This is a genomic window from Lactococcus sp. FSL K6-0773, assembly GCF_038006485.1.
GTDB classification, from domain to species: Bacteria; Bacillota; Bacilli; order Lactobacillales; family Streptococcaceae; genus Lactococcus; species Lactococcus lactis.
Genome location: NZ_JBBOVF010000001.1, coordinates 2,358,920 through 2,416,590, shown reverse-complemented (window position 1 = coordinate 2,416,590; position 57,671 = coordinate 2,358,920). Strand labels below are relative to the sequence as shown.

Here is a 57,671-nt window from a genome sequence, read left to right as displayed (position 1 = left end):
TGATTGCTCGAAGTTCCTTTTCAACAAGGTCCGCATAACCATCTGGATTGTGTCTTACTACTGCTGCTTTCATAAGAAAGTCTCCTCTATATATAAAATTTTGTAAACGCATTCTTTTGTTTTATTATATCACTTTTCACTTCATTTTGTATCATTTAAAGTAACAAAAACATCTTAGTTCTTTTAATGTAATCTTTGAACCATTCGTTATCAATTTTTATGAGTCATTTGTGATTTTTTTTCTTCTTTTACGTATAATATAGTAAGAATGAATTTAGAAGCTAAATTAAAAGAAATTTTTGGTTATGACAATTTCCGAAATGGTCAGAAACAAATTATTGAACAAGTCCTAGATGGACAAGCCACTCTTGGTATTTTACCCACAGGAGCTGGAAAATCAATCTGCTATCAGTTACCAGCTCTTATTCAACCAGGGCTTACTCTCGTAATCTCCCCACTTATTAGCTTGATGAAAGATCAAGTCGACCAGCTGAATATTGCCGGAATTCCAGCAACATTTATTAACTCTACCTTAGAGGATTCCGAATCTTATCAAAGAATGCGACAGGTTGAAAATGGCGAAATCAAGCTTCTTTTTGTAGCACCAGAGCGTTTTTCATTAGACTATTTCAATGCCTTTTTACAAAAACTTCCAATTGATTTAGTTGCCATAGACGAAGCACACTGCATTTCACAATGGGGGCACGATTTCAGACCCAGTTATGTCGATTTTGCCTCTCATCTCCAATATTTACCAACAAATCCTACCGTCTTAGCCCTTACGGCTACTGCGACACCAAAAGTTGCAGATGATATTCAAAAACTTCTTTCAATTTCCCCCAGTCATACTATTAAAACCGGTTTTCTTAGAGAAAACTTACGTTTTGAAGTAGTCAAAGGGATGGATAAGAGAACTTTTCTTAAAAATTATCTTAAAAATCAAGAAAGTGAGGCTGCTGGAATTATCTATGCCAGCACTCGTAAAGAAGTTGAAGAAATTTGTGAATGGCTCAACCATAATCATTTCAAATCCGTTCGTTACCATGCTGGACTGAGCGAACAGGAACGTCAAATAAATCAAGAACTTTTTCTCTTTGACGAAGTACCGATAATGGTTGCCACTAATGCTTTTGGCATGGGAATCAATAAACCAAATGTTCGATTTGTGATTCATTATGCCCTTCCCGCAACAATTGAAAGTTATTATCAAGAAGCTGGGCGAGCAGGACGGGACGGGCTTGAATCTGATGCTAACCTCCTTTTTTCACCAAATGATTTACGAATTCGTAATTTCTTGATTGAGCAAAGTGAAGGTGATGAAGCGCACAAGGAACATGAATACGAAAAGCTTCGACAAATGCAAGCATACACAAGTGCCGAAACCTGTTTACAACGCTATATCTTGCAATATTTTGGTGATGAAGGTGAAGATTGTAAAAAATGTAGTAATTGTCTTGATGAAAGAGAGCTTCTCGATATTACAATTGATGCTCAAAAAGTCCTATCTTGTGTCGTCCGAATGGGTGAACGTTTTGGTAAGACGGCCGTAGCACAAGTTTTGATTGGTTCTAAAAATAAAAATATTGCCAAATGGAATTTTGAATCTCTATCGACTTTTGGAATTATGAAAAACCATTCCCAAAAGACCGTGGGTGAATTAATCGATTTTCTATCTGCTGAAAGTTATTTAAACATTACATCAGGTAAATTCCCACTTCTCCTTCTTTCAGCCCAAGGATTAAAAGTCCTCAAAGGACAAATAAAAGTTTATCGCAAAGCTAGCCTAATTATTGAATCGAAAACAAAAATTTCTCATCATTTTGATGAAGAATGTTTTGCAAGTATTCGTGCACTTCGACTTGAACTAGCCAAGGAAGAAGGCGTCCCTCCTTTCATGATTTTTTCTGATAGTGCCCTTAAAGAAATGGCTCAAGTTCTGCCGGATAGTCAAAGTCAATTTTTACAAATTTCTGGTGTCGGACCTGTTAAACTCAAAAAATATGGAAGGCTTTTTATCGACAAAATATCTGAATATAAAAAAAGCTGAGCAAACTCAGCTTTTATTTTTTTAAAATAATTTTATTACAAGTTATTTTTCTTTCTATAGTTGCGCATCATGAAGTAGGCAATTACACCAAAGATAAGTGGCCCACCAATCATTGAAATAAATGATGTCAACATTTCAGATAATGCTTTACCAGTTTGGTCAACAGCTGGTAATTGAACATAATTCACAATTGGTTGAATAATTGTGAAGAAGTTAGCCCCACCAACAACAACCAAGACTAAAATTGTCAAGAAGTTCACAACAAAATTTGATTTAAAGAATTCAATTGGTTTAACAATATTTTTATTCTTCTTGAAGTACCAGAAAGCAATAACGATGAAGAGATAAGGCAAAGTCATAGAAACATTAGCCATATAAGTCAAAATGAGGAAGAATTGACTTGCTCCACCTTGTGAAGTCAAGAAATTCAAAAAAATAATTAAGGTAACAATTGCAAATTGAATCCACATTGCAAATTTTGGCATTCCTTCTTCATCAAGTTTTCCTAATTTACCAGGCCAAAGTTTTTCTGGTGTACCAGTAATCAACTGTTTGATTGGACTATAAGTCAAGGTAAAGAAGGCACCCATGTAAGCAAGAAGCATAGAAAGACCAATATAGCGGGCTAAAATACCACCAAGCATATCTGCTCCGGAAGTAGAAAGTCCAAGTGCATGACCAACCGCTTCACCAAGGTTTTGCAAAAGCATGTAAGGAACAGTCCCAAGGTTCATTGATCCATCTTTAATGGCTGGAATCCATTGTGAATAATCAACAAAGAAACCAACACTAAGAATGGCAACAGCATAACCAACAGCAATAATAAGTGCTGACGTGATGATTCCTCGTGGGAAGTTTTTCTCAGGCTCATGAGTTTGGTCAACTAAACCAGCAATTGATTCAACCCCACCATAAGCAAAAATGGCAAAAACAAGAAAGGCAATAAAGGCAACAATACTACCATCAAAAGTTGGATTAGGAGATGAAGTAAAAGCAGCAAGGTTAATTGGTGTTGCTGGATGACCATTAACAACAAGTACAAGAACAGCACCAAGAATTAATATAACATTGAGTGAAAGAACGGCAACCCCCGCAATAGAGGTGAATTTTTTAATGGTTTCCACACCTTTTGAGACCATAAAGGTAATCAATGCCATCCAAACTACAGCTGCAATTGAAATCCAAAGTAATGAAGGGGTGTGTGTTGAGTTACCAAAAATCAAATTGACCATTGGAATCAAAATTTTATTGGCAACACTTACCATCCAGATAACATAAGAAGCATACCACATGAATGTTCCAACGAAGGCGAAGGTAGGGTTAACTGCCTCACTCATCCATGAATAAATTCCTCCTTTTTCATCTTTAAATGCTGAACCCATTTCCGTTACCATAAAGGCAAAAGGGAGGAAAAAGAGCAGGGCTCCAATAATATACCAAGGAATGGCGCCGTAACCCATTTGGTAGAAAGCGACAGGGATATTCCCAAAACCAAAGACTGTCGTAAATATCATCAACGAGAGTCCTACGAGTGAGAGTTTACCTTTTGTGTTTTGTGACATAATCTTTCCTTTTACATTAATTGACTTATAATCAGTCAATTTTATTTTTAAAGTCTTGAATAATAGCTCAATTTTACTAACAAAGTTGTCAGTAAAATATTTAGAAACAGAATAATATTTTATACAGTAGCAGAAAGTTATCGAAAAGTAGCAATTAGTCTGAAAATTATAAGACAAGCGCAAAGCAAGCCGCTCATGAAGATTTTTAATCAAAAACCTTCTTGGGCGACTTGTTCTTTTATTATCGAGTTTAAAAACTAATTACTCTCTCTTTTTCTTTTATTTTACTACTTCATTGTTCAAACGAATGATTTCAAGCAAAGTATCTACAGCTTTTTCCATTGTTTGTACAGAAACAAATTCAAAACGTCCGTGCATGTTTTCACCACCTGCAAAAAGGTTTGGTGTTGGAAGTCCCATAAATGAAATTTTAGACCCATCAGTTCCACCACGAATTGGTTCAATAATTGGGACAATATCAAGATTTTCCATTGCTTTTTTAGCAATATCAATAATTGACATATCTTTTTCAATGATTTGAGCCATGTTGTAGTATTGGTCTTTAATAACTGGTTTCACACGGTTTTGACCAAGTTCAGCATTCATTTTATCTGCAATCTCTTGCATCAAAGCTTTACGTTCGTTGAATTTACCTTCTTCATGGTCACGAATGATATATTGAGCTCTTGCTTCTTCTGGTGTACCATCAAGTTTTAAAAGATGGAAGAAACCTTCACGGCCTTCGGTTTTTTCAGGACGATCAAATTCTGGAAGTGCATTGTGGTAGTCAATTGCTAATTGCAATGCATTAACCATTGTATTTTTTGCTGTCCCTGGGTGAACATTTTTACCTTGGAACTCAATCACTGCACCAGCTGCTGAGAAAGTTTCATATTGAAGTTCTCCAAGTGGTCCACCATCTACAGTGTAAGCAAAGTCAACATCAAAGTCAGCTACGTCAAATTTATCAGCACCTACACCAATTTCTTCATCAGGACCAAATCCAACACGAATTTCACCGTGTTCAAAATCAGGATTAATATTCAATAGATAGTCAGCTAAAGTCATGATTTCAGCTACACCAGATTTATCATCTGAACCAAGCAAAGTTGTTCCGTCAGTATGAACTAAAGTTTGCCCTTTGTAGTTTTTTAGATTTGGGAAATCTTTTGGATCAAGTGTAAACTCAGTATCACCAAGTTTAATCACAGATTCACCATCATAATTTTCCAAAATTTGTGGGTTAACACCCTCTGCGTTGAAATCAGCAGTATCCAAGTGAGCTAAAAGTCCAATTTTGCGCACTTTTTTATCTGTATTTGCAGGAATTGTACCGATAACATAACCATTTGATTCAAGATAATGAACATCTTTGAGACCAAGGGCTTTCATATCTTCACCCATTTTGTGGGCAAATTCTACGAGCGCTTGAGTTGAAGGTGTTGTTGTGCTGTTTTCATCTGAACGTGTATTTACTTTAACATATTCAAGAAAACGTGGTAACAGTTTTTCGTACTTCATTTGTTCTCCTTAAATTTATTCTAATAGCCTATTTGTCTCCAAGTGAGATGAACGGCTCAATAGCTGTGGTTTGTTGAATTTGAGCAATAATGAAAGATTTAGCATCAGCATATTTCTGCTCTGGAATCACTTGTTCTGAAAATTTCAAAAGACATTTGTATTCTTTTTCCGAAATTTTTTCAATATACTTGTATTTCTCCAGCACATTGACAAAAATATCCGACTTAGATTTGACAACTTCTTTACGCATAAATTTCAAAAGAAAAGTAGTCATATACTTAAGTGCATATTCTGGGTCAACATCGCCAATCATTTGATAAACCTCTGTTTCAAGCGGAGTTAAAGGTAAATTTTTGGCCACTTTATCAAAATAATTGGCAAGTGATTGTGGAATTCCAGTATTCTGTGGATATTCTTTGTAAGAAAAAGATGTCATGAAATTCAAGATAACTTGATTCGTTTGATTAGTCAAAGATTGATAAAGTATACTTTGGGATAATAGCCTTTCAATCCGTGACTCCTTTTCAATAAAAATTGGAGATTCGTAGATGTTTTTCTGTGGTTCAGCAATTTTATCTTTTAAAGTTTCCCAATCAAACTCACTGTCATTAAAAACATGAAAGCCCAGCGAATAACGTTTATCAGAACGTAAGATTAACCCAGCAGCAATAAATGAGTCAATTTGCCGGTCAATATTTTTTACGTCAGCAAAATCTTTATGAATCTGTCTGAGCATGACTTCATCATGTTGTGCTAAATATTCTATCAAATCTTTAAAAAAGGGCTGACTTGTCAGCCGATTTTCATTATAGATTTTAATAGTCATTATTTATTGAAGCTTTCAGTCAATTGTGGAACAACTTGTTTTTTACGTGAAACAGCACCAGCAAGGAAGGCGTGGTCATCTGCAAGTGTAAAGTTGAAAGCTGCTTCTGATTTTTCTGGATGTGCACCCAAAGCAATGATTTCAGAGTTTGAGTTAACAATGTCAGTAATCATAAAGACAAAGTCATCGTATCCATTTGCTGTCATTGAAGCATTAATAGCTGCTTTAATATCTGAAAGACGTTCTAAAACTTCTGGAATATCAACTGTATTAACTTGTGCAATACGAACATTTGAACCATTCAATTCAAAAGTTTTTGCATCAATATCAATCAATTCTTCTGCTGTTTTAGTAGATAAATTTGTTCCAGCTTTGAGCATTGCAAGTCCATATTCTTCAAGGTTAACACCAGCAATTTCAGCAAGTTCTTTAGCAACTTTATGGTCTGTTACATGAGTCGTTGGAGATTTCAAAAGCAAAGTATCTGAAATCAAACCTGAAAGTAAAAGTCCAGCAACTTCTTTAGGGATTTCAACATTTGCTTCAAGGAATTTACGGTAAACAATTGATGACGCAGAACCAACAGGTTCAACAGTCATAAACAAAGGAGCTGCTGTATTAAAGTTAGCCACACGGTGATGGTCAACTACACCATAAATTGTTAAGTCTTCAATATCAGAGATTGATTGTTGGAACTCATTGTGGTCAGTCAAAATTACTGTATCCACACCCTCTTCTTTTGCTGATTTTACTACACGTGGAGCTTTCACGCCAAAGTAGTCCAATACGAATTGTGTTTCTTCATTTGGAGTTCCAAGGGCAACTACTTCAGTGTTAAGGGCACCATTTGGACGGTGGTTGCTCAAATATGAAAATCCATATGATGAGCCGATAGCGTCAGTATCAGGTTTTTGATGACCAAAAACAAGTATTTTATCAGACATTTTTTTACCTCATTTTAAAAATTTTAATTTCCCACTTAAACTTCTAGTTTTAACTAAAAATTATTTGGGCTATCATCCCTTAAATTATACCAAAAAATGGCTGATTAAGCACATTTTCATTTTCATTTAGGACTGATTTTATTTGATTGTTCGTTTTGTAACAAAAAAATGAATCTGAATAACTTCAAATTCATTTTTATTTTTTATCTTATACGTTCTAAGTAATCTTGATAAGATTCTGTATTCATGATTTCTTTAGCATTATGAACACGATCTTTTGTTGGAGGTTTCACACCTTCAAGCGGATATTTCCAACCTAATTCACGCCATTTAAATTCACCCATTGTATGGTAGGGTAAAATTTCAAATTTCAAGACATTTTTTAAAGTTTTTACAAATTCACCTAATTGAACTAAATCTTCATCAAAATCACTTTCACCAGGAACAAGAACGTGACGAACCCACATTGCATTACCACGGTCTGATAAATACTGTGCAAAAGCTAAAATATTATCGTTTTTATTAGCTGTCAATTCTTTGTGTCGTTCTGGATTTATTTCTTTAATGTCTAATAATACTAAGTCGGTATAATCTAGTAACTCATCAATTTTTTCGGTTACATATTTATCAGTCAAATATGGTTGAGCCGCTGTATCAAGTGTTGTATGAATACCGAGAGATTTTGCATATTTGAAAAGAGCTAATACAAAGTCAATTTGAAGGAGCGCCTCACCACCAGAAACGGTAATTCCACCTTTCTCTCCCCAAAAACCTCTAAAACGAAGTGCCTCATCCATGACATCTTCTACGGTACGCTCTGTCGCTTTATCTGACTTTAATGCCCAAGTATCAGGGTTGTGACAATATTTGCAACGCATCCGACAGCCTTGCATGAAAATAATAAAACGGACCCCAGGGCCATCAACAGAACCAAAAGATTCAGTTGAATGAATCAGTCCAGTAACTTTTTTAAGTTCATCTATATTCTCTGACATCATCTTCTCCAATTCAAAACACTATTTCACACCCCTATCATACCGCAATTCATTGATTTTATCAAATCAAATTCTGTCAGTAAAAGTTAATGACAAGGGCTCTGTCAGTAAAAATTTTTAGTAAATTATTTCTTGTCAGTACCTAGATGTAAGGGCTTATCTAAATAATTATCAGTTTTATTCTATAAAAAAACTGACAGAATTTCTGTCAGTAATTTTTTTTAATTTCTGTTTCTTCTGGTTCGACATCAAATTCAACACGAAGTTTAACCACACGTTTTCCAGAGACTTCTAAACTTGTCAGTGAAAAATGATCTTCATCATTATCTACTTTGCAGACAATTTGTTGTCCTTTAGCTGGAATTTTACCAGTTGTCGCTAAGAAATAACCTGCAATTGTATCAACGTCATTGCTTTCAAGATGTGTATCAAATTCTTCATTGAAGTCATTCAAAGTCATTTTCCCTTGGACAACATAGAGATTTTCACCGATTTTGAAGACTTCTTCTTCAGCAATATCGGTTTCGTCATCAATTTCACCAACGATTTCTTCTAGTAAATCTTCTAAGGTAACTACGCCTTCAACACCACCATATTCGTTTAATAATACAGCCATTTGATTCTGAGTTTTACGCATTTGACGCATTAAGTCATCAACAAAGATTGTTTCAGGAACAAACAAAGGTTCTTGAAGAATTTCTCGTAAGTCAATATCATCAAAACCATGGTCAAAAGAATATCTTAAAAGTTTTTTCACATGTAAAATTCCCAGAATATTATCTTTATCATCATCATAAACTGGTACCCGTGAATAAGTTTCACTTAGAATAGCGGTAATATTTTCACGTGAATCATCATTAATATCAATCATGAAAGCATCCGTTCTTGGAACCATGATTTCACGCGCAACCAACTCGTCTAAGCTGAACACCCCAGTAATCATTTCACGCTCATTAGCGTCAAGTGCTTCATCATTTGTATTGAGTAAATACTCAATCTCATCTCGAGTCATCCCTTCATCCAAATCATCAAATTTCATTGGAGTCAATCGGCTTAAGAAATTTGTTGAACTTGCCAAGAACCAAACGAAAGGTTTCATCACTTTTCCCAAAAATTGGATAGGTGGTGCGACTCTTAGGGCCAGTTTTTCTTTAAGGTTTTGGGCAATTCGCTTCGGATAAAGTTCACCAAATACGAGAGAGACATAGGTTAAGACAGCTAAAACAATAATTTGAGCCAAAGTTTTAGCTAGAGCTGTTCCACCTAACAGTGGAGCTAAACGTGAAGATAAGGCTTCGGCCAAACTAGCCCCCGCTAAAATATTAATCAAAGTAATCCCAATTTGAATCGTTGAGAGGAAATTACTTGGTTGATTAAGGATATTAACAAGGTTGATATATTTCTTATCACCTTCGCTAGCCTTTTGTTCTACTTTCGTCCGGCTGAGACTGACCATGGCCATCTCACTGGCTGAAAAGAAGGCATTTAAAGCTGTTAAAAAAATAAGTAAAAGAATCTGCAAGAGTATCGATACACTCTCGGGATCAGGGTTTGACATTAGTGCTCCTTGAGAAAAATATTATAGTGTTTATTTTAACACTCAAAACTTTGCCAACTCAAATTTACTGAAAATGAGAGTTAACAATTTAGATAGAATTATTATATCATATTTTTGTTCTCATTTTGAAATAATTTTTCTTTGTTCGGCTTTATGATTATTATAAAGGCTATTGGCAAATTTAACAATCTCTTTGACTAAGCAATAAGCAGGAACAGCGATAATCATTCCTAGAATTCCATACAAACTTCCAGAAATTAACATGAGAATCATAACGGTTACTGGATGAACTTTAACAGCTGACCCCACAATTTTAGGATAAACCAGATTACCATCAAGCTGTTGCAAAACAAGGACATAGATAACGGCAATAAGTGCTGTTACTGGTCGATTAAAGGCCACCGTTACTATCATCGGTAAAACACCAATATATGGACCCGCATAAGGAATGAGATTTGTTACTCCAGCAAAGAGTGCGAAAAGAAAGGCATAAGGAATTCCAAGAACCATGTAACCAATAAAGACGACAATAAAGACAAGCAAGGCATCAAGCGCAACTCCTGAAATATAACGTGAAATCGTATGATTCATATTTTCAAGAAGTTCAAAGATATTCAATCTATCTTCGGTCAAAACATTTTCCTTCAAAAACGGAATAATCTTTTCACCATCTTTAAGCATATAGTAAAGTAAGATTGGTACCAAAATCATTACCATAACAATGCTTGTAATGATACCAACGATACTTCCAACACTAACCGTGATACTATTAAGCAAATTGTGCAAAATATCAGTATACGAAAGATTTAATTTCTCAACAAGACTATTAACATCAAGTTGGTCGTAGATTTGAGCGAATCGTGGATTATGTTGAAGCCCTTCAATCCAAGCCCTAACTTGTGGATAAGCTTTCCCAGTTGCATTAATTAGACTTGTCAACTGTGAAATTAAGCTTGGAATGACTGAGGCAATTGCAAAAATAATCATTCCTAAGATTAATAAAAGAACAATAAAAATTCCTAATACCTTTTTTATTCTTAACTTCTCTTCCATGAAAGTAACAACAGGATTAAAAACATAATATAAAAAACCTGCAATAATAAATGGGACAAATAAGAGTGTCAACAATGTTTTAATGGGTTGAAATACAAAATCAATCTGAGACAAGAGAAAGATTAACAAAGTAACGGCTAATATTTCCACTGTCCAGAAGAATAATTTACTATTTTTGAACATAAATTTCCTTTATTTAATATATTTTTGTCTTTCTTAAAATAAATGATTGAATAATTGTTATTTTAAATAACTTATTTCTGCTATTTTTAGACTATTTATATTATAATAAATCCAAGGCTTTTAAGCAAACTAATCTTTAGGAGAAATTATGGAAATTAGAGTAACTCGTGATACTATGTCTGATATTTATTTTGATGCTTTACGGATTCGTAATCAAGTTTTTGTAAAAGAACAAGGCGTTCCTTATGAACTTGAAGTTGGAAACGCTCTTGAAGAGGCCTCTTCTGTTCATTTTGTTCTTTATGACGATGGTCTTGCCAAAGGTACCGTTCGTTTGCTTGCTGATTTAGATGATAAAACAGCGCTAATTCAACGAATGGCTATTTTAAAAGAAGCAAGAGGTCATGGTTATGCAACTCTTCTAATCAATCGTTTAATTGAATTTGCCAAAGAAAACAGATTAAATAAATTGGAGCTTCACGCGCAACTTTCTGCCAAAGGTTTATATAGCAAACACGGCTTTAATGAGGTAGGGCAAGTTTTTGAAGAAGCTGGTATTCAACATATTCAAATGGAAAGAACAATTCATTAATTGAAGGCCAAGCCATGAAAAAAGTTATTAACAGTCTTGTTAGTAACTTTTTATCGTTATTTATTCTTGTCAGTAGCTTATTTCATTAATTGAGCAACTCTTTTTTTTAGTTCTGGTAAAAGTTCAGGCTCAAACCACGGATTTTTGGCTAACCACATATTATTTCGTGGGCTGGGATGAACAAGCGGAAAATATTTTGGTAAGTAGGCTTCAAAATCATGAATCACTTCTGTTGTTTTTGCTGATGATTTTAAATTTAAATAATACTTTATGGCATAAGAACCTACTAGAATAAAAAGTTCAATCTCAGGCATTTCTTCTAAAAGTGCTTTATGCCATTTTTGAGCAAAACCTGCCCGAGGTGGAAGATCACCTGATTTTCCTTTTCCAGGAAAATAAAAATCTAAAGGCATAATAGATATTTTATTTGACTCATAAAAAGTGGTTCGGTCAATTCCAAGCCAATCACGCAGGCGGTCCCCTGACGGATCATTCCAAAAGAGTCTTGATTCTTGTGCTCGAATGCCTGGCGCCTGACCAATAATACAAATCTTTGCTTCTTTATGGACAGAATAAAGAGGCTCTATCCCATCTTTTGTATATTTTTTGTTCTGTGGGTCAGCTTTAATCGCTTCAAAAATTTCCTTAAATTTATCCATTTTCTTTCCTCAAAAGCGTAATCTAAGTTTATAGATTACGCTTTTTATTGTAAAATTTACTGACAGAAAGCTTATCTGATAAATATTTCTAAGATAAATACTGTCAGTAAAATGCGACCGAAGGAAGCATTTTATCGGTGAATAAAGGAACTGACAGTGAAGCTGACAGTTCTATCATTAATAATGCGACCGGAGGAAGCATTTTATCGGTGAATAAAGGAACTGACAGTGAAGCTGATAGTTCTATCAAATGCGACCAAAGGCGAAACATTTTTTAGGCAGTTCTGTCAATTCGATTATTGAACTAAGTATTTTAATTACAGATGAACAAGCTAACAGTTTTATCAACCCTCTACACTTACTGACAAGTCTTTTAATTACAAGTCTAAATTTCCATCAGTCCTATTTTTCCAATTTTGCTTTCAAATACTGACCAGTATAGCTGTCAGCAACTTTTGCAACTTCTTCTGGTCTTCCTTTAGCAAGAATTGTTCCACCACCAGCACCACCTTCTGGACCTAAGTCGATGATGTAATCTGCTGTTTTAATAACGTCCAAATTATGTTCAATGACAACAATTGTATTTCCTTGTTCAACCAAACGGTCTAATACTTGAATCAGGGTCGCAATATCTTCACTGTGCAAACCAGTTGTTGGTTCATCCAAGATATAAAAAGCTTTACCATTTGAACGTTTTTGTAATTCAGAAGCTAATTTCATCCGTTGAGCTTCCCCACCTGATAAAGTAGTCGCTGATTGTCCAAGCGTCACATATCCCAAACCTACATCAACAATCGTTTGGAGTTTACGTTCAATTTTTGGAATATGACGGAAGAATTCCAAGCCATCAGACACGCGCATATCGAGTACTTCCGAAATATTCTTCCCTTTATAATGAACTTCTAAAGTTTCTGAATTGTAACGTCTGCCATGGCAAACTTCACATGGAACATAAACATCCGGCAAGAAATGCATTTCAATTTTGATGATTCCATCACCAGAACAGGCTTCACAACGTCCACCTTTAACATTAAATGAGAAACGTCCTTTTTTATAACCACGAATTTTTGCTTCATTTGTATTGGCAAATAAATCACGAATGTCATCAAAGACGCTGGTATAAGTAGCCGGATTTGAACGTGGAGTTCGACCAATTGGACTTTGGTCAATATCAATCAAACGCTCAATTCCTTCATAACCAGTAATTTTTTTATGCTTACCAGGTTTCTCTGAGTTATGATTCAATTTTTGAGCTAATGATTTCTTTAAAATACTGTTAACTAAAGTTGATTTACCAGAACCAGAAACCCCAGTTACAGCCGTCATAACTCCCATTGGAAACTCAACATCAAGGTTTTGCAAGTTGTTCTCACTTGCACCTGTAATCTTAACCATTTTTTTCTTATCAATGGCTCGACGTTTTTCAGGAACTGGAATGGCTCTTTTTCCTGACAAATATTGCCCTGTCAGTGATTTTTTATTTTTCATGACTTGTTTTGGTGTTCCAGAGGCAATAATTTCACCTCCTAAATCACCTGCCCCAGGCCCAACATCAATAAGCCAATCGGCTGCCATCATCGTGTCCTCATCATGTTCAACGACAATTAAGGTATTCCCCAAATCACGCATCTTTTGTAAAGACTCAATCAGTCTGTCATTATCTCTTTGATGTAAACCAATGGAGGGTTCATCCAAAATATACAAAACGCCTGATAAATTTGAACCAATCTGTGTCGCTAAACGAATACGTTGTGACTCTCCACCAGAGAGTGTTCCGCTTGAACGAGATAGCGTAAGATAATCCAAACCAACATTTTTCAAGAAAGTCAAACGGTCTTTAATTTCTTTCAAAATAGGTTTTGCGATAATTTCATTATTTGCAGAAAGAACTAAACTTTTCACATAATCAAGCGTATCGCCAATTGACAGAATTGAAAATTCAGCAATATTTTTCTCTCCCACTTTAACAGAAAGTGCTTGATCATTTAAACGATAACCATGACAAGTCGTACAAGTCAATTCAGTCATGTAAGAACGCGCCATTTCTCTAGCTGACTCGCTCATTCCTGAACGATAACGACGCCAAAGATTAGGAATGACCCCAACAAAGGTCATATCTTGGTCACGTAATCCAAAATCTCCTTCGTGCAGAAAATGGAAAAGTTTATCTCCATTTCCATATAAAACAATTTGTTGTTCTTTTTCTGACAGTTTTTCCCAAGGCCTATCTAAATCAATGCCGAATTGCTCCATTGCTTGCTCTAAAAGAGCAGGGTAATAAGTTGAGGCTTTCCCATACCAATAGATAATTGCTCCCTCACGGAGTGTTTTGCTTGTATCAGGAATCAATAAATCGACATCGGGTTCCAATTTAACACCTAAACCATCACAATCTGGGCATGAGCCAAAAGGAGCATTGAATGAGAAAAGGCGTGGTTCAAGTTCTGGAACGGTAAATCCACAAACTGGACAGGCATAAAATTCACTAAATAAAAGCTCTGAACCATCCATTTTATCAACAATAACATAACCCTCAGCCTGATGAAGCGCAGCCTCTACAGAGTCAAAAAGACGCGAACGAATTCCTTCTTTTACAACAATCCGGTCAATAACAATTTCAATGTTGTGCTTTTTATTTTTATCAAGTTCTGGAACTTCTGAAATATCATAAACTTCGCCATCAACACGAACACGAACATAACCATCTTTTTGGATACGCTCAAACATTTTAACATGAGTCCCTTTTTTGGTACGTACGACAGGAGCGAGAATTTGTAAACGTGTTTTTTCAGGGAGTTCAAGAATTTGTTCAACAATTTCTTCAACTGACTGTGCCGAAATTTTTCCATGACCATTCACACAATATGGCGTCCCAACACGGGCGTATAATAGACGCAAATAGTCATTAATTTCCGTAACCGTCCCGACTGTTGAACGAGGATTTTTAGAAGTTGTTTTTTGGTCAATAGAGATTGCTGGCGACAAACCATCAATTGAATCAACATCTGGTTTATCCATATTTCCTAAAAACTGTCTGGCATAAGCTGACAAAGATTCAACATATCGACGTTGACCTTCTGCATATAAAGTTTCAAAGGCCAGAGATGATTTCCCAGACCCTGAAACCCCAGTAACAACAACTAATTTATCTCTTGGAATTTCAACATCTATATTTTTTAAATTGTGCTCACGTGCACCATGTATTACTATTTTATCTTGTGGCATTTATTTTCCTTTTATTATTTTGTTTTGATTGCAGATATTGGTGTCTTCTCCATAGTGAAGGTGTATATTCATGTTTTTTTATTTTTTAAAATAATGTTCTACTTCATCTTCGAGTGCTTGAATATCATGTTTGACTTGCTCACCCATTTCATGGTTAGATTTTTCGATAGTTTCCATCGTATTTCTAGCCATCTTTCGAGCTTCATTCATAATGGAACGGCAACCTGCATCATCCGTTTCTTTCATTTTTTCATCATATTCTATATGAATTTTTCTTGTAAATTCATTGATGTCATGCATCAATGTTTCAAAATTTGAGCGGACCTTGATCTGAGTATTTTCAAAATAAGGCTTACGGTCATCAATCACCAGATTTAAAAGCATCATTTGATAATTTAAATCTGCTGCATTACGATCTCTTGACATCGTATTCTCATTAATACGAATAATGCGTCGCTGATTACTAGAGTCATTTGTACTTTCAAAATGACGTTGTTCTAAGCGGTCCATGTTAAGTTGAATTGTTACTCGCATCAACACTTGTGAGATATGAAGATAATCATAAAACCATTTAATAAAATCGTCTTTTTGCTTATGAAGCATTTCGATAGATAGAGTGGTTGAATGACGTCTTTTTCCAGCTTGATATTCCGCAAAAGCAATAACTGCGGTTACAATTATTGCAAGACTTGAAAGAATCGTAAGTGAAGTAATCATACTCTTATTATACCACGAATGGCAAGCTAGCTCTTAACTTTGGCTACGTTAAATGGTATAATCTGACTATGAAATTATATTTAGTAAGACATGGTGAAACGCAAAATAATCAGCAAAATTTGCTGACGGGTTGGTTGAACAGTCCTCTCACTGGCACAGGAATTCAACAGTCCGAAATTTTAGCTGACAAACTTTCGTCAGTAAAATTTGACTTGATTTTATCATCAGATTTACAAGGTGCTAAGGAAACTGCAATGATAATTTCTAATAAAATAGGAGCCCTACTACTCTTTGAACCTTTATTACGTGAACGAGGCCTTGGAAAATTGGAAAATCAAACAAAAGAAAATCGAGATTGGGCACAACTTAATATAGAAAATGAAGAAAATCTTACTTTAGGTATTGAATCTCTTGCTTCTATTCATGAACGTGCTAAAATATTTTTAGAAAAACTTCCTCAACTTTTTCCTTCTGCTCAAAATATTCTCATTGTTTCTCACAATGGAATGATCAATCAATTTCAAAAGATTTGGGAGCCTACTCATGAATTTACTCCTTTTGAATTTCTCACTATTTTAGAAAAAAACTTATGAACCAATATTTTACTTACATTTTACAATGCTCAGATAAGACTCTCTACTGTGGCTATACCACTGATTTAGAAAAAAGACTTGCCACTCATAACTCTGGTAAAGGGGCGAAATACACAAAAACAAGATTGCCAGTTAAGCTGCTTGCCTCTGTTGATTTTGATAATAAAAATGATGCCATGTCTTGTGAATGGTGGTTTAAACATAAACTTGTTCGCAAGCAAAAATTGTCACTTATCAAAAATGATTTAATCAAAGAAAAGTTTATTGAATACCTAGAGCTCAAACAAAAGAAAAACATTCATTTAAAATGAATGTTTTTTATTATTATGCTTTTTTCTTTCGGTAAGTAAAGTAAGAAAGGAGGCAAATCACTAGAGCAAAGACTGACAAAGTCCATGGATTAGTGACAATTTGCATGATGAAGATAATCGTTAAAGCGATAAGCACAACGAGTGTTGCCAATTTAACAAACCAATTCGTTACTTCTTTATGTTTAAAATATAAAACAAGAGCAGCAACTAAAAGGAGAATCCAAACGATTGAAATCGTAAATGAAATCGAACCAGCCACAAATTGCCAGAATCCATCACCCAAAATTGCTGACAAAAGTACACCAATAAACAAAACAAATGATGAAACTAAAATCGCATTCGTTGGGACTTGATTTTTAGATAATTTGCCCAATCTTTGACCCACATAAGAATTTGAACCTTGAATGCGTGAATAGAGTGAGCGTGAAGTGGCATAAATTGCTGAGTTAACCGCTGAGAAAATTGCAATAACAATAATTACGAGAACGATTTTATCAGCGTGTGGAATTCCTACTCGAGCAAAAATTGTAGCAAATGGACTTGCTGCATCTGGATTTAAAACTTCGCTCCATGGTAATAAATGCAAGAATAAAAAGATTGGAATAACATAAAAACTAATAATCCGAATTAAAACACCTCGAATAGCTCTCGGAATCGCTACTTTTGGATTTTCCGTTTCAGCAACTGTAATTGCTGCCAATTCAGAACCACCAAATGAGAAAATAACAACCAATAATGAAGTTAAAAATCCTGAAAAGCCATTAGGAGCAAAGCTTGGTGCTGTACTTTTAGTCGATACTTTTTGAGCGGTATCAGCAACAAAACCAAGATGAGCATCATTAATAACTAATAAATAAATTCCGAGTGCAATTAAAATTAAAATAACAGCGACTTTAATAAATGCAAGCCAATATTCCGTTTCGGCAAAAGCTCTAACTGACCAGAGATTGATTGCTGTTCCAAGAACTGCTACAATCAGGGCGAAAACCCATAATGGCACTCCAGGAATTAGCATGGCAAGGAAAGTTGATACCCCTGCTTCTTCTGCAATTAGGACGGCCATCCAAGTTGCCCAGTAAACCCAGTCCGCAAAATGCGCCCAGTGGTCCCCAATAAAAGGAGCAACAACTCCGGCCATTCCAGCCTTATGTTCATCTTGATGGATGACCATTTTCCCAACACCATACATGACAACATAAAGTGTCAGTCCAGCTAAGATGTATGAGAGTAATACACTTGGCCCAGCCTGTGCAATGACTTTTCCAGAACCTAAAAATAGTCCTGAACCAATCGCTCCCCCAAGTGAGAGCATAACAATGTGGCGAGTCTTTAAAGAAGACTTCAAGCCTGTAGAATTTTCCATAAAATTCCTCTTTTCTAATGTGTGAAAGCAAAGCTTTCTTTTATAAGTTCCCTTCCATTCATCTAGCAAAACCCTGCTTGGAGTCGGTCTTTACGATTAATTTTACTTTAGAGTCGAAAGAAAGGGTAAAAAAATTAAAAAAGAAAGACCAGATAGTTTTTACTATCCGGTCTTCTTTGAATCCCGGCGCAGAAACTTGAGTATACTCAAAAGTTGTATCTACGCCAATTGCATAAACACAAACTATCTGCACCAAAAATAAAAGACTTTAGATTGTTGTGTTGTCATGCGGACTCCTTTTCTTAATTTTTTTATAATTATACTTTTTTATTGACAATAATGCAAGGCTCAGCCTAAAAAAATACTGACAGAAATTTTTTAACTCTGTCAGTATTTTTAAGATAGTCTAATATTTCTGTCATAGGATAGCTGTGACTGCTTTAGCAGTTTACAGATATGCTAATATTTCTGTCAGTAACTTTTCATTTTAACATTTGGTCAATGATTTCGTGGGATTTTAGAATATTTTCTTGTTTAAGTTCTGTCAGTAATTCTTGACGATTTTGACCATCAAATTTTTCAACCGCTAGAACCATGGCAGAAATAATTTCATCAAAACCACGATTGTATGTCGCACTTTGCCAACCACTTATTCCAAATTTTTGACGGTCAATTCCTGTAAATTTTTCAAGTTCGCACAGTTCTGACAAGCGAAGGCTTTCTCTAGGACTTTCTACTGTAAATTCTTCAGTAAAGGCACCAGCTTCTAAGTTCATTGTGGCAATTCCACTCGTTGTCGCTGTTTCTAGCATAACAATTGCTCTTGTTAATTGCCCGTCTTGATTCTTCTTTAATGAATAATTGACTTCTAAAATCTCATCATCTAGCAAATAAATCAAGGTGTCCAGAGGGTGAATAAAAATATCGTACATTAAAAATGTAATTTTTTCACTGGCAGAATTTGCTAAATTTTTACTTACTTTCACCATATTTTTATCTGGGAGAGCTTTTAATTTAGCTGTTTGTGGTGCAAATCTGCGATTAAAAGCGACGACAAATAAAGTATTATTTTGGTCAGCAATTTTTTGCAATTCTTTTACTTCGGCTAATTTTTCTGAAACAGGTTTATCCATTAAAACAGGAACTCCCGCTGACAAATATCTTTTAGCTAACTCAAAATGTTGGGAAGTTGCCGCATGAATAATAACCAAATCCACAGTTTCTAGTGCTGACAAGTCCTCTGTCGCATATTCAAATTTATAATGTTTGCGAACTTCTTCAGCTTTTTCCCACTGACGAGAATACAAAATAAAACGATGGTCCGCCTGCATTTTCGCATAAACTGGTAAATAAGCCTTATTTGCAATATTTGATGTTGCCCCAATGACTCCAATAATCATACTTTTTCCGTTCTCCTTAACCTCTTATTGTTTATTTTTTATGCGAATCACCTGAATAAATTACAATGACCATTCCCTGATTGAATGAAACTTTCATTTGGTCACTGATAAATTCATTACTAGCATAGATTTGACTAAAATTATCCTCTGCTTTCAAAGGATATTTTGCTTCTTCAATGGCTAAACTATCCTTTGTTTCTACTTGAACAAATCCAACATATTGGTAAGTTAGCTTTCTCTTTAGTAAATGCTGACCAGGCAACAAATAGGTCACCAAATTTTGTCGGTCAACTAAAGTCATTTTTGGAGCGAGGACTTGATATTTTGGTCGTGTTGCTAAATAAGCATTGGTCAGTAAATGGTCCAAACGTCCACCTAAAGCACCAGCAATTACAATTTCCGCATCAGCAAAATACTCTAAAACAAAATCTAAAGCCGCTTCTAAATCTGTCAAATCTTTTTCAGCAGGCAATTTAATCAATCTGTCAGTACTGACAGAAATTTTTTCAAGTTCAATTTTACTGACAGAATCAAAATCACCAATTGCTAGAGCCAATTGATAACCTTTTTCCACTAAAAATAGTGACCCTCTATCCACACCAATATATTTATCAAAACTTTCATTAGGTATAAAATCTGGCAAACCAGCCACAATCAATATTTTCATCTCTCATCCCCTGAGCCTGAAATCTTGCCACGACTCAATCGACTCTCTAATTTCTCAATATTTTCACTCGCAATTTGTTCAAGAGAAATTCCTAGATAACGTGCACTCGTTGCTACATACCAAAGAATATCACCAAGCTCCTGACCGATGGCCTTTTTATCATTGGCTGACAGCTTTCCCTTTTGGTCACGGATAACTTTTTTTACCTTGTCAGCCACTTCACCTGCTTCACCAGATAATCCCAAAACTTTATCCACAAATGCAAAATCTACTTTATTTTGACTCTCTATTTTTTCATTCAAATCAAATTTGATAATTGCTTTTTGGTAAGCATCTAAATCCATTTTCTCCCCTTTAAGATTACAAAATTACTTTTTAAATTTTTTTCTCATTTTCACTTCCATAAAAATATCAGCTAAAATTGCCAAAACCATTTCCTGATAGTCTGCTTCGTCAATCAGAGCATGACGTAAACAACCTTGTTCATAATAAAGGTCACAAAGTTGTCTAAAAAGTCTGTGGTATTGTGCCACTTCATCTGGCAATCCTCGCATATTTTCATAAGCCATGTTGACAAATAATAAAAGCATCACCTCTTCATCAAGATTTTCTGGTTTGATTAAATATGAACGATAAGCACTAATGACAAACTCTGCAATAAAATCGGCCACAAACTGCGAACCAAGATAATCATATTTATAAATCTCATAAGTCATCAAAGCTCTTTCAGCCATTCGCTCAGCTAACTGCCTTGTTGCCAAATCTATCATCGCTTCATATTCATCATCCGACCACTTCATCCGAGGTTCTTCTTTATTTTTCATAAGTTAATTATATCACAGTCTTGCAAAGGCTATCATTCTCCAAATTTACAAAAAAGATGTAATTTTTATATTTTTTCCGTTTTATAAATAAGTTTATTGTAAAAATTTATACTTATATGACTTTTTTATCACAAAAAACACATTTAAGACTTGCTTAACTCAAACTAAAAATGTTATACTCCTAGTATCATGAAAAAAATATTAATTACAACGACACTAGCCCTCGCACTGCTCTCATTAGGGGCCTGCTCTAAAAAATCTGATGCTTCACACAAAAGTAGTTCGTCTTCTACTTCATCTTTCTCTTTCCCATCATCAACGTCTTCTTCTTCCAAAGTCTCTTCGTCTTCAAAAGTTGAAACTCCTACAGGAAATATCGATAGTTCATTTCAAAAAGCTGTTGATGCTACACAACCAACAGTAGCAACGATGAAGGAAACTTACAAAGATACCTATTCAGATATTACAGCAACTGCCGAAGCCCCTCAAACGATTGTTTATACCTATACCTATCGAAACCAAATAACACCTACAGCCACAAAAGAAGCTGTAGCTAAACAATTAGCCACAGCTACGGCCTCAGAATTCAACCAATTTTCTGCCGTTTTTCCTAATTTTAAGGAGCGTTACATTTATCTAAATTCAGACAAAAGTGAACTCTATAATATCTTAGTCACTAAAGAAGATGTTACTGCAGCCCAAGCTTCTTCCGCTTCCTCTTCAAAATAATAAAAAAACCTCTTAAAGTAGAGGTTTTTTATTTTTATTAAGGTTGGATACGGTTAATCATACGTGGGAATGGAATTGCTTCACGAATATGTTCTGTCCCAGCGACAAAAGTAACCATACGTTCAAGACCAAGTCCGAAACCAGCATGAGGAACTGAACCAAATTTACGAAGTTCTAAATACCAATCATAATCTTTAGGATCTAAACCGAAATCAGCAATTTTCTTAAGTAACAAATCATAATCAGTTTCACGTTCTGAACCACCAATGATTTCGCCATAGCCTTCTGGAGCCAAAAGGTCAGCACACAAAACGCGTTCTGGGTTACCAGGGACTGGTTTCATGTAGAAAGCTTTAAAACTTGCAGGATAGTTGACGATAAATGTTGGAACACCATAGTAATTTGAAATCCATGTTTCATGAGGCGAACCGAAGTCATCCCCATGTTCTACATGCTCATAATCTGTATCTTCATCATTTTCGTGTGCTTGCAACAAATCAATAGCAGCATCATAGGAAACACGTTTGAAAGGTGTATCAATATACTTTTGCAACATGCTTGTATCACGTTCAAGTGTTTCAAGAGCATAAGCAGCATTATCCAAAACACCTTGAATCAAAGCTTTCACATACGCTTCTTGAATATCCAATGATTCATCATGAGTAACAAATGGATATTCTGCATCCATCATCCAAAATTCTGTCAAATGACGACGAGTTTTTGATTTTTCAGCACGGAATACTGGTCCAAAGTCGAAAACACGTCCAAGAGCCATTGCTCCAGCTTCAAGATAAAGTTGTCCTGATTGTGACAAGAAAGCAGAATTACCAAAATAATCTGTTTCAAAGAGTTCTGTTGTGTTTTCAGCAGCATTTCCTGAAAGAATTGGACTATCAAACTTAATGAAGCCATTTTTCGCAAAGAAATCATAACTTGCATAGATGATTGCATTACGCACTTGCATCATTGCCATTTGACGTTTTGAACGCAACCATAAATGGCGGTTATCAAGGAGGAATTCAACGCCGTGTTCTTTTGGCGTAATTGGATAATCATGTGATTGACCAATCACTTCCAAATCAGTCACATCAAGTTCATAACCAAATTTTGAACGTGAATCTTCTTTAACGACACCTGTCACATAAACTGAAGTTTCTTGTGAGAGATGTTTAATTTCATCAAATTTAGCTGTTCCTTCTTCTTCACCAAAGTTTTCAATCATATTTGGTTTGAAAACAACAGCTTGGAAAAATGCTGTTCCATCGCGAAGTTGAAGAAATTGAAGTTTCCCTTTACCTGATTTGTCAGCAACCCAAGCGCCGATTTTTACTGTTTCACCAACGTGGTCTTTGACGTCGATGATTGAAATTAAGTCTTTCATAAATAAGTCCTTCTATATTTTAATTTTATAATTTTTAAATAATACTTTTATAACTTTTCAAGCCAGATTTCTTTTAAAGTTTTTAAATCTTCTTTGAATTCTTTAGTGGTTTGGAGCTCATCTTTTTCTAATTCTTCAAGAACTTCCAATTCAAAATCAGCTGTTTTCGCTGCTTTTTCAATGGCATAAGGTAAGCCAATTCCCGTTTTTTTGGCAAATTCAAAACGATTTTTTACACCTGCTAAATCTGGTGCTATATCAATATAGCGTTCATTCGTTTCGAGATTCTTATAAGCAACAACTGCTCCAACTTTTTTTGAAAGTTTATAGGCCGATTTTGCTTCTTTCTTATCGATCATTCATTCATCCAATCTTTTAAACGTGCCACTGCAACTTCTAAATTTTCAAGACTTGTTGCATAGCTCAGGCGCACATTTTCTGGCGAACCAAAACCTGCTCCTGTAACCAAGGCTACACCTGCTTCTTCAAGAATAGCAGTTGTAAAATCAGTCACATCACTATAGCCTTTCATCGCCATTGCCTTAGTCACTTTCGGGAATAAATAGAAAGCACCATTTGGTTTTACAAGTTCAAATCCTGGAACCTCAGAAAGTTGACCATAAATGATATTTAAACGTTCTTCAAATGCTGCATGCATTATCTCAAAACTATTATCTCTTTCTTCAAAAGCTTCTATTGCTGCGTATTGAGCGACAGCAGTTGGATTAGAAGTCGTTTGGCTCGCAATCTTAGTCATCGCAGAAATAATTTCTGGATCACCTACAGCTAGTCCAATCCGCCAACCAGTCATTGCAAATGTTTTAGAAACACCATTAATCACTGTCGTTCTTTTCCGAATTTCATCAGATAGACTTGAAATTGCTGTAAATTCCGCTCCATTATAAACTAAACGATGATAAATATCATCTGCCAAAATTAATAAATCATGAGCAAGAGCCCACTCTCCAATGGCTGTTAATTCTTCTTTAGAATAAATCATTCCTGTTGGATTAGAAGGTGAATTGAGTAATAAAATTTTACTTTTACTTGTTCTTGCTTCTTCTAATTGCTCAACCGTAACTTTAAAATTATTCTCTTGCTTGGCTTCTACAATTACCGGATTTCCTCCAGCCATTTTCACTTGGTCAACATAAGAAACCCAGTAAGGAGCAGGAATGATTACCTCATCGTCAGGGTCAACAGTTGCCATAAAGTAAGCATAAAGGGCAAACTTTGCTCCAGCTGTAATCAATATTTCATTTGGTTGAATTTCATAATTATAAAAACGCGTCCAATAATGTTGAACTGCATTTTTTAATTCTGGAAGTCCACCAGCTTGTGTATAAAAGCTCGCCTTGCCATTATCGATTGCTTCAATAGCTGCTTGACCAATTATTTTTGGTGTTGGAAAGTCTGGCTGACCAAGTGTCAGGTCAATAATATCTCGCCCTTGTGCTTTTAATGCTTTTGCGCGATTTGCCGCAGCAAGAGTGACGGACTCATCCATTTTTAATACAAAATCAGAATTTTTTTTCATATCAACTCTTTTCCTGACTCAAAGTCATAAACTTTAAAACCATTGCTATTATTTACTTCCCAAGCCGGTTTCCCTTTGTAAAGCGCTAAGACAACTGATTTCGTATCTTTTGTCGTTAAGCTTGCTGGTGAAACCCCTTGCGATAATTTAACTTCTTTAATTTTACCAGATTTTTTTGGAATTAGAATTCCAATTTCTTGATTCGCTTTATTAAGGCCAACAATTGAATAAGTCACGGTGTCAGTTGCAGCAATATCAAATCCTGTCGCTTTAACTAAATCTGTTTTTTCTGTGGCAATGTCAATCGCTTGCGCTCGAACGGAATGATAAGGATTTAGACTCTTCCAAAAGAAAAGACTGATAGACAAATAAATGGCTAAAATTATCACTAAAATTCCAATTATAATTTGCGAATGTCGAGTCATTTTTCGCTTTTTCATATTTTTCTTCTTTCAAAATTTGAGAAAATCTTTTTTCAAAGATTATTTGAAGGCTTATTAGTAAAATTTCTCATGATTAGGAAAAAATAATTTGTCCAATTTCCCATTTTAAGTTTTTGCTTAAACATGTTTTATTATATCAAAAAATTCTTGATTTCGCTGATTGTGTCTAGTAAATTCAGCATTTTTACAGGTAAAGTTTCTGAAAGATTTTTTCGCATTCTTTTGGCGTAAGATTTTCCTGCAAGTCTTTTATCTAATACGACAATACTTGAGTACTGATTTTTACGACGGTTTACCCGACCAATGGCCTGACGTAATTTTAAAGTTGCCATTGGAACATTAAAATCATAGAAAGGATTTTCAAACTTTTGCGCATATTTTTTAGTTAAAATATCATCAGGCGTTGCAAAAGGAAGTCTTGGAATAACAAGAATCACTTGATTTTGCTTATCAAAATCGACTCCCTCCCAAAAAGAACCCAAACCTAATAAAATTTTTCCTTCACCTTTATCAAACTTTTTCTTGATTTGGGCTGGACTCCCATTAATATCTTGTGCTAAAATCTCAAACCCTTCAGCAGATAATTTCTCAGCAACAAAAGTCAAAGCCATTTTTGAAGTAAATAAGACCACCATTGGCAAATTCAATTTTGAAAGTTCTCCAATTGAATTTGCTGTGTAATCTGCATAATCAATTAAACTTAGATTTTTGATATTAGGCGCATCTGTCACCGTCAGCAATTGCTGATTAGTGGCTTGATTTCCTTCAATTTTGAAAAAGCGATAGTCTGTAAAACCAAGCAAGTCAGGAAATGACGGTTTGTCTTTAGATAATGACAATGTCGCTCCCAACATAAAAAGTTTGGTATTTTTAGGAATCAATCGTTCAAAATTATAGAAATCTTGGTCACTCGAATAAAGCATCCCATTTTCACACCAGACAATTTGATTATCAGCTTCTAAAAGTGCTGACAGATTTCTCAAGCCAAGTTCATCAGCATCTATCTTTATTTTATTTAAATCAAGCTCTTTTTTATTAAGCTGAAAAACAAGACTTTCTTGAAGCCTTTTGGTCAGCTGGGGATTTTCACTTGTTTCAGCATCAATTTTTATCAGTTCGTCAGTAATTTTTAAAGACTTTTGACCCGCATTTTCCATGATAGGAAATAATTGTTGAGCCTCATCAACAACAAGAACACGATTTTCCAAAAAAGTTTCAGGATAGTCAGCTAAACGTTCAATCAAATAGGCATGATTCACCACTTTAATTTCAGCCTGTTCAGCTTCTTTTTGGGCTTTCAACCAAAAATCCTGTTCATAATGAAGCTGTTTTGTATTGACATAGCCATCATGGCGAATCACTTCAAAATAGTCATCATTAGTCATGACTTTTGAAACTTCATCCAATTCGCCTGTTCTTGTTTCTGTCAGCCAAATTAAAATTTTCATTTTAAAAATTTCAAAATTTTTGCCGTCAGTATTATTTAATAAAAGCTCAGAAAATTTTCTCAGAGAAATGTAATTTTTAGTCCCAACAATCTTGGCCATTTTTAAACCAAATGTTTTCCCAAGTTTTGGTGCCACATCATTTACTAATTGCTTTTGGAGAACTTTGGTTGCTGTTGAAACGACCAAACCTTTTCCTGAGGCCAAAATTGGCAGTAAATAACCATAAGTTTTTCCAAGTCCTGTCGGTGCCTCAATAAAACTTGCTTGTAAATGTGTAAGCTCTGTTTCCATTAAATGAGCTAATTTTTCTTGTTTTGAGCGAGAAGACAAGCCCAATCTACTGATATTTTCTGAAAAATTTGCTGACAAGGCTGTCAGTGGACTTTTTTTACTGACAGAAGCCCTAAACTTACGCGTCGCAATATTATGAACCACTTTAAAGCCAGCTGGTCGAATTTTTGTTTTATCCAACTGCTCTTGTAAAAAAGTTTTACTTTCAAAAAGTAAATTGTCCGAATGTCTAAGCAACTCTTCCAAAACGCTTCTTGGTAACTTTTGGATTTTTGCTTCTATTTTCAGCAATAATTCAGCTGTAGCATACGCATCCGAAACTGCGGCATGCGGATGGTCATGCGCTAAATCTAACTTTTCACTCAATGATTCTAAACCATATTTTTCAAAAGTTGGATAAAAAACACGCGCCAAATCGACTGTATCGACACGCAACATTTCATTAAATTCCAAGCCAGCATTAAGAAAACTTTTTTCTAAAAGTCCATAATCAAACCTAGCATTATGAGCAACAAAAACACTGTCTGTCAGTAATTCTCGCACTTTTGCAGCAACTTCTGAAAACTCAGGAGCCGTCTTTAACTGTTTATCTGACAAACCTGTCAGTTCACTAATCCTTGGAAGCAAAGGTTCATGTGGATTGACTTCAGTGGAAAAAGTTTCAACAATTTCTCCATCTTCAACAAGAACAATCCCAATCTGTATAATTTTATTTTCACTACTATGAGCATCGGTCGCTTCCAGATCCACCACAGCATATCGAGTCATATTTTTCACCTATTTCTTACAGTTTTCTTTAAGTTCATAAGTCATCAAAATTTGCTGACAGACTTTCAATAGAGAACTTCTATTTCTGTCAGTAATTTTTTCCACTATTTTAAAGAAATTCACTTCATCAATTATACCATAAACCATTTTTTAACAGTTTTCTTTTTACAAATTGACAAAATAAGAGTAAAATTAAAATATAGATAAAAACTTATGAAGGAGTCGCCTATGTTAGATAACTATAAGAAAATCCTTGTTGGTATTGATGGTTCGGTAGAAGCTACTAAAGCTTTTGACAAAGCAGTTGCAACAGCACTTCGTAACGATGCTGAACTCGTTATCGCTAACGTCATTGACCTTCGTGCCTTCCAATCTATCTCAGCCTATGATTCAGTTGTTGCTGATGATACACACAAAGGTGCTGAAAACCTCATTAATGACTTTGCTGACGAAGCAAAAAAAGCTGGCATTAAAAAAGTCAAAACTCGTGTTGAATTTGGTTCTCCAAAAGTCATGCTTGGCCAAACTCTTCCAAAAGAAGAAGAAATTAGCCTCATTGTTCTTGGAGCTACTGGTCTTTCTTACATTGAACGTATCTTTATCGGTTCAGTGGCGGATTACATTATCAAAAATGCACCATGCGATGTCCTCGTCGTTCGTCAATAAAATAAAAAAGCGGAGCCTCTTAAAGCTCCGTTTTTTTATACCTCAAATACAATCTACACTCGTTTAACTTCTAAAATATGAGGAGTAATTTTATCCATTTCAATAATAGTAATTTTCAAATTATCAAATTCGAAAGTCTGCCCCACCTCAAGTGGCTCATTTTGCTCTAGTGAATAATTTGTAATAAACCCACTAATCGTTTTACTTAAATTATTTTGAGCCAAATCAATATTAAACAGTTCTTCAAATTCAGATAAAAGCAATTTACCATCTACCTGATAAGTAGTCGGAGAAAGCTTTATTACCAATTCTTTCTCATGATCTTCTTCATCCTGAATATCACCAACTAACTCTTCAAGAATATCCTCAATTGTCACAAGTCCACTTGTCCCACCATACTCGTCCAATAAAATAGCAAAATGTTTATGCTCTTTTTGCATCTCTGAGAGTAATAACTTTACAGGAATAGTATCAATAAATATAATAGGTTCTTGCATGATTTTCTTTATTTCTTGACCAGGAGCAGTTAAATACTCTTTAATCAAATTTTGAAGCGTAACATAGCCTAGAATATCATCTTTAGTTTTAGCAATAATAGGGAAACGAGTGTGCCCTTTTTTAATCGCAAATTTTAACGCTTCTTCAATCGAAACATCAACGGGAATCGTCTCCATATCTAATCTCGACACCATGATATCCTTAGCTATCAAATCATCAAATTCAAAGACATTATTGAGATATTCGTACTCTTTTTCGTTGATTTCCCCTTTAATAAAACTTTGATTAGCAATTAAAATTAACTCTTCTTCTGAATGGATTTCATCACCTTCAGTAGCCAAACTTAAATTAAACAATTTACCAATTGAACTTGCTGAAGCATTTAATAACCACACAAAAGGATAGGTAAGTTTATAAAAATAATGGAGCGGAGCAGCAACCGTTAAGACAACTCCTTCAGTTTTTGTAATACTTAAAGATTTTGGAATAAGTTCTCCGATTACCACATGAACAAAAGTAATTAATAAAAAGGCTAAAATAATAGACAAGCTGTCTAATAACGCAGAAGGTAGAGGAACATAAGACAAGAGGGGAGCTAAAATACTATGCATTGTACTTTCACCTACCCACCCAATTGCTAACGAAGTCAAAGTGATTCCAAGTTGACAGGCACTTAAATAAGAATCAAGGTGATTGACGATATTAAGTGCTAATTTTGCCCTTTTATTATTTTCTTTTTCTAATGTTTCTAAACGACTTTTACGTATTTTTACCAGCGAAAATTCAGCCGCAACAAAAAATGCCGTAAGAAAAATCATTAAAACTATTATAAATAAATTTAAAATCACTATTTTTTCCTTAATTTCTCTCTATTATTTCTCGAATTTCTTTTTAGGATTGCTATACTTAAAACTAATATTTAAAAAATACTTCTTGAATTCAAAGAACTTAATGAATATCCCTCCTATTTACTCGATTAAATATTTATCAATTTAACTCTAAAATATCTTCCTCATTGACAATAGGAAAGTTTTTAAATTCCTTCTCATTTTTCAAGGATTCTGACAAACTTATTTTCCTGATTCTTTGATTACCATAAGTTGAAAAATAATAACTTAGAGTTTCTGAGCACATATATGCCGAATAACAAGTGAAATCACTTGCTCCATGCTCAGTTATAACAATTCCTTTTGGAATACTTACAGATTCTAATATATGATGACAAAGCGTAATAGCGGCTAATTCATTACTTGGTTTCTCAGCGTAGTTTTTTAAATAAGCCGTTCTAACAAATCTTGAAGGAGGTGTAAAATCTCCTGGAAATCCAAAAGTACCTGAACCTTGACTAAATGGTTTTAATGTCTTTCCTAATAGTTCGATACTTTCTTTTTGATTAGGTGTAAAAGAAAGATAATTTCTTAAATTAGTTTCGTGCCATTGGTAATCTGGACTATTTGTCATCACTCCAATTGAATCTTTTATAATTGAAAGTCCACCTTGCCTTGGTTCAATAATCAAACTTTGACCACTAGAATCAGAAAAAATAAAATGTAAAGGAGGCGTAAGACCTAAGGTTGGATTAGTATCATTAATAATAACAAATTTTTTATCAAATAAATCAATGATTTCTTCTAAATTACTCGCTTGAGTGAGGACCGTTGGAATAACCATATCAGGTGAAATTCCCTTTTGATTTTTTTTGATATTCTCACTATAGTCAGCATAGCCTGGGAAATACAAAGTCGCACCCATTAACCCTTTTTCGTTGATTCCATCAAAGAGTACTGGATGGCCCTCTTCCATCGCACCCATCCCTAAACAAGCATAGGATGTTTCAATTGTCTCTTCATTAGAGTGGGCAAATCCTATCTCCTTGTTTCTTGGAATAAAAAGAATTTGTTCCGCCATTTCTATTTGAAAATCCATTGTACGAGAAAGAAAATGTTTATTATCTTGACTCTCTAGTGTAAAACTACTACATCCAATCATCTTTTGTACCTCCAATGTATTCTATTAACTTAATTATACATCAATTAGCAAAAGAGTTCAAAATCACTTTTTTATAATTTATAATTTAAATAAATACTTTGGAAATGCTCGATATAATCCTTCTCAAGCGAGAGTCCTTCACTTAAGTAGCCCTCAAAAGAACCAAAATTTTCATTCATTATTTCTCTGGCATGAAATAAATAGTTCTTATCCACAGTAAGAGCAATCTGTAATCCCTCGATTTGGTCTTCAGTGAGTTTTTCTTTCAATGAATTGATAATTTCTTGATTCACCTCTTTGCGAGCAATATTCGTTTTGAGATAATCCTTCATAATCTCCTCATCAGAAGCTCCTGCCAGTCTTAAAAGCAAGGCAGCCGCAAATCCAGTTCTATCTTTTCCAGCAAAACAATGAAAATAAACAGCTTGTTTTTGCTCTAAAAGATCCAGTAAAAAAGCTCGATATCCTTCTAAAGCAGACTTACTGATGACGATACTTTCATAAGTTTTCATCATCGCCTCACTAATATCTGTGGCATTAATAATCATATCCTGTAAAGAGCCATTATTTCCTGAAGTTTCAGAAGCTAAAATATCTATATTTTCATATTTAATTCCTTTGAGTTCAACATCTGGTTGAGTAGTGACCTCTTCTTGCCCTCTAAAATCATAAATTTTCCCAATTTGGAATTTATTCGTAAGAATTTTTTTATCCTCAGCTGTTAAATCGGTCAACTGACCTCCTCTAAAAAGTATATTCTTTTTTAGTCCGGATTCTTTTGAGTTTTGTGCCTGAATATCTCTAAAATTTACTAGCATATTGCCCCCTCGATTAATTATTAGTTAGGCTTATTATAGCATTTTTAAATTAATTAATTTTTAAATTCGTAAGTTCAAATCTTAAAAATCATCAAACAAAAGAAGCTCAAATCATAAATTTGAGCTTCTTTGACTTTAGAATTGCGAAAACTAAAGTAAGGGTATTTTTACAAAAAAACTTGTAAACAAAAGTTAAATAAAACTATTTGGTTGCCATCTTATCAGATGAAACACCAATTTCTGACCAAGTATTCATTGCACCATAGTCAAGCGTCATCCCTACCACACGTTTGTTAACTGGGGTGTAGTTGATAGCATAAGCCGTTGGAACAACATAAGCCTTTTTATTCATATCTTCTTGATATTTAATAAAAGCAGCCTTACGATAAGTTGAATCCTCAGCTTTGGTTGAATCAATATCATTCAAATCTTTTGTAATTTCAGGGTCATTAAAGTGACCAAAGTTATAAGGTGCCGCTGCTGAGAACAAGTCTTGTTGAGAAGGTTCTCCTGAGAGTGACCATGCACCGTCAGTGATATCCCAATCGTCTGATCCTGGAGGAGTCGTCATATGGTCAACCCAAGAATTAAATTCCATCAGTTTTCCATGATAAAGACTAACTTTCACACCAATTTTCTTCCATTGTTGGATGTAGTTTTGGGCAATGGTTTCGGAGTTTGCATCACCTACACGAGCTGCATAAACAAGCGATAATTCTTTTCCATCTTTTTCACGATAGCCTGTAGATTTATTGAGTTTCCAACCGTCTTCATCTAAAAGTTTATTCGCTTTATCAAGATCTTGTTTTTCATAACCTTTAACTGACGGGCTAGTAAATTCTTTGAAGATTGGTGGAATCAATCCATTAGCAGGTGTGGCAAGTCCATTAGAGAATTTTGCTTGAACTGCTGCGACATTTCGAGCATAACCAAGGGCTTCACGAACATTTTGATCTTGCAAAGGTGTTTTGCGGTCTTGAACACTAATTGACTTTTTCACATCATAGTGACCAAGATTATAATACATCAAACTAATATATAATTCTTGTTGACCCAAAACTTTATAGCCTTTGACATCTTTCACCTGTTTATACTGGCTTGCGCGCATATCATTGATATAATCATATTTGTGAGCAGAAAGAGCCGCGACTGATTTAGCGGTTGATACAATTTCATAAGTAATTGAATTTAATTTTGGTTTTTCACCCCAATAGTAAGGATTTGGGACATACTTAATAGATTCACCAGCAACCACATTTTCCGGTTTAAAAGGGCCTGTAACCAAAGGTTTTGTTGTCGATTTTGGACTAGAAGCCAAATCTTTAGGGGCAACATCTTTCAAATATTGATAAGGAGCTACAGTTTCAAGAAAATAACCATTTCCTGTTTGATTCATTCCAGGCGTCATTTCTTTAAATTGAACCTTGATGACTTTTCCGTTTTCACCGTCTGGGAAAGTAATCCCTGAGATTGTTTTAGCTTTACCCGCATGATAATCACTCAAGCCAACAATATTTGCCAGAGAATCAGTCCAACGGTCGGAACCATAAGCAGGATTAGCGGTAAGCTCATAACTGAACTCATAGTCTTTAGCTGTCACTTCTGATCCATCAGACCATTTCAAATCTTTACGCAAGGTAATCGTTGCTGTTTTTGCATCTTTGTAAAGACTTACATTAGCAGGCCCACCATTGATATATTTAAATGAACTGTTGGTAAAGAAGAGACCATCTTGCCCACCACCAGGGCTAGACATAGAACCAAAGGTAGCATCATTAGAAAGTCCCGATAACCATTGTGCTTTCATTGGAGAATCACTTTGATATGCGACTTTTAAATTTCCACCTTTGATTGCCTTGTCTGGATTTTGATAAGCAACGTCAAAGTTCCCCGCTTTTAATTTTTTTGTACTTGTACTTGAGCTTTGATTAGAACCACAAGCACTTAGGAGTGTAGCTGCTAAAACTACACTACTTGCCAATAAAGTTACTTTTAATTTGTTCATCTTAGTTTCTCCAATAATTTCTTTTTATTTCTTGCTTGCTTCAATATAATATTTAATTTATCATATCCATTTTTAATAGATAAACATTTTTATCACTCTTGAATGTTGTTTATCTTGTAGCTTGTCTTTGGTCAGCCACTCGTCTTAGTGCATTTCCGATAAAGATAATAGCAAGCACCACAATTAGGATGACCACTGTTGCTGGAACCCAAGTCCAAGGCTTATCAGTCATTGTTTCTGGATTAGTCGCTTCATTTATCATTGTTCCCAAAGATGGTGTCCCCGCTGGAAGTCCAAAACCTAAGAAAGAAAGCCCTGTTTCTAAACCAATATTTCCAGCAAAAACAAGCGTTGCTTCAGCAATGACTAAGGTGGACAAGTTGGGCCATATTTCCCGAAACATAATTTTAAAATCAGAGGTTCCCGAAGTTTTTGATGCTCGAACATAATCTCGATTGACTTCCGTCATTGTTCTTGCCCGAATCAGACGCGTTGTCCCTATCCAACTAAAGATACTGATAATCCCAATCAAAGACCAAGAATTAAACCGTGGGATGATAGTTACAAAAACAATAATGATCATCATTGATGGTAAAATCATGACAAAATCAGTGAAACGCATGAAGATTAAATCAAACCTTCCGCCAAAGTAGCCCGTAATTACCCCTAAGATATTTCCTACAACTAAAGTAATGAGTGTAACTGCAAAAGCGATATTGAAAGAGTTTCGTGCAGAAATCATTAACATCATGATAATATCTCGTCCACCATTATCAGTTCCCAGTAAATGTCCATTCGTCAGCGGTGCCAGATATTGGTCCATGATATTCACATCAACATAATTTGATTGTTTTAAAAACATCGAGTAAATATAAACGATTAGAAAGACAGCAACTAGAAAAATTGTTGAAATCATCGCTAATTTATCTTTTTTTAGTTCTTCTTTGATTGAGTGAACTAATGATAAAGAATTTTTGTGTTTTTTTTCTGTCATTTTCACTCCTTATTGAATCCGAATTCGTGGGTCAACCATTGCCATGATAATATCCGACAGGAGGGCTCCAAGAAGTCCCAAAAAACCATTTAATAAAATCAAAGCCGTAATCATTGAATAATCTCGCCCAGATATTGAAGTAATAAAAAGTTGTCCTAAGCCAGGATAGCCGAAAATTGTTTCAGCAAATATTGCTCCTCCCAAGAGTCCAGTAATCACAAATCCAAAATTAGAAGCAATTGGTAATGAGGCATTTCTCAAAATATGACGTCTAAAAATCACTTTTTCCTTAACCCCTTTGGCTCGAGCCGTTCGTACATAATCTTGTGTTTGTTCATCTAAAATTCCTGAGCGGAAGTAAGTAAAGATTCCAACTGTTCCAAAGACCGCCAAACTAAAAGCCGGAAGAATCATGTGATAAATCTTACTAAAGAAAACAGGAATTATTCCCATCGCATCTGGACTTACCGTCCCACCTGTCGGAAACCAATTAAGACTATAACCAAAGATAAAGATAATCAAGAGATAGAATACGTAAGGTGGAATACCAAAAGTAATTGAATTATAGGTCAACCACAATTGGTCTTGCCATTTTCCTTCATTTCGAGCTGCAACTATCGACATCGGAATAGCAAATAAGTAAGTTAAAATAACTGACAAAAGTGACATCCAAAAAGTATTAATCGCTCTATGTCCAATGACAGTCATCACAGGCTCTTTGAGATTATAGGACATTCCTAAATTCCCATGTATGGCATTCCCTAGCCACCTGAGATACTGCTCCCACCAAGGGTCATATAAACCTGCTGCCCGTCTTAATGCTTCAACTTCATGTGGGTCGGTATGAGGACCAATCAACCCTGAAAAAGGATCACCAGGCATCAATTTAGCAAAGAAGAAAACAAGAATACTCAAGATAAATAATTGAGGGATCATCAATAAAATACGTCTAATAATTACTTTCCACATTTTCCCCTCCTTTTGGCAAAGCAGCCCAATGACTTTCACTTAATTTTTTTAAGGGCAAAGCGTGTCCATCTTTGTCATAAAAATTTGCTTTTTTATCCTCAAAGTCTTGTTCAACTTTTAGACGGTTTTTCCGATTTTCCGCTCTTCTTGTAACATCAATCGAAGGGATAGCAGATAAGAGTCGTTTAGTATAAATGTGCTGTGGCTCATCAAAAATATCTCTTCGTGTTCCTTTTTCGACAATTCGACCGTTGTGCATGACTGCAATATTATCAGTCATATGGCGGACAACCCCTAAATCATGAGAAATAAAAAGAAATGCAATTCCCAAGTCCTTTTGAATGAGCTTCATGAAATTCAAAACCTGAGCTTGAACAGATAAGTCTAATGCTGAAACTGGTTCATTTGCCACAATTAACTTAGGATTAGTAGCAACTGCCCGTGCGATTCCAATTCTTTGTTGTTGACCTCCAGAAAATTGGAAAGGATACTGTTCTAAAGCTTGTTTAGGTAGTCCAACAATATCCAATAATTCATGAATCCGTTTATTTTCCGTATTAGCATCTATTTTTTCAAAATTTCGAATAGGCTCCGCAATGATATCGTAAATTGTTTTCCGTGGATTCAAACTCGAAAATGCATCTTGAAAAATCATTTGAACATCTTTATTGTATTTGAGCTGGTTTCTTATCTTTTTTTTGCTGACATCTTGTCCTTTGTAAATCAATTGTCCTGATGTCATTTGTTCTAAACCAACAATTGTTTTGCCAATCGTTGATTTTCCAGAGCCAGATTCACCAACTAAACCGACAGTTTCTCCTTCATGAATCGTTAAATCTACTCCATCAACGGCTAAAACATTATCTGTCACTCGATTAAAGAAACCAGATCGAATAGGATAATAAACTTTTAAGTCCTTTAAATTAAGAATTTCGCTCACTTTTTACCCCCTTTCAATTTTTGATCTGGAAATTCAAATTTTTTCCAAGCCTGACCTCGAACAAAATGATTTGAAGAAATTTCAGTCATTTTTTCCGAAATTACTTTTTGAGCTTCTTCTTTCATCCAAGGCACTCGAGCGAGAAATAAATCTTTGTCATACTCAATTTCTGACAGAGAAGGCACAGACCCTGGAATCACATATAAATCATCCGAAACTGTTTCGGCAGATGGATTTGAACGCAAAAGTGACCGGGTGTATGGATGTTTGGGATTTTGAAAAAGCTCTTCAACAGAAGCTTTTTCGACGAGTTGTCCGGCATACATCACCGCCACTGTATCAGCAACTTCAGCAACAACCCCTAAATCATGAGTAATTAGAATAACCCCAGCATTCTTCTTCTTTTGTATTTCTAAAATCAAGTCTAAAATCTGAGCTTGAATGGTAACGTCTAAAGCAGTCGTTGGCTCATCAGCAATAATCAAATCTGGGTCATTGGCAATGGCTATTGCAATCATTACTCTTTGTCTCATCCCGCCTGAAAGTTGGTGGGGAAATTGATTAACGACTCTTTTAGGATTTGGAATTCCTACTTGTTCTAAAAGTTGAAAGATTCTACTTTCATACTGATTTTCTGGATAAACATCATGCACGGCCAGCATTTCCTTGATTTGCTGCCCAATTTTCATCAATGGATTAAGCGCAGTGAGTGGATTTTGAAAAATCATTCCAACTTTACTTCCTCGAATACTTGCCATGGAATCACCCGTTTTACCAATCACTTCTTCCTCATCCAATAAAATGGAGCCTGTAATTTGAGTTTGATTTGGGTTATGTAATCCCATAACAGCAGTTGCAAAAGTTGACTTCCCAGAACCTGATTCCCCAACAATGGCTAAAACTTCACCACGTCTAAGCCTTAAATCAATATCATAAATTGCTTTTTGAAATTTACCAGCAATCCGAAAAGCAACACTCACTTGTTTTGCTTCCAAAATATTTTCACTTTCCACATTTACCTCCATTCTGTATTCTTATTTATACTCAATATCTTTTATTGAAAACAAATTACTTTTGTTTCAAAACAAGGACTTACGGTATTATATTCTTTTTTATTAATTTTTGCAACAATTTAGTATATTCGGAATAAAAAAACACTCCCCTAATGTCATAATTAAGAGAGTGTCTGCTTAAAATATAAAAAATCTGCTAGAAAACCAGCAGATTTTTTAAGATAATTATTTAGCCAAAGCTTTTTTTGCTTCTTCAGCAAGTGCAGTAAATGCAGCAGCATCAGCGATTGCGATGTCAGCAAGCATTTTACGGTTTACTTCGATATCAGCTAATTTCAAACCGTGCATCAATTTGCTGTATGAAAGACCATTCATACGTGCAGCTGCGTTGATACGTGCAATCCATAATTTACGGAAGTCGCGTTTCTTTTGACGACGATCGCGGAATGCGTAGTAGTATGAATTCATGACTTGCTCTTTAGCAGTCTTGAAGAGTTTATGTTTAGCTCCGTAGTAACCTTTAGCGAGCTTTAAAATACGTTTACGGCGTTTGCGAGTTGCAACGCTACCTTTAACACGTGCCATGTGTGTTCTCCTTTAATTCTTAGTAGATTTCAATTTTGTCATAATGACAAATTTATTTTTTTATTGAGTTGGAGCAAGAAAATTAGATGACTTATTTCATTGTCCCTCTTAGTCGCTTACGCTCCTGCGAGGATTGCTCCAATGCAGCGAACAATGTTCGCTTAACGCATTGTCGCAACCATACGACGGATACGTTTGAAGTCCCCTTTAGAAACCATAGAAGATTTACGAAGTTGACGACGTTGTTTTACAGTTTTACCGTGGAAACGGTGAGAAGTGTAAGCACGGAAGCGTTTAAGACCGCCGTTACCTGTACGTTTGAAACGTTTAGCAGATGCGCGGTGAGTTTTTTGTTTTGGCATTGTAATTCTCCTTAATTTATATCAGTTGGCAGAAAAAATTATTCTGCACCTCTATTCATTTTAAACATTCGTTTTCAATGAATAGAGAGGTGAAAGGTTAACCTTTCAGATGGTTGTCTTGTTAAGACCTATTTTTTAATAGGTGCAAGTTGCAAGAACATTTGACGACCATCCATTTTGGCTCTTTGTTCAACAACAGCAACTTCTTTTGTTGCTTGCGCGAACTTGTCCATTACTTGACGACCCACATCTTGGTGAGTAATCATCCGACCTTTAAATCGGATTGAAACCTTAACTTTATCGCCTTTTTCAAGAAACTTGATGGCTTGACGAAGCTTTGTATCAAAGTCGTTTTGGTCAATTACTGGTGACAAACGGACTTCTTTTACAGAAACAACAGCTTGTTTTTTCTTTGCTTCTTTTTGTTTTTTCTTTTGCTCAAACATGAATTTTGTATAATCCATGATTTTTGCAACAGGTGGTTCTTGGTTTGAAATTAAAACCAAGTCCATGTTAAGATTTTCAGCTTGCATTAGCGCCTCAGACGTTGGTGTGACACCTAATTGTTCACCCTCAGCGCCAATGAGACGAACCTCACGAGCACGGATTGCACCGTTCATCATAGGTTTTCTATTGTCTTGTTTAGCTATGTTCGTTCTCCTTCTAATATGATGTGAAAGTTGACTAAGATTTAGGCAACTTCTTTTTTAAAGAAAAACAAAAGCGGAACGACAATCTCGCCCCGCTCATGAAAACATTCGTTTTTGAATAATTCCATTCGTTTGCCCAGGGCTATAACCTCTAAGGCGAGAAGCGGGTGCTTCTGCTTTTCAACTCTATTATTCTATCAATTATTTAAAGACTTGTCAAGTCCTAATTTTTTTTATTATTTATAGTGAAATTTATCTCTAATTCTGGTTATAATTCTAATTTTTTGACACTTATAGAATACAATTTTAGAATATGGCTTTAGTCTTGTCAATTCAGCATTTTTTCTATAATTTCAAACACCATATCATTCAATAAAATGAAAATAAAATGATAAAATAATTATAATAAACTAAAATTATCGAAAGGAGAATAAAATGTCAGATATTCAACTCATTACAATTTTTAATACCAGTGCTACAGAAACTCCCAATCAACTCAAAACCTATCAAGTGATGGATGACAATTCTCTACGACTTTTTCAAGTGTCATCAGCATCAAATTAAAAATAGAAAGGATTATCTATGACTCCACTAGATTTAACTCATCTTACTGAAGATATCAAAAAAACAAAAAACTGGTCAATTCATCGGAAAAGAATGTATGCCATGGGTTTAATGCATGAGCTTTATATTACTGATGGTTCAAATAACGAAAATGAACATTCAATTATTCCTGCAAGTGACCGTTTGTTAACTGCCCAATTGGTCAGTGAAGTTCTTGACCAGCTGATTGAATATGATGAAATTTCGATTTTTGAGGAAATGGTCGAAAATCATAAAACAACTTGTCCCTCTACTCAATTTTCACATATTCTATCTTTTGATGACGAAGCAGGCATCCAATATATTTTAAATTCTAATAGTTGGCTAAAGGTTTTACGTGGTTCAAATGACATAGCTCTTGTTATTACTGGTAATCTTGTTGGTGATTTTACATTTTACCTTGAAAGTTATAACGAAACTTTTGAAGAAAAAAAGATTACTTTTAACAAAAATGGAATTTATCGGTTGTCTAACAAGCCTATTGACAGACTTTATTTAGCTGCTGACTCTTTAAAACTAGTCCAATAATAAAAAACGGTTAATCACCGTTTTTTTCTATAAATGAATCAAAAAAATCTTGAATGTTTGTAAATTCATAATCAGCAATCGTTTCTTTTTCAGGTCCAATATATGCTGTCTTCATTCCCAACTCTTGGGCGGGTTTGATGTCATGTTCGATAAGATCTCCAACCATTAAAGTCTCAGACGTTTGGAAATTTTCTTTGGTGAGCACGTTTTTAAAGGCACGCGCATCTGGTTTCAGATAGCCTGTTTCACCAGAGATGTAAACCGAAAATAATTTTTCAACTTGAGAACGACGTAATTTTTCTCTCTGCTCCACATGACCCCCATTACTTAATAGGGCAAGTTTGTAGTTTTTGGAAAGGTTTTTTAGATTTTGGATGAGTTGTTCATCAGGCTCTATCAATTCAAACAATCTATTCAAGAATTTTTTGAAAAAGCCTGTAAGATAATTTTCATCGACTTTCAAATCAAAATATTCGATAGTCAAACTTAATCTTTCTTCTCTTAGCTCTTCAATCGTCATTTTTCTTTGATGGACTTGTGGCCAAAGCAATTCATCAAATTCATGGTATTTCTCCATGAAACGGTTGAGCTCTTGGTCAGTAAATGGTCCTAATTGTTCTGAAAAAAGTTGGCGGTGAGCTAATTCCCAATATTTTTCTTTAAAGGGGAAGAGTGTATTGTCCCAATCAAAAATAATATTTTTTATTTCTGTCATCTATTTCCCTCATTCCTTCTTTAAGCCTATTTTATCAACTTTTAAAGTATTCCACAAGAAAAAAAGTTACTGACGAAAATTTTAAGTTGCTTCCTCAATGCCAAAACACAAGGACTCTCCCAAAAATTTTCTGTCAGTAACTTTTTGTCAGTAAAATTTTAATTTTTAATTATTTTCCTTCAAGGTAAACCATGAGAATACTGATGTCAGCAGGATTTACCCCTGAAATCCGACTCGCTTGTCCCAGCGTTTCTGGATTTATTTTTTTGAATTTTTGACGGGCTTCAGTAGCAATTGAGTCAAGCTTATCCCAATCCATATTTTTAGGAATTCGTTTCGCTTCCAAGCGATGCATTTTGTCCACTTGGTCCATTGCTTTTTTGATGTAGCCTTCATAAGTAATTTCAGTTTCAATCAATTCAATGACAGTACGGTCAATCTTTTCTGGTGCTTGTCCGATAAAATCGATGACTTCATTGTAGTGAACTTCAGGTCGTTTCAAAAATTCTGCACCTGTCAGCGCATCTTTAATTGGTCCAAAGCCCAATTTTCCTAATTTTTCTTGTGTGTCAGGCAAAGGTTTGAGTTTTTCTGAATTCAATCGTTTCATTTCACGGTCAAATTGAGCCATTTTTGCTTGGTAATGTTCCCATTGCTCATCTGAAACAAGGCCCACTTGACGGCCAATTTCAGTCAAACGGCGGTCAGCATTATCATGGCGAAGAATTAAACGGTATTCTGCACGTGATGTCAAAAGACGATATGGTTCCAGCGTTCCCTTAGTTACCAAATCATCAATCATTACCCCAATATAGGCTTCACTACGTTTTAAGATAAATTCAGACTTTCCTTGAACTTTAAGTGCTGCATTTATTCCAGCTACTAAGCCTTGCCCTGCTGCTTCTTCATAGCCTGAGGTCCCGTTGGTTTGTCCCGCTGTAAATAGTCCAGAAACCAATTTTGTTTCAAGTGTTGGACGGAGTTGATGAGGCATCACCACATCGTATTCTATAGCATAACCCGGACGCATCATTTGAGCATTTTCAAGTCCTGGAATTGATTTAACTAAATCAAATTGGACATCTTCAGGCATTGAAGTTGAAAGTCCACCGATATAGACTTCTTCTGTATTTCGTCCTTCTGGTTCAAGGAAGAGTTGATGACGAGGTTTGTCAGCAAAGCGAGTGATTTTATCTTCTATTGAAGGACAGTAACGTGGCCCTACTCCTTTAACAATTCCTGAAAAGAGTGGTGCTCGGTGTAAATTACCACGCAAAATAGTATGACTATTCTCAGTAGTATAAGTGAGCCAGCATGGAATTTGATCTTTTAGATAATTTTCATCAGAGCTCATAAAACTAAAATGATTAGGCGCTTCATCACCTGGTTGAATTTCTGTTTTGTCGTAATCAATAGAACTTGCCAAAACGCGTGGAGGAGTTCCGGTTTTAAAACGACCAATTTCAAATCCAATTTCACGTAAATTATCTGCTAGACCAATTGATGAAAGAGAGTTATTGGGTCCTGAAGAATATTTAAGTTCTCCAATAATAATTTCACCACGCAAAGCTGTTCCTGTAGTGATAATTACTGCCTTAGCACCATATTTAGTTCCTGTCGAAGTCTTGATTCCGATGACTTTTTTCTTTTCTTCATCAAGAATAAGTTCTTCAACCATTCCTTGACGGAGTGTCAAATTTTCTTGGTCAGAAACTGTATTCTTCATTGAATCGGCATATTCATCTTTATCGGCTTGAGCACGAAGAGCTCGAACTGCTGGACCTTTTCCGGTATTAAGCATTTTCATTTGAATATAAGTCTTATCAATGTTGCGACCCATTTCACCACCGAGCGCATCAATTTCTCTGACAACAATTCCTTTAGCTGAGCCACCAATTGATGGATTACATGGCATAAAGGCAACCATATTAAGATTAATCGTCATGAGTAATGTTTTAGAGCCCATCCGTGCAGCTGCTAGTGAAGCTTCAACCCCTGCATGTCCTCCTCCAATGACAACAACATCATAATTTTCTTGAAAATTCATTTTTTACTACGAATTTTTTAAATTCGCCTTTCTTTATATTTTGATAAAAGTTCTTGCAAAATACTGACAGAGTTATTAATCATTCTTTTACTGACAGCTTTTATAGCCCTTAATAAGCCTTATTAAAAGCTGTCAGTAAATATTTTGCAAATAAAAAAGCCAAAGCTGTGAAAAATATGTCAAAAAATCCTCTCATCAGTTACTGACAGAAAATAATCACAATTGATTTTTCTGTCAGTAACTTTTAAAAGTCTCTTGTCATATTTTCCCGAGCTTTGACCATCGAGTTCTTATCTAAGATAATGATATTTTAACTCATTTTAAACATTTTTTCAAGACTATTTTCTTATCATTTTAAATCTTAGACTGTTTTTAAAAGATTTCTTCCAATTCACGGTATAAAACTTGCTCAATGATATCTTGAGCAGACATATAATCATTAAAAAGAATGATACGATCTTTCTTCTTGTCAGTAGGATCATATTGACCTGCGTAATCAATTTTACCATTAGCTAATCTTACTGGAATAGCACTACCTTGTGGATAGATGCCTAGAAACTTCCCTGAGTTAATTCCTTCACCTATCAACTTCAAATAAGGTAGCTCATTTTCTGAACTCACTCCTTCCAAAGTTAAGTCATATTGTTGACCCTCAAAAGTTGCCGAAGGACCTGAAATAACAAGAGTTTTAGTTTTCTTAGCAATTGAGCTATTCTTCCAAAGACCTGATAGTGTCATAAAATTTTCTTTTTTGATTTCTTTGGTGTTTATTTTGATTCCTGTATTATTTGTTTTTGTTTTATTTTCAGTCGAATTTTGTGTGCTTGCTGTTGAATTCGATAGTGAATGCTCTTTAGATTGTTCCTGAACATTATGAAATAATGCCAGTCCAAGAACTGCGATAAGTAATATTAAAAATCCATCTAATATAATTAACGGTTTCTTCATAGCGCCTCCTAACATTAGATTTATATTATAAAATAATTATAATATAATTTCAAGTTTCTTACCAATGAAATGCTTACGATTATTCTATCAGAACAAAAGAAAGCTTACTCAGTCAGTAAACTTTCTCATTTTTTAATTTTCAGTTTTCATGGAACAGAAACGTTCTGGGAGTTCTCCAGATTTTTTACTATAACCTGAGCGCTTTTTCTCAAGCGGAATCGCATGCCAGTCTTCCAACAAAGCAATGCTGTGATAGCGCTGTAAATAACCTACACAGTCTTCACACCATTCTTCATCTCCGTTTTTCCAAAATGCTGTTTGCAAGCCAGACTTGCTAGTGAATTCTTTAAAATTCTCAGCCATTTCAAACCATTCTTTTTTATAATATTTTAAAGCTTTATAAAAATCATCAAACTCATCTACTGAAACTATATCTTCTTTCCAGCCGTCGAAGAACCACCATGGTTCATCGGTGCCGTACATTGTAACTACTCTATACATCTCTTCTTCTTTCCGCTGATTTTTTTCTTTGTATCTTTGCATACCTATTCTAGCGGATTTTTTTCTTTTTTTAAAATAATTTGCTTAATACTTTGATCTTTGTAATTAATAAACTTTAAACCAGATCTGCTTCAATTGTTTTAAGGGAAAAATCCCAAAATTCTTGAAGTCGCTCTTTTTGTTGCGTTAAATGGAGAATTCCAACAACAGCTTCAAAACCTGTTGATATTCTGTAAGTAACAACATCGGTATTTTTGGCCGTCGTTTTAGAATGAGCATTGCGCCCTCTTTTAAAATAAGTCAATTCATATTCAGTCAAAAAATCAACTTCATCCATTGCAGAAATAATTTTTGCTTGTGCTTTAGCTGACACAAATTTCGTTGCATTTTTTTGAAGCATGGCGGGCTTTGTCAGGCTTTTATCTAATAAGTACTCACGCACAAAGACCTCATAAATCGCATCCCCAATATAGGCCAATGCAATACCATTCAAAAGTTCTGCTTGTTGCTTATTCACGATGCCACCGTACCCCGTCTTTTGTATCTTCAAGAACAATCCCTTGAGCTTTCAAAGCGTCACGAATTTCATCTGACTTCGCAAAATCACGGACTTCTCGTGCCAATTGTCTTGCTTCAATCATGGCTTCAATTTCGCTGTCCAAACTTTGCTCAAATTTAAATTTAATCCCTAAAATTTCTAAAACTTGGTCAAAAAATTCTTTGACCTCAGGCCCACCGTTTCCTTTATTAACCCAAGAAACAAAGTCATAAAAAACAGTCATTCCATTGGCAATATTGAAATCTTCATCCATGGCAGCAACAAAATCATTTCTGAAAGTCGTAAGTGCTGACAAATTAGACTCAGCTTGCTCATCCAAATGACGATAAGCATTTTCAATTTTTTTGATATTATTTTCAGCTTCTGTCAGTGCATCATCAGTAAAATTGACTGGTCTTCTATAATGAGTAGTTGCTAAAAAGAAACGTAAAATTTGTGGATTAACTACTTGAAGGAGTTCATGAACAGTTGTGAAATTGCCTAGTGATTTAGACATTTTTTCACCATCGACATTTACGAATCCATTGTGCATCCAATAATTAACAAACTTTTGCCCAGTTTTTGCTTCAGATTGTGCAATTTCATTTGTATGGTGTGGAAATTCTAAATCTGCTCCTCCACCATGAATGTCAATTGTTTCGCCTAATAGTGAAGTTGACATGACTGAACATTCAATATGCCAGCCTGGACGGCCAGCTCCCCAAGGAGCTTGCCAAGAAACTTCATCAGCTTTTGCGGATTTCCAAAGAGCAAAATCGGCTGGTGATTCTTTAAGTTTTGTTTCTTCATCCGTACGTCCAGAAGCCCCTGCAAGTAAATCTGCAAGATTTTTATTTGCTAATTTAGCGTAATCTTTAGATTTAGATACACGGAAATAAACGTCTCCTTGAGAAACATAAGCAAATTCTTTATCCACTAGTTCTTGAATAAACTCAATCATCGCTTCGATGAATTCTGTTGCTTTCGGATTTTGGCTGGCTCTTTTAACATTTAAAGCATCAGTATCTTCATAAAAAGCAGCAATATAACGTTCAGAAAAATCTGTCGTAGTCATGTTTGCAGCTTTTGCACCGTTGATAATTTTATCATCGACATCTGTGAAATTAGAGATATATTGAACTTCAAATCCTCGAAATTCCAAATATTTTCTAACCAAATCAAAAGCAACAACAGAACGAGCATTTCCCACATGGATGTAATTATAAACGGTCGGTCCGCAGACATACATTTTTACTTTTCCAGGTTCAATCGGCTGAAAATCTTCTAGCTGTCGACTATAAGTATTATATATTTTCATTCTATTTCCTTCTTAATCTTCATCATAAACAATAGAGGTGATAAGAGAACGTATTGGTAAATAGAGCAATGGAATCCCCGTATAAGCAGGATATCCAATACTCGAAATCACAATAGCAAGTGCAGACATCACAATCAAATCCAAAGTTTTACGTGACTGATGCCTGCTGATTATTATTTCATTCAGGCGGTAAGTATATTTGATAATCAAAGAAGCAAACCGTGAGGTCACAATAATATATAAAACATAGATGATTGTGAAGTATGCGGGATGAATTCCATTATCAATTTGGGTCATAAAGGGAAAAAGTGAGACAAGCATGAGAAAAATTGTATAAGCAAAAATCTGCCAACCACTTATTTTCTTTATGCGTCCAAAGAACTTACTAAATTGAAAATAATAAGAAACAACAACCAGAAAACTCACAAAGAAAATAATGAGTGAGCTGCTTGTTTCACGAAAATCATACTGATTATTGCCAATAAGTTTTGGTAAAGGAATTTCTAAAACCATAATCGTTGCAATGATAGACATAACAGCATCCGTAAATGATTTTAAAGTTGCAAGTAAATGTCCCTCATAAATGGCTACTTTTCTCTTTTTCACTTCTCATTTCTCCTCACAAATGTGATGAATGATAGCTTGCTTCTCTTTTTTCTTCAAGGCTTGTGATGCGCTCGACATCTTTTTTACCTTTAACTCGAACAACTTTTGCAGGTATTCCAACAACAGTTACTTCTGGCGGAACATCTGTTACCACAACAGCACTCGCCCCTACTTTTGCATTTTCTCCAACTTCAATAGGACCTAAAAGTTGAGAATGGGCAGAAATTAATGCCCCTTGTCTAATTGTTGGATGACGTTTCCCTTTATCTTTTCCTGTCCCCCCCAAGGTAACTCCATGATAAAGCTTGACGTCCTTTTCAACAATGGCAGTTTCACCAATAACTAATCCAGAACCATGGTCAATAAAGACTCCATGGGCAATTTCTGCTCCTGGATGAATTTCAATTTGAGTCCAAAATCGCCAAAATTGTGAGTGCATCCGAGCCAAAAGTTTCAAATGATGACGCCAAAGAAAATGTGAAATTCGGTGAGCTGCAAGAGCTTTTACTCCTGGATAGGTCAAAAAGACTTCCAGGGCAGTTCTAGCTGCCGGATCATTTTCTTTGGTCACTCGAATTGCTTCAGACCAAAAACCTTTCTTTTTTTCGTTCATTTTTTCCTACTTCGTTAAAAAATACTTATAGTAAATTATACCATAAGCATTGTGGGCCTTGTTGATTCAAAAACGTGTAATTGACTAAATCAAGCTTTCAATTGATTTAATCTCTTGTTAATTCTTCCCAAGTGACCATTGAATTTTGAACTTCTTCTTGTGAGTAGTCCAAAGGATTTACAGTAATTCCTAGGCTTTTTCCTAAGTCATTTATGGCTTCATCTTCTCCATTTAATAATTCATCAATTTTTAAAAGTAGAACTTGTCCATTATTTTCCTTAAAGGCTTGACTAAAGTAGGCTTCATTGTGCCATTTAGCCAAACTATCTAAATTATCAAACAAAGGAAGATATTCTTCATTGTCCTGATTGATTAGATTAGGGAAAGTTCTCTGACCACTTGTTGTGACGAAAGCTGGAACGAAATAATATTTTTCTCTTTGTTCAGCCTCAAGATTTTCCGGACTAAAAACTTTATTCAAAATTTCAGTATAATGAACTAAAAATTGCATTAATTCTGGTGTCCCAAAGTAAACGGTGTTGCCTTTATCTTCATCTTGAGGTAATTTAGGATTGATTGCTAAAATATCAATATCCGTTTCCATTAATTGGTCTAAAATTTCAATTAATGAGTGCAATTCCCATTCCGTCTCAAAGTCTGTCAGTTCTGACAGGAAAACTTCAAGTTCTTCTTCTGTTGTAAAAACAGGTAGTGCCTTATGGTCTTCAATCGGAACAAAGAAAACTGATTTTGGTGCCAATACTGGAAATTGATGAAAAGCATAGACCAATGAGAGGTCTTCCATAAATGAGCCTGGATTTGCTAATGAAACTCGCAAACGTTCATCTAGTTCTGGATTGAAATTATAATTTGACATATTTTTTTGCTGACAGACCTGTCAGTGATTATTTACAAGCTAAATAAACAAATAATTTACTGACAGAAATCCAAGCATGAATAATCACATTTCGGTTATCATCTATCCATTAGCCATCTATGACTTCTGGATAGGCTAGCATTTTAATCAGTAAATTTTATTTTATTTCAAGGTCTATTTTTACAGCTTTTCCATTTTATGATTGAGCTTATTCTGGTTTTTTAGTTGAGAGTTCTGGAAACTCTTCATCAATATGTGATTTACGTTCACGGAGCTCAAAACTGTGGTTTCCAACTTTATTTCCCTGATTATTACGGTCATTATTACGACGGTCAAAACCATTACCACGGTTACTATTTCCGTTACCTTTGCGACGGTCACCATTTTCACGGCGTTCTCTTGGTTTACGCTCAGGTTCAACATAACCTTCTGGTTTCTCAACTAAAGCACGCATTGATGCATCTACGCGACCCTTGTCATCAATTTTCATGATTTTAACTTTGACAGTGTCACCTAATTTCACAACATCTTCAACATTTTCTGTCCGAGCCCAAGCCATTTCAGAAATATGCACCATTGCATCTTGCTTACCAAATAGATTTACAAAAGCACCAAAACTTTCGATACGAACCACTTTTGCATCGTAAATTTCACCAACTTTTGCTTCACGAACAAGTTCAGCAATAATTTCTTTAGCACGATCAATCGCTGCTTGGTCAGAAGAGAAAATTGAACAAAGTCCTTCGTCATCAATATCAATTTTTACGCCCGTTTCAGCAATAATTTTATCGATTTGCTCGCCGCCTTTACCGATGACAACTTTAATCTTATCGACAGGAATTGTAATTGTATCAATTTTAGGTGCTGAAGGTGCTAACTCTTCACGAGGTTGTGCAATTGTTGCTTCAATTACATCAAGAATTTGGAAACGTGCAGTTTTTGCTTGTGCAAGAGCTTCGGCAAGAATTTCTGGTGTAATTCCTGAAATTTTAATATCCATTTGTAGTGCAGTAATCCCGTCACGAGTTCCCGCAACCTTGAAGTCCATATCACCAAAATGGTCTTCAAGCCCTTGAATATCTGTCAAAACAGTATAATTTGTTCCGTCAGAAATCAAGCCCATCGCAATCCCAGCAACTGGTGCTTTGATTGGTACACCACCGGCCATCAGTGCAAGTGTTCCTGCACAGATTGAAGCTTGTGATGACGAACCATTTGATTCTAAAACTTCAGCGACCAAACGAATGGCATAAGGGAATTCCTCTAAAGAAGGCAATACTTGTTCTAAAGCTCGTTCACCGAGCGCTCCGTGACCAATTTCACGACGTCCAGGTGCCCCGTAACGTCCTGTTTCCCCAACAGAATACTGTGGGAAATTATAATGATGCATAAAACGTTTTTTATATTCATCATTCAAACCATCAATGATTTGTGCTTCATTCATTGGTGCCAAAGTCAATGTTGATAAAGCTTGGGTTTGACCACGAGTAAATAAACCTGTCCCATGTGTAATATTACGTGGGGTAAAGTCAATTTCAGCATCAAGCGGCCGAATTTCATCAATCTTACGTCCATCAGGACGGATTTTATCTTCAGTAATCAAGCGACGAACTTCCGCATGTTCCATTCCTTCAAGAATTTCAGCAAGATCACGCAAAATGATTGATAGATTTTCATCGTTCTCATATTTTGCACTGTAAACAGAAATTATCGCCTCTTTAACTGCTTTTGTCGCAGATTCACGCGCCAATTTTTCTTCAATTTGAACTGCTTTTTGCAAATCTGAATTGTAAGCTGCAATCACTTCGGCTTTTAAATCTTCATCAACATGCAAAAGTTCAACTTCAGCTTTTTCTTTTCCAACTTTTGCAACAATTTCATTTTGAAATTCAATTAATTCTTTAACAGCATTATGTCCTGCCAAAAGTGCACCAAGCATCACTTCTTCTGAAAGTTCCTTGGCCCCAGATTCAACCATATTGATTGCGTTGATATTTCCCGCAACAGAGAGCTCCAAACTTGATGCCTCTTTTTCCGCAACAGTTGGATTGATGATATATTCTCCATCAATATAGGCAACTTCAACACCTGCAATTGGTCTATCAAATGGAATATCAGAAATTGCAAGCGCTAAAGAAGAGCCAAACATTGCTGCCACACGACCAGAAGCATTTTCATCATAAGAAAGAACAGTATTAATGACTTGAACTTCATTACGAAAACCTTCAGCAAACATAGGACGAATTGGGCGGTCAATTAAACGAGCAGTCAATGTCGCATCAGTCGACGGACGCGCCTCACGTTTGTTGAAACCTCCTGGGAATTTACCAGCAGCATACATTTTTTCTTCATAGTTCACTTGAAGTGGGAAGAAATCACCCGTAGCCATTTTACCCATTGTAGCGGCTGTTAAAACAGTTGTATCTCCATAACGTACAACAACAGCACCATTTGCTTGTTTTGCAACTTGACCTGTTTCAACAGTTAATGTCCGACCTGCAAATTCGATTGAAAATGTTTCTTTTGCCAATGTTTTTCTCCTTGACTTGAAATGCTATGAACTTTCTCTAACAGTCCAGTCTCCTGCTTTTGTAATATATTTTAGCTTTATGTTTTTCTAAACAAAAATCAATCTGTCATTACTGAACCTCTTGTCAGTAATTTTTCACTGACAAAAACTTTTTTATTTTCTGTCAGTAACATTTTTACTGACAGATTCACTTTTGTATAGAACTACACGTATGTCCCATTATACTATATTTTAAGTAAGAAAAAAAGGCTCATAGAGAGCCTTTTAGACAATTTTTAGTTCATTAGTTAGCGGCTTTTACAGCAACTTCGCCAGAGACTTTAAATTGGTTTGCAGCTGGAAGAGCTTTGTAAGTATCAAGTTGTTCTTGAGTTGCAAAGTAAAGATTTCCAGTGATTTCAGATTGGATTGATTGACCATCAGTCCCTTTCATGTCGCGTGCCATAATTGAAGCATCTTTACCGACATAAACGTCACCTTTGATATTACCACCTTCAAGATCGAAAGCAGGTGAGTTAACAATCAAGCGTTTAACTGTCAAAGTATAAGATTTAGTGACTTGGTGTTGATCATTTTGTTTAATCATTGCAAGTGTACGTTGAACAGCTGATTTTTCATTGAGGAAAGTACCATCAATTGTAAGGTCTTTACCTGAAGCATCAACATCAGCGTTAGTAGCTACAAGCCAAGCACCATTTTTACCGAGTGCTTTTTTCAATACTGAAACATCAGCAGTACCAGTTGTTGCCCCAGTTTCTGTATCTGTACCATTTCCTTCAAATGAATAAGTTACATTTCCGTGAGCGCCAGCTGTAATTCCACCAGGTTTGAATGAAACAACATCACCTTTAACAACTGAAGTTGTACCAGTTACTTTAACTTTTTGAGCATCTGGTAATTTATTGTAAGCATCAAGAAGGTCTTGGCTAGCAAAAGTCAAGTTACCATCAATTGTTGCTTGTCCTTCAACACCTGTACCAGTTTGTCCGTGGAAGCCAGTTGCAAATACATCAACATTCCCTTTAACAGTACCATTTGAAATATAGAAACCAGGAGATTTCACTTCAATATTATCAACTGTCAAAGTATAACGGTCAGTAATTTTGTGGCTGCTATCTTGATTGTAGATTGCCAATTTACGAGCGACTTGTCCGTCACCTAAGAAAAGACCTTCAACAGTCAAAGTTTTCCCAGAAGCATCCATATCACCTTTAGTTGCATTCAACCAAGCTCCGTTTTTAGCAAAGCCTTTTTGCAAATCAGAGAAGTTGTTTGTTCCTTGAGTTGCACCAGCAAAAACTTCTGCTTTTGATGATTGTTCTGTTTTTTTATCAGAGCTACTTGAAGAGTTATTACTTCCACAAGCGGCAAGTAAAGAAACTGAGAGTACTGAAACTGCAAGAAGTGAAATCACTTTTGTTTTTTTCATTTTTAATTCCCCTAAAAATAAATAATTTGTTCGTAACACTTAGCTTTCACGAACCTTACAGAACCATTGTAACACTTCGCTTTTGTAAACGCAAGACTTTGCACGAACTTTCACAAACTTTACATTCTCGTTTTTTTGAAAATGTTTTCAATCGCTTATACATCAAGCATTAAAGCGCTTTTTAAATTTATTAGAATTTTAAGTTTGTGAAATAATTTTTTGCTTGAAAGAATTATTCAAAATACTCTCAAATTTTATTTTCAGATTAATTCATAAAGATATTTACAGATATAGACTATGAAAATCACTATTATTTTGCTAAAATAGAACTATATTATTTCATAAAAGAAAATGGAGAGAAATCGTGGTTTACTCTGATTCACACTTAAAGCTTTTTGCCTTAAACTCAAACCCTGGTCTTGCTGAGAAAATTAGCCAGTTTACAGGAGTTCCTCTAGGAAAACTTTCTTCAAAACAGTTTTCCGACGGTGAAATTATGATTAACATGGAAGAAAGTGTCCGTAGTCAAGACATCTTTATTGTTCAATCAACAAGCTGCCCTGTTAACGATCACCTTTGGGAATTACTAATCATGATTGACGCATGTAAACGTGCTTCTGCTCGTACAATTAATGTTGTTATCCCATACTTTGGATATGCTCGTCAAGACCGTACTGCGACTTCTCGTGAACCAATCACAGCTAAATTAGTTGCTGATATGATTGTTAAAGCTGGAGCTGACCGCTTATTAACCCTCGATATTCACGCTGTCCAAGTACAAGGTTTCTTTGATATCCCTGTAGACAACTTGTTTACTGTCCCACTTTTTGCTGACTACTACCGTAAGAGTGGATTATTTGGTGATGACGTGATTGTTGTTGCACCAAAAAATTCTGGGATTAAACGTGCACGCTCACTTGCTGAATACTTAGAGTCAGCAATTGCCATTGTTGACTATGAAGATGATGACAAAAACCGTGAAAACGGATATGTTATCGGTAATGTTTCAGGTAAAAAAGTTATTCTTATCGATGATATTTTGAACACCGGGGTCACTTTTGCCAACGCTGCAAATGTTGTACGCGAAGCAGGAGCAAGTGAAATTTATGCAGTTGCCAGCCACGGATTATTTACTAGCGGAGCCGCTGATGTTCTTGAAAAAGTAGATATCAAAGAAATTTTGGTCACAGATTCTGTTGTGACAAACCATCGCAAACCTTTAAATGTAAAATATTTGAGTGCAGCTGAATACTTAGCCAGTGCTATTCTTCGTATCCACGAAGGACGTCCAGTTTCTCCACTTTTTGAACATGAAAAACCTCAAGATTAAAGTAATTCTTATAGAGACACTTTAAGCAATTGAAAAATACCAACACTAAGTTGGTATTTTTATTTTTGATATATTAATTTATAAAATAAAAGTCATCTCAATTGATGACTTTTTCTTTTCTTTATTTAATAATCATTACGTTGCAAGAGGCATGGTTAACAATATACTGTGTTGTTGAACCAATGATAAAACGATCAATCGCATCAAGACCAGTTGACCCAATTACAACTAAATCGATATTATTTTCGTTTGCATAATTAATAATTTCTCTTTTAGGGCTGCCAGTTAAACGTACAATCTCAAAATCAACTTCTGTGCCTTTAAGATATTCTTGAACTTGCTCTACAACATAATCAGAATGCTCTTGTACACTTTTATACAAAGTCATTGTGTCTAAATGCACTGGAATATTTGCTAACTTATCATTTAAAACATACAATATTTTCAGATGTGAATGATTTAATTTTGCTGTGTCAACCGCTTCACGAAGGGCATCATAAGCTTGTTCTGAACCATCTACTGCAACTAAGATATTTTTATATTCTTCCACCATAATAAAACCTCCCTAAGAATATTATATAATTATTATTAGAAATATACCATCAATAAATCACATTAATTGATCTGAATAAGATTATAAGATATTTAAAGAATATCTCATTGCTTTTCATATAAAAAGAATAAAAAAATGGTAAAATAGAGCTTACAGATAAGGGGACTTTTAATCCTGATGGAATTAAATCATTTCCTTATAAAATATCCAGCAATTACTATGAAAGGTAGGAAAATCAAATTATATATTTAGATAACGCTGCTACAACACCTCTACTTCCTGATGTTATCACCGCAATCTCAGAAAGTTTATCCGCTAATTTTGGAAACCCCTCTAGCATTCACAGTCTCGGACGTGCTTCAAGTCAAATTGTTCGTAAAGCCCGTGAAACTGTGGCAAATGCTCTAGAAGTTCCAAGTCGCAATATCATTTTTACTTCTGGTGCTAGCGAAGCAAATAACCAAGCCTTAATTGGTTATGCACTGGCTAATAAAGATAAAGGAAATCATATCATCACAACAGCTATTGAACATCCTTCTGTTCTAAATACTGTTCAATATCTTCATGACCGTTATGGATTTGATGTTAGCTTTGTAAAACCAAAAGCGGACGGAACATTCCCAGCTTCACTTATAGAAGAAAACTTGCGCCCTGATACAATTTTAGTCAGCATGATGTGGGCTAATAATGAAACAGGCCAACTTCTTCCAGTAAAGGAAGTCGGAGAGCTCTTGAAGCAACATCAAGCCGTTTTTCATGTTGATGCTACTCAAGTAATGGGAAAAATTTCAGTGCATCCTCTGGATGTTTCGGCTGATTTCCTCTCAGCATCAGCGCACAAATTTCATGGACCAAAAGGGGTCGGCTTCTTGTACTATAACGAAAAGCTACATTTTGATGCTTTGATTCATGGAGGAGAACAAGAAGAAAAAAGACGGGCTGGTACAGAAAATCTCCATTCTCTTGTTGGTTTAGCTAAAGCCTTAGAACTTGCCCTTGAAAGTATTGAATCAAATTATCAAGCAGTTGAAAAACTTAATGAAACTTTACTAACTAAACTAGAAGAACAAAAGATTTCATTTTATAAAAATAATTTTGGTCCAAGTATGCCTCATGTTCTAAATCTTGCTTTTCCGAATGAAAATCATGATTTGCTCTTGACCAAGCTTGATTTAGCTGGTTTCGCAATCTCAACTGGTTCTGCTTGTACAGCCGGTACAATCGAACCTTCCCATGTTCTTGAAGCTGTTTACGGGAAAAATTCTGAAAAACTAAAAGAAAACATACGTATTTCTTTTTCAGAAATGAATACAATTGATGAAGTTAATCTCTTCGTTGAAAAACTTAGTTCTATTTTAAAAAAATAAACAATTTATTTAGGAGACTCACAATGGCATTTATCACCGAAAAACATTTGGAAGGTAGCAAATATGTTTATCAACTTGCGCCTACTGTTAAAAAATTCACTTTAAAAGATACAACTTTTATTCAAACTAAAATTGGTAATTTTGAATTTAAAAGACTTCTTGAAGAAGTTCCAAATTCAAACGAAGGATTTTTATTAAAAATTATTGTTAATCCATATTTAAGTGGTTTTAAACTTTCAGTTACTGATAAATCCGGTTTACGAAATGTTGATATTTTTAAAAATGCGAGTGAAATGATTCAAAATAAATTTTACTTCCAAATGGATGCACTTGTTGACCGCGGTGTATTTACAAAATCAGAAATTTAAAAAACTCCCCTTTTGGGGGTTTTTATTTTAAGAAAATTAAAAAAAAAAGAACTGTCATAAATGACAGCTCCAATTTGCTTAGATTTATAATTAAGCTTTGATTTCAGCAACGATACCTGAACCAACAGTACGTCCACCTTCACGGATAGAGAAAGTAGTACCTTGTTCGATCGCAACTGGGTGGATCAATTCAACGTCGATATGCACGTTGTCACCAGGCATTACCATTTCAGTTCCTTCTGGAAGTTTAACTGAACCAGTAACGTCAGTTGTGTGGAAGTAGAATTGAGGACGGTAGTTGTCGAAGAATGGAGTGTGACGTCCGCCTTCTTCTTTGCTCAATACGTAAACTTCACCTTCGAAAAGTTTGTGTGGAGTGATTGAACCTGGTTTAGCAATAACTTGACCACGTTCGATTTCGTCACGTTGAATACCACGGAGAAGTGCACCGACGTTATCACCAGCAAGACCTTCAGTAAGTGTTTTACGGAACATTTCGATACCAGTAACAACAGCTTTTTTAGTTTCTTCTTTGATACCAACGATTTCAACTTCGTCACCAACTTTAACAGTACCACGTTCGATACGTCCTGAAGCAACTGTACCACGACCAGTGATAGAGAATACGTCTTCGACTGGAAGAAGGAGTGGTTTGTCAGTGTCGCGTTCTGGAGTTGGGATGTATTCATCAACGATGTCCATCAATTCTTCAACTTTAGCAACCCATTGTGGTTCACCGTTCAAAGCACCAAGTGCTGAACCAGCGATTACAGGAATATCGTCACCTGGGAAGTCGTATTCGCTCAAGAGGTCACGAACTTCCATTTCAACGAGTTCCATCAATTCTTCATCATCAACAAGGTCAGCCTTGTTAAGGAAGACGATAAGGTATTTAACACCAACTTGACGTGAAAGCAAGATGTGTTCACGAGTTTGTGGCATTGGTCCATCAGTTGCAGCAACAACGAGGATTGCACCGTCCATTTGGGCAGCACCAGTGATCATATTTTTAACGTAGTCCGCGTGACCTGGAGCGTCGATGTGGGCATAGTGACGTTTTTCAGTTTCGTACTCGATGTGAGCAGTGTTGATTGTGATACCACGTTCGCGTTCTTCTGGAGCAGCATCGATAGATGCGAAATCAGTCGCTTTAGAGTAGCCTTTGTCAGACAATACTTTAGAGATTGCAGCTGAGAGGGTAGTTTTACCATGGTCAACGTGTCCGATAGTACCAATATTAACGTGTGGTTTGCTACGGTCGTATACTTCTTTAGCCATTTTAAAAATGTCTCCTTTGGGGAATTTGTTTTATTATAGGTAGTCTGCATAAAGCAAACTACCGTTCTTTATCATTATACTTAAAATAGTTTTGAAATGCAAGTCTTATCAGCTTTTAATCGCATTTTTTCAAGAAGTTTTTTCATATATCTAGCTTTTTTATCTATGAAGTAGTAAAATAGTTCTAGTATTGCTCTTCTCTTTTTGAGCACTGTAAAATATTTTATTTCAAGGAGACCACAATGGGCTTAACTTTTAGAAAACGTGATGATTTTGATAAAATGATGGACGATTTAGGCGTCTCAACTGTTGATTTAGTGACTGATGATGACAAAAAAAGCGTTCCTTCTCCTGAAAAAAAGGAAGATCCATTTGCTAAATTTTTGACTCCAAAAG

General features: G+C 35.3%; 59 protein-coding genes and 1 other annotated feature (2 of these 60 running past the window's edge). Of the genes, 13 read left to right on the top strand and 46 right to left on the bottom strand.

The window, feature by feature from the left end; all coding sequences use genetic code 11:
- Nucleotides 1-73, bottom strand: the 5' end (the start) of a protein-coding gene (gene adhP, locus MHB61_RS12305) for an alcohol dehydrogenase AdhP (RefSeq protein ID WP_003130326.1). 950 nt of this gene lie to the left of the window's left edge; only the first 73 of its 1,023 coding nucleotides appear in the window; the start codon lies at nt 71-73; the stop codon falls past the left edge of the window.
- A gap of 195 nt (nt 74-268) precedes the next feature.
- Between adhP and recQ the strand changes: the two genes are divergently transcribed.
- On the top strand, nt 269-2,047 hold the full coding sequence (recQ, locus tag MHB61_RS12300; protein WP_010906147.1) for a DNA helicase RecQ: 1,779 nt from the start codon (nt 269-271) through the stop codon (nt 2,045-2,047).
- A 35-nt stretch (nt 2,048-2,082) separates the two neighbouring features.
- On the opposite strand, the gene yjeM is transcribed toward recQ, so the two are convergent.
- From yjeM to MHB61_RS12265, 7 genes are all read right to left on the bottom strand, one after another.
- The gene (gene yjeM / locus MHB61_RS12295; RefSeq protein ID WP_137015846.1) at nt 2,083-3,609 is read right to left on the bottom strand and encodes a glutamate/gamma-aminobutyrate family transporter YjeM; all 1,527 of its coding nucleotides are present in this window, start codon (nt 3,607-3,609) and stop codon (nt 2,083-2,085) included.
- A gap of 279 nt (nt 3,610-3,888) precedes the next feature.
- Complete coding sequence (gene pepT, locus MHB61_RS12290) at nt 3,889-5,130, bottom strand: peptidase T (RefSeq protein WP_003130321.1); 1,242 nt, start codon at nt 5,128-5,130, stop codon at nt 3,889-3,891.
- A gap of 28 nt (nt 5,131-5,158) precedes the next feature.
- A complete protein-coding gene (locus tag MHB61_RS12285) occupies nt 5,159-5,956 on the bottom strand; it encodes a DUF1803 domain-containing protein (protein WP_010906148.1) in 798 nt (265 codons plus the stop codon).
- The gene (locus MHB61_RS12280) at nt 5,956-6,900 is read right to left on the bottom strand and encodes a manganese-dependent inorganic pyrophosphatase (protein ID WP_003130319.1); all 945 of its coding nucleotides are present in this window, start codon (nt 6,898-6,900) and stop codon (nt 5,956-5,958) included. The genes MHB61_RS12285 and MHB61_RS12280 overlap by 1 nt, the downstream gene beginning before the upstream one ends.
- A 203-nt stretch (nt 6,901-7,103) precedes the next feature.
- On the bottom strand, nt 7,104-7,898 hold the full coding sequence (pflA, locus tag MHB61_RS12275; RefSeq protein ID WP_003130318.1) for a pyruvate formate-lyase-activating protein: 795 nt from the start codon (nt 7,896-7,898) through the stop codon (nt 7,104-7,106).
- Nucleotides 7,899-8,103: 205 nt separating this feature from the next.
- Entirely contained in the window at nt 8,104-9,453 is a 1,350-nt protein-coding gene (locus tag MHB61_RS12270) for a hemolysin family protein (protein WP_010906149.1), read from the bottom strand.
- A gap of 120 nt (nt 9,454-9,573) precedes the next feature.
- Nucleotides 9,574-10,689, bottom strand: a complete 1,116-nt coding sequence (locus MHB61_RS12265) for an AI-2E family transporter (protein ID WP_010906150.1) — start codon at nt 10,687-10,689, stop codon at nt 9,574-9,576.
- Nucleotides 10,690-10,837: 148 nt separating this feature from the next.
- On the opposite strand from MHB61_RS12265, the gene MHB61_RS12260 reads away from it, so the two are divergent.
- Entirely contained in the window at nt 10,838-11,281 is a 444-nt protein-coding gene (locus MHB61_RS12260) for a GNAT family N-acetyltransferase (RefSeq protein ID WP_003130314.1), read from the top strand.
- Nucleotides 11,282-11,358: 77 nt separating this feature from the next.
- On the opposite strand, the gene MHB61_RS12255 is transcribed toward MHB61_RS12260, so the two are convergent.
- A complete protein-coding gene (locus MHB61_RS12255) occupies nt 11,359-11,940 on the bottom strand; it encodes a uracil-DNA glycosylase family protein (RefSeq protein WP_137015848.1) in 582 nt (193 codons plus the stop codon).
- A 137-nt stretch (nt 11,941-12,077) separates the two neighbouring features.
- On the opposite strand from MHB61_RS12255, the gene MHB61_RS12250 reads away from it, so the two are divergent.
- A complete protein-coding gene (locus MHB61_RS12250) occupies nt 12,078-12,218 on the top strand; it encodes a hypothetical protein (RefSeq protein ID WP_003130312.1) in 141 nt (46 codons plus the stop codon).
- 124 nt (nt 12,219-12,342) lie between these two features.
- On the opposite strand, the gene uvrA is transcribed toward MHB61_RS12250, so the two are convergent.
- Both uvrA and MHB61_RS12240 read right to left on the bottom strand, forming a co-directional pair.
- Complete coding sequence (gene uvrA / locus MHB61_RS12245) at nt 12,343-15,165, bottom strand: excinuclease ABC subunit UvrA (protein WP_003130311.1); 2,823 nt, start codon at nt 15,163-15,165, stop codon at nt 12,343-12,345.
- Between the two features lie 78 nt (nt 15,166-15,243).
- Entirely contained in the window at nt 15,244-15,882 is a 639-nt protein-coding gene (locus tag MHB61_RS12240) for a hypothetical protein (protein ID WP_003130310.1), read from the bottom strand.
- Nucleotides 15,883-15,950: 68 nt separating this feature from the next.
- On the opposite strand from MHB61_RS12240, the gene MHB61_RS12235 reads away from it, so the two are divergent.
- Together MHB61_RS12235 and MHB61_RS12230 are read left to right on the top strand one after the other, a co-directional pair.
- Complete coding sequence (locus tag MHB61_RS12235) at nt 15,951-16,475, top strand: histidine phosphatase family protein (protein ID WP_003130309.1); 525 nt, start codon at nt 15,951-15,953, stop codon at nt 16,473-16,475.
- On the top strand, nt 16,472-16,786 hold the full coding sequence (locus MHB61_RS12230) for a GIY-YIG nuclease family protein (protein WP_010906152.1): 315 nt from the start codon (nt 16,472-16,474) through the stop codon (nt 16,784-16,786). The genes MHB61_RS12235 and MHB61_RS12230 overlap by 4 nt, the downstream gene beginning before the upstream one ends.
- Nucleotides 16,787-16,799: 13 nt before the next feature.
- Here MHB61_RS12230 and MHB61_RS12225 read toward each other — a convergent pair whose 3' ends face one another.
- From MHB61_RS12225 to MHB61_RS12200, 6 genes are all read right to left on the bottom strand, one after another.
- Complete coding sequence (locus MHB61_RS12225; protein WP_003130306.1) at nt 16,800-18,149, bottom strand: amino acid permease; 1,350 nt, start codon at nt 18,147-18,149, stop codon at nt 16,800-16,802.
- Between the two features lie 482 nt (nt 18,150-18,631).
- Nucleotides 18,632-19,549 (bottom strand): Gfo/Idh/MocA family protein, encoded by a 918-nt coding sequence (locus tag MHB61_RS12220; RefSeq protein WP_003130304.1) that lies wholly within the window; start codon nt 19,547-19,549, stop codon nt 18,632-18,634.
- Between the two features lie 31 nt (nt 19,550-19,580).
- Complete coding sequence (locus tag MHB61_RS12215; RefSeq protein WP_003130303.1) at nt 19,581-20,216, bottom strand: thiamine diphosphokinase; 636 nt, start codon at nt 20,214-20,216, stop codon at nt 19,581-19,583.
- Entirely contained in the window at nt 20,213-20,560 is a 348-nt protein-coding gene (locus MHB61_RS12210) for a nucleoside triphosphate pyrophosphohydrolase family protein (protein ID WP_003130302.1), read from the bottom strand. Before MHB61_RS12210 ends, MHB61_RS12215 begins: the two co-directional genes overlap by 4 nt.
- Before the next feature lie 24 nt (nt 20,561-20,584).
- A complete protein-coding gene (locus tag MHB61_RS12205) occupies nt 20,585-21,040 on the bottom strand; it encodes a hypothetical protein (protein ID WP_023189074.1) in 456 nt (151 codons plus the stop codon).
- A 173-nt stretch (nt 21,041-21,213) separates the two neighbouring features.
- Nucleotides 21,214-21,375: a hypothetical protein gene (locus MHB61_RS12200; RefSeq protein WP_017864940.1), complete on the bottom strand. Its 162-nt coding sequence runs from the start codon at nt 21,373-21,375 to the stop codon at nt 21,214-21,216.
- A gap of 94 nt (nt 21,376-21,469) precedes the next feature.
- Between MHB61_RS12200 and MHB61_RS12195 the strand changes: the two genes are divergently transcribed.
- Nucleotides 21,470-21,769, top strand: a complete 300-nt coding sequence (locus MHB61_RS12195; RefSeq protein WP_021214592.1) for a hypothetical protein — start codon at nt 21,470-21,472, stop codon at nt 21,767-21,769.
- 37 nt (nt 21,770-21,806) lie between these two features.
- Here the strand turns inward: MHB61_RS12195 and asnS are convergent, their stop codons facing one another.
- The 5 genes from asnS to MHB61_RS12170 all read right to left on the bottom strand — a co-directional run bounded on the left by asnS (nt 21,807) and on the right by MHB61_RS12170 (nt 27,637).
- A complete protein-coding gene (gene asnS / locus MHB61_RS12190; RefSeq protein ID WP_010906156.1) occupies nt 21,807-23,150 on the bottom strand; it encodes an asparagine--tRNA ligase in 1,344 nt (447 codons plus the stop codon).
- A gap of 47 nt (nt 23,151-23,197) precedes the next feature.
- Nucleotides 23,198-23,509, bottom strand: coding sequence for a hypothetical protein (locus MHB61_RS12185; RefSeq protein WP_003130296.1), 312 nt, complete (start codon nt 23,507-23,509; stop codon nt 23,198-23,200).
- On the bottom strand, nt 23,506-24,687 hold the full coding sequence (locus MHB61_RS12180) for a pyridoxal phosphate-dependent aminotransferase (protein WP_003130293.1): 1,182 nt from the start codon (nt 24,685-24,687) through the stop codon (nt 23,506-23,508). Before MHB61_RS12180 ends, MHB61_RS12185 begins: the two co-directional genes overlap by 4 nt.
- A complete protein-coding gene (locus tag MHB61_RS12175; RefSeq protein WP_003130291.1) occupies nt 24,684-25,127 on the bottom strand; it encodes a cell wall elongation regulator TseB-like domain-containing protein in 444 nt (147 codons plus the stop codon). Before MHB61_RS12175 ends, MHB61_RS12180 begins: the two co-directional genes overlap by 4 nt.
- A gap of 134 nt (nt 25,128-25,261) precedes the next feature.
- Nucleotides 25,262-27,637, bottom strand: coding sequence for an ATP-dependent DNA helicase DinG (locus tag MHB61_RS12170; protein WP_032398857.1), 2,376 nt, complete (start codon nt 27,635-27,637; stop codon nt 25,262-25,264).
- Between the two features lie 228 nt (nt 27,638-27,865).
- Here MHB61_RS12170 and MHB61_RS12165 point away from each other — a divergent pair, with 228 nt between their 5' ends.
- Nucleotides 27,866-28,303: a universal stress protein gene (locus MHB61_RS12165; protein WP_003130285.1), complete on the top strand. Its 438-nt coding sequence runs from the start codon at nt 27,866-27,868 to the stop codon at nt 28,301-28,303.
- 53 nt (nt 28,304-28,356) lie between these two features.
- On the opposite strand, the gene MHB61_RS12160 is transcribed toward MHB61_RS12165, so the two are convergent.
- The 11 genes from MHB61_RS12160 to infC form a co-directional block, all read right to left on the bottom strand.
- Nucleotides 28,357-29,649 (bottom strand): hemolysin family protein, encoded by a 1,293-nt coding sequence (locus tag MHB61_RS12160; RefSeq protein WP_010906160.1) that lies wholly within the window; start codon nt 29,647-29,649, stop codon nt 28,357-28,359.
- A gap of 139 nt (nt 29,650-29,788) precedes the next feature.
- Nucleotides 29,789-30,790, bottom strand: a complete 1,002-nt coding sequence (locus tag MHB61_RS12155) for a choloylglycine hydrolase family protein (protein ID WP_003130283.1) — start codon at nt 30,788-30,790, stop codon at nt 29,789-29,791.
- Nucleotides 30,791-30,861: 71 nt separating this feature from the next.
- Nucleotides 30,862-31,608 (bottom strand): tyrosine-protein phosphatase, encoded by a 747-nt coding sequence (locus MHB61_RS12150; RefSeq protein ID WP_003130282.1) that lies wholly within the window; start codon nt 31,606-31,608, stop codon nt 30,862-30,864.
- 202 nt (nt 31,609-31,810) lie between these two features.
- Entirely contained in the window at nt 31,811-33,613 is a 1,803-nt protein-coding gene (locus MHB61_RS12145) for an oligopeptide ABC transporter substrate-binding protein (RefSeq protein ID WP_262651985.1), read from the bottom strand.
- A gap of 109 nt (nt 33,614-33,722) precedes the next feature.
- Nucleotides 33,723-34,607, bottom strand: a complete 885-nt coding sequence (oppC, locus tag MHB61_RS12140) for a murein tripeptide/oligopeptide ABC transporter permease OppC (protein ID WP_003140250.1) — start codon at nt 34,605-34,607, stop codon at nt 33,723-33,725.
- Between the two features lie 9 nt (nt 34,608-34,616).
- Nucleotides 34,617-35,576, bottom strand: a complete 960-nt coding sequence (gene oppB, locus MHB61_RS12135) for a murein tripeptide/oligopeptide ABC transporter permease OppB (protein WP_010906163.1) — start codon at nt 35,574-35,576, stop codon at nt 34,617-34,619.
- Entirely contained in the window at nt 35,557-36,516 is a 960-nt protein-coding gene (gene oppF, locus MHB61_RS12130) for a murein tripeptide/oligopeptide ABC transporter ATP-binding protein OppF (RefSeq protein ID WP_137015747.1), read from the bottom strand. The genes oppB and oppF overlap by 20 nt, the downstream gene beginning before the upstream one ends.
- On the bottom strand, nt 36,513-37,529 hold the full coding sequence (gene oppD, locus MHB61_RS12125; RefSeq protein WP_014570708.1) for a murein tripeptide/oligopeptide ABC transporter ATP-binding protein OppD: 1,017 nt from the start codon (nt 37,527-37,529) through the stop codon (nt 36,513-36,515). The genes oppF and oppD overlap by 4 nt, the downstream gene beginning before the upstream one ends.
- Nucleotides 37,530-37,754: 225 nt before the next feature.
- Entirely contained in the window at nt 37,755-38,114 is a 360-nt protein-coding gene (rplT, locus tag MHB61_RS12120) for a 50S ribosomal protein L20 (protein ID WP_003132352.1), read from the bottom strand.
- A gap of 161 nt (nt 38,115-38,275) precedes the next feature.
- A complete protein-coding gene (rpmI, locus tag MHB61_RS12115) occupies nt 38,276-38,476 on the bottom strand; it encodes a 50S ribosomal protein L35 (RefSeq protein ID WP_003132353.1) in 201 nt (66 codons plus the stop codon).
- Nucleotides 38,477-38,604: 128 nt separating this feature from the next.
- On the bottom strand, nt 38,605-39,099 hold the full coding sequence (infC, locus tag MHB61_RS12110) for a translation initiation factor IF-3 (RefSeq protein ID WP_003132354.1): 495 nt from the start codon (nt 39,097-39,099) through the stop codon (nt 38,605-38,607).
- A gap of 86 nt (nt 39,100-39,185) precedes the next feature.
- Nucleotides 39,186-39,311, bottom strand: a sequence feature (ribosomal protein L20 leader region).
- Nucleotides 39,312-39,561: 250 nt separating this feature from the next.
- On the opposite strand from infC, the gene MHB61_RS12105 reads away from it, so the two are divergent.
- A complete protein-coding gene (locus MHB61_RS12105) occupies nt 39,562-39,690 on the top strand; it encodes a hypothetical protein (protein WP_003132356.1) in 129 nt (42 codons plus the stop codon).
- An 18-nt stretch (nt 39,691-39,708) separates the two neighbouring features.
- Complete coding sequence (locus MHB61_RS12100) at nt 39,709-40,257, top strand: hypothetical protein (RefSeq protein ID WP_003132357.1); 549 nt, start codon at nt 39,709-39,711, stop codon at nt 40,255-40,257.
- A gap of 10 nt (nt 40,258-40,267) precedes the next feature.
- Here the strand turns inward: MHB61_RS12100 and MHB61_RS12095 are convergent, their stop codons facing one another.
- From MHB61_RS12095 to MHB61_RS12045, 11 genes are all read right to left on the bottom strand, one after another.
- Nucleotides 40,268-40,972: an HAD family hydrolase gene (locus tag MHB61_RS12095; protein WP_003132358.1), complete on the bottom strand. Its 705-nt coding sequence runs from the start codon at nt 40,970-40,972 to the stop codon at nt 40,268-40,270.
- Nucleotides 40,973-41,141: 169 nt separating this feature from the next.
- Nucleotides 41,142-43,019, bottom strand: a complete 1,878-nt coding sequence (gene mnmG / locus MHB61_RS12090) for a tRNA uridine-5-carboxymethylaminomethyl(34) synthesis enzyme MnmG (RefSeq protein WP_003132359.1) — start codon at nt 43,017-43,019, stop codon at nt 41,142-41,144.
- Nucleotides 43,020-43,391: 372 nt separating this feature from the next.
- Nucleotides 43,392-43,967, bottom strand: a complete 576-nt coding sequence (locus MHB61_RS12085; RefSeq protein ID WP_014570709.1) for a hypothetical protein — start codon at nt 43,965-43,967, stop codon at nt 43,392-43,394.
- A gap of 132 nt (nt 43,968-44,099) precedes the next feature.
- Nucleotides 44,100-44,468: a DUF1033 family protein gene (locus MHB61_RS12080; protein WP_014570710.1), complete on the bottom strand. Its 369-nt coding sequence runs from the start codon at nt 44,466-44,468 to the stop codon at nt 44,100-44,102.
- A 115-nt stretch (nt 44,469-44,583) separates the two neighbouring features.
- Nucleotides 44,584-44,985 carry a Mini-ribonuclease 3 gene (locus MHB61_RS12075; RefSeq protein WP_137015744.1) on the bottom strand — a complete coding sequence of 134 codons (402 nt, stop codon included), beginning with the start codon at nt 44,983-44,985 and terminating at the stop codon, nt 44,584-44,586.
- Complete coding sequence (cysS, locus tag MHB61_RS12070) at nt 44,978-46,324, bottom strand: cysteine--tRNA ligase (RefSeq protein ID WP_010906168.1); 1,347 nt, start codon at nt 46,322-46,324, stop codon at nt 44,978-44,980. Before cysS ends, MHB61_RS12075 begins: the two co-directional genes overlap by 8 nt.
- A gap of 12 nt (nt 46,325-46,336) precedes the next feature.
- Nucleotides 46,337-46,930 carry a TMEM175 family protein gene (locus MHB61_RS12065; RefSeq protein ID WP_003132364.1) on the bottom strand — a complete coding sequence of 198 codons (594 nt, stop codon included), beginning with the start codon at nt 46,928-46,930 and terminating at the stop codon, nt 46,337-46,339.
- 13 nt (nt 46,931-46,943) lie between these two features.
- Nucleotides 46,944-47,543 carry a serine O-acetyltransferase gene (cysE, locus tag MHB61_RS12060; RefSeq protein ID WP_003132365.1) on the bottom strand — a complete coding sequence of 200 codons (600 nt, stop codon included), beginning with the start codon at nt 47,541-47,543 and terminating at the stop codon, nt 46,944-46,946.
- Nucleotides 47,544-47,649: 106 nt separating this feature from the next.
- A complete protein-coding gene (locus MHB61_RS12055) occupies nt 47,650-48,420 on the bottom strand; it encodes a hypothetical protein (RefSeq protein WP_003132366.1) in 771 nt (256 codons plus the stop codon).
- 208 nt (nt 48,421-48,628) lie between these two features.
- The gene (pnp, locus tag MHB61_RS12050) at nt 48,629-50,950 is read right to left on the bottom strand and encodes a polyribonucleotide nucleotidyltransferase (protein WP_003132367.1); all 2,322 of its coding nucleotides are present in this window, start codon (nt 50,948-50,950) and stop codon (nt 48,629-48,631) included.
- A gap of 283 nt (nt 50,951-51,233) precedes the next feature.
- Nucleotides 51,234-52,379, bottom strand: coding sequence for a hypothetical protein (locus MHB61_RS12045; RefSeq protein ID WP_137015742.1), 1,146 nt, complete (start codon nt 52,377-52,379; stop codon nt 51,234-51,236).
- A 364-nt stretch (nt 52,380-52,743) separates the two neighbouring features.
- Here MHB61_RS12045 and MHB61_RS12040 point away from each other — a divergent pair, with 364 nt between their 5' ends.
- Nucleotides 52,744-53,709, top strand: coding sequence for a ribose-phosphate diphosphokinase (locus tag MHB61_RS12040; protein WP_003132369.1), 966 nt, complete (start codon nt 52,744-52,746; stop codon nt 53,707-53,709).
- Nucleotides 53,710-53,830: 121 nt separating this feature from the next.
- Here MHB61_RS12040 and MHB61_RS12035 read toward each other — a convergent pair whose 3' ends face one another.
- Nucleotides 53,831-54,262, bottom strand: a complete 432-nt coding sequence (locus tag MHB61_RS12035) for a universal stress protein (RefSeq protein ID WP_003132370.1) — start codon at nt 54,260-54,262, stop codon at nt 53,831-53,833.
- Between the two features lie 239 nt (nt 54,263-54,501).
- On the opposite strand from MHB61_RS12035, the gene MHB61_RS12030 reads away from it, so the two are divergent.
- Together MHB61_RS12030 and MHB61_RS12025 are read left to right on the top strand one after the other, a co-directional pair.
- Nucleotides 54,502-55,629 (top strand): cysteine desulfurase family protein, encoded by a 1,128-nt coding sequence (locus MHB61_RS12030; RefSeq protein WP_010906171.1) that lies wholly within the window; start codon nt 54,502-54,504, stop codon nt 55,627-55,629.
- Nucleotides 55,630-55,652: 23 nt separating this feature from the next.
- Nucleotides 55,653-55,997 (top strand): DUF1831 domain-containing protein, encoded by a 345-nt coding sequence (locus MHB61_RS12025; protein ID WP_003132372.1) that lies wholly within the window; start codon nt 55,653-55,655, stop codon nt 55,995-55,997.
- Nucleotides 55,998-56,087: 90 nt separating this feature from the next.
- Here the strand turns inward: MHB61_RS12025 and tuf are convergent, their stop codons facing one another.
- Nucleotides 56,088-57,275, bottom strand: a complete 1,188-nt coding sequence (gene tuf, locus MHB61_RS12020) for an elongation factor Tu (protein WP_003132374.1) — start codon at nt 57,273-57,275, stop codon at nt 56,088-56,090.
- Nucleotides 57,276-57,517: 242 nt separating this feature from the next.
- On the opposite strand from tuf, the gene MHB61_RS12015 reads away from it, so the two are divergent.
- On the top strand, nt 57,518-57,671 hold the 5' portion of the coding sequence (locus MHB61_RS12015; RefSeq protein WP_003132378.1) for an SPJ_0845 family protein. Its footprint extends 29 nt past the window's final position; 154 of the gene's 183 nt are visible here — the first part of the coding sequence; its start codon is at nt 57,518-57,520; its stop codon lies beyond the right edge, outside the window.

Excerpts from the sequence above, each read along its gene's own strand:
- recQ (WP_010906147.1), top strand. The coding sequence starts at position 269 with ATGAATTTAGAAGCTAAATTAAAAGAAATTTTTGGTTATGACAATTTC.
- yjeM (WP_137015846.1), bottom strand. The coding sequence starts at position 3,609 with ATGTCACAAAACACAAAAGGTAAACTCTCACTCGTAGGACTCTCGTTG.
- pepT (WP_003130321.1), bottom strand. The coding sequence starts at position 5,130 with ATGAAGTACGAAAAACTGTTACCACGTTTTCTTGAATATGTTAAAGTA.
- MHB61_RS12285 (WP_010906148.1), bottom strand. The coding sequence starts at position 5,956 with ATGACTATTAAAATCTATAATGAAAATCGGCTGACAAGTCAGCCCTTT.
- MHB61_RS12280 (WP_003130319.1), bottom strand. The coding sequence starts at position 6,900 with ATGTCTGATAAAATACTTGTTTTTGGTCATCAAAAACCTGATACTGAC.
- pflA (WP_003130318.1), bottom strand. The coding sequence starts at position 7,898 with ATGATGTCAGAGAATATAGATGAACTTAAAAAAGTTACTGGACTGATT.
- MHB61_RS12270 (WP_010906149.1), bottom strand. The coding sequence starts at position 9,453 with ATGTCAAACCCTGATCCCGAGAGTGTATCGATACTCTTGCAGATTCTT.
- MHB61_RS12265 (WP_010906150.1), bottom strand. The coding sequence starts at position 10,689 with ATGTTCAAAAATAGTAAATTATTCTTCTGGACAGTGGAAATATTAGCC.
- MHB61_RS12260 (WP_003130314.1), top strand. The coding sequence starts at position 10,838 with ATGGAAATTAGAGTAACTCGTGATACTATGTCTGATATTTATTTTGAT.
- MHB61_RS12255 (WP_137015848.1), bottom strand. The coding sequence starts at position 11,940 with ATGGATAAATTTAAGGAAATTTTTGAAGCGATTAAAGCTGACCCACAG.
- uvrA (WP_003130311.1), bottom strand. The coding sequence starts at position 15,165 with ATGCCACAAGATAAAATAGTAATACATGGTGCACGTGAGCACAATTTA.
- MHB61_RS12240 (WP_003130310.1), bottom strand. The coding sequence starts at position 15,882 with ATGATTACTTCACTTACGATTCTTTCAAGTCTTGCAATAATTGTAACC.
- MHB61_RS12235 (WP_003130309.1), top strand. The coding sequence starts at position 15,951 with ATGAAATTATATTTAGTAAGACATGGTGAAACGCAAAATAATCAGCAA.
- MHB61_RS12230 (WP_010906152.1), top strand. The coding sequence starts at position 16,472 with ATGAACCAATATTTTACTTACATTTTACAATGCTCAGATAAGACTCTC.
- MHB61_RS12225 (WP_003130306.1), bottom strand. The coding sequence starts at position 18,149 with ATGGAAAATTCTACAGGCTTGAAGTCTTCTTTAAAGACTCGCCACATT.
- MHB61_RS12220 (WP_003130304.1), bottom strand. The coding sequence starts at position 19,549 with ATGATTATTGGAGTCATTGGGGCAACATCAAATATTGCAAATAAGGCT.
- MHB61_RS12215 (WP_003130303.1), bottom strand. The coding sequence starts at position 20,216 with ATGAAAATATTGATTGTGGCTGGTTTGCCAGATTTTATACCTAATGAA.
- MHB61_RS12210 (WP_003130302.1), bottom strand. The coding sequence starts at position 20,560 with ATGGATTTAGATGCTTACCAAAAAGCAATTATCAAATTTGATTTGAAT.
- MHB61_RS12205 (WP_023189074.1), bottom strand. The coding sequence starts at position 21,040 with ATGAAAAATAAAGAAGAACCTCGGATGAAGTGGTCGGATGATGAATAT.
- MHB61_RS12195 (WP_021214592.1), top strand. The coding sequence starts at position 21,470 with ATGAAGGAAACTTACAAAGATACCTATTCAGATATTACAGCAACTGCC.
- asnS (WP_010906156.1), bottom strand. The coding sequence starts at position 23,150 with ATGAAAGACTTAATTTCAATCATCGACGTCAAAGACCACGTTGGTGAA.
- MHB61_RS12185 (WP_003130296.1), bottom strand. The coding sequence starts at position 23,509 with ATGATCGATAAGAAAGAAGCAAAATCGGCCTATAAACTTTCAAAAAAA.
- MHB61_RS12180 (WP_003130293.1), bottom strand. The coding sequence starts at position 24,687 with ATGAAAAAAAATTCTGATTTTGTATTAAAAATGGATGAGTCCGTCACT.
- MHB61_RS12175 (WP_003130291.1), bottom strand. The coding sequence starts at position 25,127 with ATGAAAAAGCGAAAAATGACTCGACATTCGCAAATTATAATTGGAATT.
- MHB61_RS12170 (WP_032398857.1), bottom strand. The coding sequence starts at position 27,637 with ATGACTCGATATGCTGTGGTGGATCTGGAAGCGACCGATGCTCATAGT.
- MHB61_RS12165 (WP_003130285.1), top strand. The coding sequence starts at position 27,866 with ATGTTAGATAACTATAAGAAAATCCTTGTTGGTATTGATGGTTCGGTA.
- MHB61_RS12155 (WP_003130283.1), bottom strand. The coding sequence starts at position 30,790 with ATGATTGGATGTAGTAGTTTTACACTAGAGAGTCAAGATAATAAACAT.
- MHB61_RS12150 (WP_003130282.1), bottom strand. The coding sequence starts at position 31,608 with ATGCTAGTAAATTTTAGAGATATTCAGGCACAAAACTCAAAAGAATCC.
- MHB61_RS12145 (WP_262651985.1), bottom strand. The coding sequence starts at position 33,613 with ATGAACAAATTAAAAGTAACTTTATTGGCAAGTAGTGTAGTTTTAGCA.
- oppC (WP_003140250.1), bottom strand. The coding sequence starts at position 34,607 with ATGACAGAAAAAAAACACAAAAATTCTTTATCATTAGTTCACTCAATC.
- oppB (WP_010906163.1), bottom strand. The coding sequence starts at position 35,576 with ATGTGGAAAGTAATTATTAGACGTATTTTATTGATGATCCCTCAATTA.
- rplT (WP_003132352.1), bottom strand. The coding sequence starts at position 38,114 with ATGGCACGTGTTAAAGGTAGCGTTGCAACTCGCAAACGCCGTAAACGT.
- rpmI (WP_003132353.1), bottom strand. The coding sequence starts at position 38,476 with ATGCCAAAACAAAAAACTCACCGCGCATCTGCTAAACGTTTCAAACGT.
- infC (WP_003132354.1), bottom strand. The coding sequence starts at position 39,099 with ATGATGAACGGTGCAATCCGTGCTCGTGAGGTTCGTCTCATTGGCGCT.
- MHB61_RS12105 (WP_003132356.1), top strand. The coding sequence starts at position 39,562 with ATGTCAGATATTCAACTCATTACAATTTTTAATACCAGTGCTACAGAA.
- MHB61_RS12100 (WP_003132357.1), top strand. The coding sequence starts at position 39,709 with ATGACTCCACTAGATTTAACTCATCTTACTGAAGATATCAAAAAAACA.
- MHB61_RS12095 (WP_003132358.1), bottom strand. The coding sequence starts at position 40,972 with ATGACAGAAATAAAAAATATTATTTTTGATTGGGACAATACACTCTTC.
- mnmG (WP_003132359.1), bottom strand. The coding sequence starts at position 43,019 with ATGAATTTTCAAGAAAATTATGATGTTGTTGTCATTGGAGGAGGACAT.
- MHB61_RS12085 (WP_014570709.1), bottom strand. The coding sequence starts at position 43,967 with ATGAAGAAACCGTTAATTATATTAGATGGATTTTTAATATTACTTATC.
- MHB61_RS12080 (WP_014570710.1), bottom strand. The coding sequence starts at position 44,468 with ATGTATAGAGTAGTTACAATGTACGGCACCGATGAACCATGGTGGTTC.
- cysS (WP_010906168.1), bottom strand. The coding sequence starts at position 46,324 with ATGAAAATATATAATACTTATAGTCGACAGCTAGAAGATTTTCAGCCG.
- cysE (WP_003132365.1), bottom strand. The coding sequence starts at position 47,543 with ATGAACGAAAAAAAGAAAGGTTTTTGGTCTGAAGCAATTCGAGTGACC.
- MHB61_RS12055 (WP_003132366.1), bottom strand. The coding sequence starts at position 48,420 with ATGTCAAATTATAATTTCAATCCAGAACTAGATGAACGTTTGCGAGTT.
- MHB61_RS12045 (WP_137015742.1), bottom strand. The coding sequence starts at position 52,379 with ATGAAAAAAACAAAAGTGATTTCACTTCTTGCAGTTTCAGTACTCTCA.
- MHB61_RS12035 (WP_003132370.1), bottom strand. The coding sequence starts at position 54,262 with ATGGTGGAAGAATATAAAAATATCTTAGTTGCAGTAGATGGTTCAGAA.
- MHB61_RS12025 (WP_003132372.1), top strand. The coding sequence starts at position 55,653 with ATGGCATTTATCACCGAAAAACATTTGGAAGGTAGCAAATATGTTTAT.
- tuf (WP_003132374.1), bottom strand. The coding sequence starts at position 57,275 with ATGGCTAAAGAAGTATACGACCGTAGCAAACCACACGTTAATATTGGT.